Origin of the sequence: Methylobacterium sp. J-048, from assembly GCF_022829515.1 — a bacterium.
In the GTDB taxonomy this organism is placed as follows: Bacteria; Pseudomonadota; Alphaproteobacteria; order Rhizobiales; family Beijerinckiaceae; genus Methylobacterium.
The window spans coordinates 1-55,662 of record NZ_JAKSYL010000146.1 but is presented as its reverse complement, the minus strand read 5'-3'; the positions used below and the strand labels follow the sequence as shown (position 1 = coordinate 55,662).

At 68.5% G+C, this 55,662-nt stretch carries 56 protein-coding genes and 3 pseudogenes (1 of these 59 only partly in view); 35 read left to right on the top strand and 24 right to left on the bottom strand.

The genetic code is table 11. From position 1 onward, the window contains the following. The 7 genes from MKL09_RS14040 to hemB form a co-directional block, all read right to left on the bottom strand. Window positions 1-325: the 5' portion of a hypothetical protein gene (locus MKL09_RS14040; protein ID WP_244020939.1), read on the bottom strand. Its footprint begins 158 nt before the window's first position; only the first 325 of its 483 coding nucleotides appear in the window; the start codon lies at window positions 323-325; the stop codon falls past the left edge of the window. Further along, window positions 315-560 carry a DUF2335 domain-containing protein gene (locus MKL09_RS14035; RefSeq protein WP_244020937.1) on the bottom strand — a complete coding sequence of 82 codons (246 nt, stop codon included), beginning with the start codon at window positions 558-560 and terminating at the stop codon, window positions 315-317. Before MKL09_RS14035 ends, MKL09_RS14040 begins: the two co-directional genes overlap by 11 nt. A 38-nt stretch (window positions 561-598) precedes the next feature. Next, complete coding sequence (gene purB / locus MKL09_RS14030) at window positions 599-1,906, bottom strand: adenylosuccinate lyase (RefSeq protein ID WP_244020935.1); 1,308 nt, start codon at window positions 1,904-1,906, stop codon at window positions 599-601. Window positions 1,907-2,024: 118 nt separating this feature from the next. Next, the gene (locus tag MKL09_RS14025; protein ID WP_244020933.1) at window positions 2,025-2,771 is read right to left on the bottom strand and encodes an arginyltransferase; all 747 of its coding nucleotides are present in this window, start codon (window positions 2,769-2,771) and stop codon (window positions 2,025-2,027) included. 124 nt (window positions 2,772-2,895) lie between these two features. After that, entirely contained in the window at window positions 2,896-3,384 is a 489-nt protein-coding gene (locus MKL09_RS14020; protein ID WP_244020931.1) for an RDD family protein, read from the bottom strand. Between the two features lie 81 nt (window positions 3,385-3,465). Continuing rightward, the gene (locus tag MKL09_RS14015) at window positions 3,466-3,663 is read right to left on the bottom strand and encodes a hypothetical protein (RefSeq protein ID WP_244020929.1); all 198 of its coding nucleotides are present in this window, start codon (window positions 3,661-3,663) and stop codon (window positions 3,466-3,468) included. A gap of 167 nt (window positions 3,664-3,830) precedes the next feature. Further along, window positions 3,831-4,889 (bottom strand): porphobilinogen synthase, encoded by a 1,059-nt coding sequence (hemB, locus tag MKL09_RS14010; protein ID WP_244020928.1) that lies wholly within the window; start codon window positions 4,887-4,889, stop codon window positions 3,831-3,833. Window positions 4,890-5,094: 205 nt separating this feature from the next. Between hemB and MKL09_RS32200 the strand changes: the two genes are divergently transcribed. Beyond that, window positions 5,095-5,553: a DUF6163 family protein gene (locus tag MKL09_RS32200; RefSeq protein ID WP_409566932.1), complete on the top strand. Its 459-nt coding sequence runs from the start codon at window positions 5,095-5,097 to the stop codon at window positions 5,551-5,553. 162 nt (window positions 5,554-5,715) lie between these two features. Then, window positions 5,716-6,228, top strand: coding sequence for a transcriptional regulator LdtR (gene ldtR, locus MKL09_RS14000; protein WP_244020924.1), 513 nt, complete (start codon window positions 5,716-5,718; stop codon window positions 6,226-6,228). A 10-nt stretch (window positions 6,229-6,238) separates the two neighbouring features. On the opposite strand, the gene MKL09_RS13995 is transcribed toward ldtR, so the two are convergent. After that, the gene (locus MKL09_RS13995) at window positions 6,239-6,841 is read right to left on the bottom strand and encodes an exopolysaccharide biosynthesis protein (RefSeq protein ID WP_279605871.1); all 603 of its coding nucleotides are present in this window, start codon (window positions 6,839-6,841) and stop codon (window positions 6,239-6,241) included. A gap of 361 nt (window positions 6,842-7,202) precedes the next feature. Between MKL09_RS13995 and bcsS the strand changes: the two genes are divergently transcribed. Further along, window positions 7,203-7,868, top strand: a complete 666-nt coding sequence (bcsS, locus tag MKL09_RS13990) for a cellulose biosynthesis protein BcsS (RefSeq protein WP_244020920.1) — start codon at window positions 7,203-7,205, stop codon at window positions 7,866-7,868. Here bcsS and MKL09_RS13985 read toward each other — a convergent pair. Together MKL09_RS13985 and MKL09_RS13980 are read right to left on the bottom strand one after the other, a co-directional pair. Beyond that, entirely contained in the window at window positions 7,835-9,433 is a 1,599-nt protein-coding gene (locus tag MKL09_RS13985) for a cryptochrome/photolyase family protein (RefSeq protein WP_244020918.1), read from the bottom strand. The genes bcsS and MKL09_RS13985 overlap by 34 nt on opposite strands. A gap of 3 nt (window positions 9,434-9,436) precedes the next feature. Beyond that, window positions 9,437-10,171 (bottom strand): SDR family NAD(P)-dependent oxidoreductase, encoded by a 735-nt coding sequence (locus tag MKL09_RS13980; RefSeq protein ID WP_244020915.1) that lies wholly within the window; start codon window positions 10,169-10,171, stop codon window positions 9,437-9,439. Between the two features lie 110 nt (window positions 10,172-10,281). Between MKL09_RS13980 and MKL09_RS13975 the strand changes: the two genes are divergently transcribed. The 3 genes from MKL09_RS13975 (at window position 10,282) to MKL09_RS13965 (ending at window position 11,815) form a co-directional block, all read left to right on the top strand. Beyond that, window positions 10,282-11,145: a formyltransferase family protein gene (locus MKL09_RS13975; RefSeq protein WP_244020914.1), complete on the top strand. Its 864-nt coding sequence runs from the start codon at window positions 10,282-10,284 to the stop codon at window positions 11,143-11,145. A 64-nt stretch (window positions 11,146-11,209) separates the two neighbouring features. Further along, complete coding sequence (locus tag MKL09_RS13970) at window positions 11,210-11,551, top strand: hypothetical protein (RefSeq protein WP_244020912.1); 342 nt, start codon at window positions 11,210-11,212, stop codon at window positions 11,549-11,551. Between the two features lie 78 nt (window positions 11,552-11,629). After that, complete coding sequence (locus MKL09_RS13965) at window positions 11,630-11,815, top strand: hypothetical protein (RefSeq protein ID WP_244020910.1); 186 nt, start codon at window positions 11,630-11,632, stop codon at window positions 11,813-11,815. A 9-nt stretch (window positions 11,816-11,824) separates the two neighbouring features. Here the strand turns inward: MKL09_RS13965 and MKL09_RS13960 are convergent, their stop codons facing one another. Beyond that, window positions 11,825-12,850 carry a hypothetical protein gene (locus tag MKL09_RS13960; protein WP_244020909.1) on the bottom strand — a complete coding sequence of 342 codons (1,026 nt, stop codon included), beginning with the start codon at window positions 12,848-12,850 and terminating at the stop codon, window positions 11,825-11,827. A 184-nt stretch (window positions 12,851-13,034) separates the two neighbouring features. Between MKL09_RS13960 and MKL09_RS31995 the strand changes: the two genes are divergently transcribed. From MKL09_RS31995 to MKL09_RS13920, 9 genes are all read left to right on the top strand, one after another. Then, window positions 13,035-13,157 (top strand): hypothetical protein, encoded by a 123-nt coding sequence (locus MKL09_RS31995; RefSeq protein WP_279605869.1) that lies wholly within the window; start codon window positions 13,035-13,037, stop codon window positions 13,155-13,157. A 202-nt stretch (window positions 13,158-13,359) separates the two neighbouring features. Next, window positions 13,360-13,641: a PilZ domain-containing protein gene (locus tag MKL09_RS13955; protein WP_244020908.1), complete on the top strand. Its 282-nt coding sequence runs from the start codon at window positions 13,360-13,362 to the stop codon at window positions 13,639-13,641. A 456-nt stretch (window positions 13,642-14,097) separates the two neighbouring features. Further along, entirely contained in the window at window positions 14,098-15,357 is a 1,260-nt protein-coding gene (locus MKL09_RS13950; protein ID WP_244020907.1) for a site-specific integrase, read from the top strand. 2 nt (window positions 15,358-15,359) lie between these two features. Then, window positions 15,360-16,082 carry a hypothetical protein gene (locus tag MKL09_RS13945; RefSeq protein WP_244020906.1) on the top strand — a complete coding sequence of 241 codons (723 nt, stop codon included), beginning with the start codon at window positions 15,360-15,362 and terminating at the stop codon, window positions 16,080-16,082. Window positions 16,083-16,113: 31 nt separating this feature from the next. Continuing rightward, window positions 16,114-16,344 (top strand): helix-turn-helix transcriptional regulator, encoded by a 231-nt coding sequence (locus MKL09_RS13940; protein WP_244020905.1) that lies wholly within the window; start codon window positions 16,114-16,116, stop codon window positions 16,342-16,344. A gap of 10 nt (window positions 16,345-16,354) precedes the next feature. Further along, window positions 16,355-16,924: a hypothetical protein gene (locus MKL09_RS13935; protein WP_244020904.1), complete on the top strand. Its 570-nt coding sequence runs from the start codon at window positions 16,355-16,357 to the stop codon at window positions 16,922-16,924. Continuing rightward, window positions 16,921-17,358 (top strand): hypothetical protein, encoded by a 438-nt coding sequence (locus MKL09_RS13930; RefSeq protein WP_244020903.1) that lies wholly within the window; start codon window positions 16,921-16,923, stop codon window positions 17,356-17,358. Before MKL09_RS13935 ends, MKL09_RS13930 begins: the two co-directional genes overlap by 4 nt. Then, a complete protein-coding gene (locus MKL09_RS13925; protein ID WP_244020902.1) occupies window positions 17,355-17,780 on the top strand; it encodes a DUF6074 family protein in 426 nt (141 codons plus the stop codon). The genes MKL09_RS13930 and MKL09_RS13925 overlap by 4 nt, the downstream gene beginning before the upstream one ends. Then, complete coding sequence (locus MKL09_RS13920; RefSeq protein ID WP_244020900.1) at window positions 17,777-18,196, top strand: hypothetical protein; 420 nt, start codon at window positions 17,777-17,779, stop codon at window positions 18,194-18,196. The genes MKL09_RS13925 and MKL09_RS13920 overlap by 4 nt, the downstream gene beginning before the upstream one ends. 1,208 nt (window positions 18,197-19,404) lie before the next feature. Here MKL09_RS13920 and MKL09_RS32350 read toward each other — a convergent pair. Together MKL09_RS32350 and MKL09_RS13915 are read right to left on the bottom strand one after the other, a co-directional pair. Further along, window positions 19,405-19,686, bottom strand: a complete 282-nt coding sequence (locus MKL09_RS32350; protein WP_409566929.1) for a PilZ domain-containing protein — start codon at window positions 19,684-19,686, stop codon at window positions 19,405-19,407. A 665-nt stretch (window positions 19,687-20,351) separates the two neighbouring features. Continuing rightward, window positions 20,352-21,376 (bottom strand): annotated as a pseudogene (locus MKL09_RS13915) (DMT family transporter); the annotation flags it as partial. A 227-nt stretch (window positions 21,377-21,603) separates the two neighbouring features. Between MKL09_RS13915 and MKL09_RS13910 the strand changes: the two are divergent. Together MKL09_RS13910 and MKL09_RS13905 are read left to right on the top strand one after the other, a co-directional pair. Then, window positions 21,604-21,943: pseudogene (locus MKL09_RS13910) on the top strand (transposase); the annotation flags it as partial. 98 nt (window positions 21,944-22,041) lie between these two features. After that, the gene (locus MKL09_RS13905) at window positions 22,042-23,634 is read left to right on the top strand and encodes an ABC transporter substrate-binding protein (protein ID WP_243950986.1); all 1,593 of its coding nucleotides are present in this window, start codon (window positions 22,042-22,044) and stop codon (window positions 23,632-23,634) included. A 13-nt stretch (window positions 23,635-23,647) separates the two neighbouring features. Here the strand turns inward: MKL09_RS13905 and MKL09_RS13900 are convergent, their stop codons facing one another. After that, on the bottom strand, window positions 23,648-25,114 hold the full coding sequence (locus tag MKL09_RS13900; RefSeq protein ID WP_243950983.1) for an amidohydrolase family protein: 1,467 nt from the start codon (window positions 25,112-25,114) through the stop codon (window positions 23,648-23,650). Window positions 25,115-25,256: 142 nt separating this feature from the next. Here MKL09_RS13900 and MKL09_RS13895 point away from each other — a divergent pair, with 142 nt between their 5' ends. Both MKL09_RS13895 and MKL09_RS13890 read left to right on the top strand, forming a co-directional pair. Further along, window positions 25,257-25,937 (top strand): aspartate/glutamate racemase family protein, encoded by a 681-nt coding sequence (locus MKL09_RS13895; RefSeq protein ID WP_243950981.1) that lies wholly within the window; start codon window positions 25,257-25,259, stop codon window positions 25,935-25,937. Between the two features lie 13 nt (window positions 25,938-25,950). Then, the gene (locus tag MKL09_RS13890; RefSeq protein ID WP_244020898.1) at window positions 25,951-27,270 is read left to right on the top strand and encodes a dihydroorotase; all 1,320 of its coding nucleotides are present in this window, start codon (window positions 25,951-25,953) and stop codon (window positions 27,268-27,270) included. A 10-nt stretch (window positions 27,271-27,280) separates the two neighbouring features. Here the strand turns inward: MKL09_RS13890 and MKL09_RS13885 are convergent, their stop codons facing one another. Continuing rightward, entirely contained in the window at window positions 27,281-28,567 is a 1,287-nt protein-coding gene (locus tag MKL09_RS13885) for a hydantoinase/carbamoylase family amidase (protein WP_243950977.1), read from the bottom strand. 143 nt (window positions 28,568-28,710) lie between these two features. Here MKL09_RS13885 and MKL09_RS13880 point away from each other — a divergent pair, with 143 nt between their 5' ends. Beyond that, window positions 28,711-29,436, top strand: a complete 726-nt coding sequence (locus tag MKL09_RS13880) for an aspartate/glutamate racemase family protein (RefSeq protein ID WP_244020895.1) — start codon at window positions 28,711-28,713, stop codon at window positions 29,434-29,436. Between the two features lie 10 nt (window positions 29,437-29,446). On the opposite strand, the gene MKL09_RS13875 is transcribed toward MKL09_RS13880, so the two are convergent. The 5 genes from MKL09_RS13875 to MKL09_RS13855 are packed head-to-tail and all read right to left on the bottom strand — an operon-like array spanning window position 29,447 to window position 34,562. Continuing rightward, window positions 29,447-30,196, bottom strand: a complete 750-nt coding sequence (locus tag MKL09_RS13875) for an aspartate/glutamate racemase family protein (protein ID WP_243950973.1) — start codon at window positions 30,194-30,196, stop codon at window positions 29,447-29,449. Window positions 30,197-30,200: 4 nt separating this feature from the next. Further along, window positions 30,201-31,742, bottom strand: coding sequence for an amidohydrolase family protein (locus MKL09_RS13870; RefSeq protein WP_244020892.1), 1,542 nt, complete (start codon window positions 31,740-31,742; stop codon window positions 30,201-30,203). 28 nt (window positions 31,743-31,770) lie between these two features. Then, the gene (locus tag MKL09_RS13865; RefSeq protein WP_243950969.1) at window positions 31,771-32,577 is read right to left on the bottom strand and encodes an ABC transporter ATP-binding protein; all 807 of its coding nucleotides are present in this window, start codon (window positions 32,575-32,577) and stop codon (window positions 31,771-31,773) included. Further along, window positions 32,567-33,493 carry an ABC transporter permease gene (locus tag MKL09_RS13860; protein WP_243950967.1) on the bottom strand — a complete coding sequence of 309 codons (927 nt, stop codon included), beginning with the start codon at window positions 33,491-33,493 and terminating at the stop codon, window positions 32,567-32,569. The genes MKL09_RS13865 and MKL09_RS13860 overlap by 11 nt, the downstream gene beginning before the upstream one ends. 4 nt (window positions 33,494-33,497) lie before the next feature. Further along, the gene (locus MKL09_RS13855; protein ID WP_244020886.1) at window positions 33,498-34,562 is read right to left on the bottom strand and encodes an ABC transporter substrate-binding protein; all 1,065 of its coding nucleotides are present in this window, start codon (window positions 34,560-34,562) and stop codon (window positions 33,498-33,500) included. A 487-nt stretch (window positions 34,563-35,049) separates the two neighbouring features. Between MKL09_RS13855 and MKL09_RS13850 the strand changes: the two genes are divergently transcribed. Genes MKL09_RS13850 through MKL09_RS13825 form a run of 6 tightly spaced genes read left to right on the top strand, consistent with a single transcriptional unit; the run spans window position 35,050 to window position 41,388 of the window. After that, window positions 35,050-36,276: a transporter substrate-binding protein gene (locus MKL09_RS13850; protein WP_243950963.1), complete on the top strand. Its 1,227-nt coding sequence runs from the start codon at window positions 35,050-35,052 to the stop codon at window positions 36,274-36,276. Next, window positions 36,269-37,891 (top strand): urea ABC transporter permease subunit UrtB, encoded by a 1,623-nt coding sequence (gene urtB, locus MKL09_RS13845; protein ID WP_244020884.1) that lies wholly within the window; start codon window positions 36,269-36,271, stop codon window positions 37,889-37,891. Before MKL09_RS13850 ends, urtB begins: the two co-directional genes overlap by 8 nt. Beyond that, window positions 37,888-38,988, top strand: a complete 1,101-nt coding sequence (urtC, locus tag MKL09_RS13840) for an urea ABC transporter permease subunit UrtC (RefSeq protein WP_244020882.1) — start codon at window positions 37,888-37,890, stop codon at window positions 38,986-38,988. The genes urtB and urtC overlap by 4 nt, the downstream gene beginning before the upstream one ends. Beyond that, the gene (locus MKL09_RS13835) at window positions 38,985-39,695 is read left to right on the top strand and encodes an ATP-binding cassette domain-containing protein (RefSeq protein WP_244020880.1); all 711 of its coding nucleotides are present in this window, start codon (window positions 38,985-38,987) and stop codon (window positions 39,693-39,695) included. The genes urtC and MKL09_RS13835 overlap by 4 nt, the downstream gene beginning before the upstream one ends. After that, entirely contained in the window at window positions 39,692-40,405 is a 714-nt protein-coding gene (gene urtE, locus MKL09_RS13830) for an urea ABC transporter ATP-binding subunit UrtE (protein ID WP_244020879.1), read from the top strand. Before MKL09_RS13835 ends, urtE begins: the two co-directional genes overlap by 4 nt. Before the next feature lie 20 nt (window positions 40,406-40,425). Further along, the gene (locus MKL09_RS13825) at window positions 40,426-41,388 is read left to right on the top strand and encodes an acetamidase/formamidase family protein (protein WP_244020878.1); all 963 of its coding nucleotides are present in this window, start codon (window positions 40,426-40,428) and stop codon (window positions 41,386-41,388) included. A gap of 51 nt (window positions 41,389-41,439) precedes the next feature. Here MKL09_RS13825 and MKL09_RS13820 read toward each other — a convergent pair whose 3' ends face one another. The 4 genes and pseudogenes from MKL09_RS13820 to MKL09_RS13805 form a co-directional block, all read right to left on the bottom strand. Beyond that, entirely contained in the window at window positions 41,440-41,802 is a 363-nt protein-coding gene (locus MKL09_RS13820; protein ID WP_244020877.1) for a transposase, read from the bottom strand. Window positions 41,803-42,056: 254 nt separating this feature from the next. After that, window positions 42,057-42,650 (bottom strand): annotated as a pseudogene (locus MKL09_RS13815) (allophanate hydrolase); the annotation flags it as partial. Between the two features lie 132 nt (window positions 42,651-42,782). Continuing rightward, the gene (locus MKL09_RS13810; RefSeq protein ID WP_244020876.1) at window positions 42,783-43,817 is read right to left on the bottom strand and encodes an alpha/beta fold hydrolase; all 1,035 of its coding nucleotides are present in this window, start codon (window positions 43,815-43,817) and stop codon (window positions 42,783-42,785) included. Beyond that, on the bottom strand, window positions 43,814-44,713 hold the full coding sequence (locus MKL09_RS13805) for a fatty acid desaturase (protein WP_243950944.1): 900 nt from the start codon (window positions 44,711-44,713) through the stop codon (window positions 43,814-43,816). The genes MKL09_RS13810 and MKL09_RS13805 overlap by 4 nt, the downstream gene beginning before the upstream one ends. A 156-nt stretch (window positions 44,714-44,869) precedes the next feature. Here MKL09_RS13805 and MKL09_RS13800 point away from each other — a divergent pair, with 156 nt between their 5' ends. The 9 genes from MKL09_RS13800 to MKL09_RS13760 all read left to right on the top strand — a co-directional run. Next, complete coding sequence (locus MKL09_RS13800) at window positions 44,870-46,429, top strand: ABC transporter substrate-binding protein (protein WP_244020875.1); 1,560 nt, start codon at window positions 44,870-44,872, stop codon at window positions 46,427-46,429. Further along, window positions 46,426-48,009: a GMC family oxidoreductase gene (locus MKL09_RS13795; RefSeq protein ID WP_243950939.1), complete on the top strand. Its 1,584-nt coding sequence runs from the start codon at window positions 46,426-46,428 to the stop codon at window positions 48,007-48,009. The genes MKL09_RS13800 and MKL09_RS13795 overlap by 4 nt, the downstream gene beginning before the upstream one ends. 314 nt (window positions 48,010-48,323) lie before the next feature. Further along, on the top strand, window positions 48,324-49,943 hold the full coding sequence (locus MKL09_RS13790) for an ABC transporter substrate-binding protein (RefSeq protein ID WP_243950938.1): 1,620 nt from the start codon (window positions 48,324-48,326) through the stop codon (window positions 49,941-49,943). A gap of 4 nt (window positions 49,944-49,947) precedes the next feature. After that, on the top strand, window positions 49,948-50,919 hold the full coding sequence (locus MKL09_RS13785; protein ID WP_244020872.1) for an ABC transporter permease: 972 nt from the start codon (window positions 49,948-49,950) through the stop codon (window positions 50,917-50,919). Between the two features lie 2 nt (window positions 50,920-50,921). Beyond that, the gene (locus MKL09_RS13780) at window positions 50,922-51,749 is read left to right on the top strand and encodes an ABC transporter permease (protein WP_243950934.1); all 828 of its coding nucleotides are present in this window, start codon (window positions 50,922-50,924) and stop codon (window positions 51,747-51,749) included. Then, window positions 51,746-53,362 (top strand): ABC transporter ATP-binding protein, encoded by a 1,617-nt coding sequence (locus tag MKL09_RS13775; RefSeq protein WP_244020871.1) that lies wholly within the window; start codon window positions 51,746-51,748, stop codon window positions 53,360-53,362. Before MKL09_RS13780 ends, MKL09_RS13775 begins: the two co-directional genes overlap by 4 nt. Continuing rightward, window positions 53,359-54,540 (top strand): amidase, encoded by a 1,182-nt coding sequence (locus MKL09_RS13770; protein ID WP_244020870.1) that lies wholly within the window; start codon window positions 53,359-53,361, stop codon window positions 54,538-54,540. Before MKL09_RS13775 ends, MKL09_RS13770 begins: the two co-directional genes overlap by 4 nt. Beyond that, a complete protein-coding gene (gene hpxZ / locus MKL09_RS13765; protein ID WP_243950927.1) occupies window positions 54,541-54,939 on the top strand; it encodes an oxalurate catabolism protein HpxZ in 399 nt (132 codons plus the stop codon). 494 nt (window positions 54,940-55,433) lie between these two features. Beyond that, window positions 55,434-55,662: hypothetical protein (locus MKL09_RS13760; RefSeq protein WP_244020869.1), on the top strand; the 229-nt coding region annotated here is incomplete at its 3' end.

Here is a 55,662-nt window from a genome sequence, read left to right as displayed (position 1 = left end):
AGATCGGTGTCACCAGGGCGGCAATGGCGTAGACGTTGGTGCCTTGTGCAACGGCATATGCGCCGAGCGCGATTGCACCGGAAGCGAGAGCCGTGCCGAGAAACAGGCATAGGTGACGATAGATGCGAGCGTGTGAAGCGTCGGCCACCATTGTCCGCAGCCTGGCTCTCCGTTCGTCATCGTCCGTCTCCAGGGCACGAAAGTAGGCGTCCAGGAAGCGCGCACCGCTGCCCGGCACGACGGCTTCGAGTTCCGTCACCACGCCGAGATCCGGCCAGTCGTTGCCCGACGGCTTCGGCGGCCTCGGCGTCATCTCAGTGTTCAAACACCTTCGCGAAGAAAGCGGCGAAACCAACACATGCGCCGGACACGCCGATCAGCAACGAACCGTAGGACAGCAGCCGCGTGAGGCGCTCCTCGCGTGCAAGCAGCTTCTGGACCCAAAGATCCCGCTCCGACTTCTGCTCGACCAGCGCGACGATACGCTCTGCGGATCCTGGCAGGACCCGCTCGTACTTCTCCAAATCGCCCGGTGCAGGCAGTGCGGAGGAATCGGACATCGCCATCCTATAGCACGCGTTGGGCCTCCCCGGCGCGCTCAGGGCGCGCCGAAGACCCGCGCGAAGATCGTGTCGACGTGCTTGAAGTGATAGCCGAGATCGAAGCATTCCTCGATCTGCTCGGGCGTGAGTGCGGCCGTCACCTCGGCATCCGCCTTCAGCAATTCAAGAAAGTCGCCCTCCCCGCGCCAGACCGGCATCGCATTGCGCTGGACCAGCCGGTAGGAATCCTCGCGGGACACGCCGGCCTGGGTGAGCGCCAGGAGCACCCGCTGCGAATGGACCAGGCCGCCGAGGCGGTCGAGGTTCTTCTGCATGTTGGCCGGGTAGATCAGCAGTTTCTCGATCACGCCGGTCATGCGGGCGAGCGCGAAATCCAGGGTCACGGTGGCGTCCGGGCCGATCATCCGCTCCACGGAGGAGTGGGAGATGTCGCGCTCGTGCCAGAGCGCGACGTTCTCCAGGGCCGGAACGACGTAGCCGCGAACCATCCGGGCGAGGCCGGTGATGTTCTCGGTGAGCACCGGGTTGCGCTTGTGCGGCATGGCCGAGGAGCCCTTCTGGCCCTCGGAGAAGAACTCCTCCGCCTCGAGCACCTCGGTGCGCTGCAGGTGGCGGATCTCGATGGCCAGGCGCTCCAGCGACGAGGCGACGACGCCCAAAGTCGCGAAGAACATGGCGTGGCGGTCGCGCGGAATGACCTGCGTGGAGACCGGCTCGGCGGTCAGACCCATCTTCTCGGCGACGTACTGCTCCACCCGCGGGTCGATATTGGCGAAGGTGCCGACCGCACCCGAGATCGCGCAGGTGGCGACCTCCTCGCGCGCCGCGACGAGGCGGCGCCGATTGCGCTCGAACTCGGCATAGGCCTGCGCGAGCTTGAGCCCGAAGGTCACGGGCTCCGCATGGATACCGTGCGAGCGCCCGATGGTCGGCGTGAGCTTGTGCTCCAAAGCCCGCGCCTTGAGAGCAGCCAGCAGCGCGTCGACATCGGCGATCAGGATGTCGGCGGCGCGCACGAGCTGTACGTTGAGGCAGGTATCGAGCACGTCCGAGGAGGTCATGCCCTGGTGGACGAAGCGCGCCTCCGGGCCGACGATCTCGGCGAGATGGGTCAGGAACGCGATGACGTCATGCTTCGTCACCGCCTCGATCGCGTCGATGCGGGCGACGTCGAACACCGCATCCTTGCCCTTGGCCCAGATCGTCTCCGCCGCAGCCTTGGGCACGACGCCGATCTCGGCCAGCGCCGTGGTGGCATGGGCCTCGATCTCGAACCAGATCCGGAAGCGGCTCTCGGGCGACCAGATCGCCGTCATCGTCGGGCGGCTATAGCGGGGGATCATGGGGGCCTCGGCACGGTCCGGAACTCGTGCGTGCCGGTAGCATGCGCCGCCCAGGCCGCTCAATGCGGTTCGCGCAAGCCCACACCACGCAGGTGCATGGCTTTCGCCACGACCCTGATCAGGGGACCCGGACCCAGCCCGGTCCCATCAGACGCTCCTGGGGGCGGAAACGGGACTTGTAATCCATCTTGCGCGAACCCTCGACCCAGTAGCCGAGGTAGAGATACGGGAGCCCCAGCCGACGAGCCCGGTTGATATGGTCGAGGATCATGAAGGTGCCGGGCGAGCGCCCGGCCTCCTCGGGATCGTAGAACGAGTAGACCATCGACAAGCCGTCCGCGAGCACGTCGGTCAGGCAGAAGGCCAGCGGCGCCCCGAAGCCGCGCCCGGTGATCGCGGTGTCCGGGCCACGCCGCCGGTACGACACGAGATGGGTGTCGACGTGGCTGTCCTCGATCATCATGGCGTAGTCGAGCACGGTCATGTCGACCATGCCGCCATCGCCATGGCGGGCATCGAGGTAGCGGCGGAACAGGGCGTATTGCTCGGAGGCCGGCCGGTTCGGCTCGGGCGTGCCGATCCAGTCGTCGCTGCGCGCCAGGATCCGCCTCTGGCTGGCGCTCGGCTCAAACTCGTCGACCACCACGCGCACCGAGATGCAGGCCCGGCAGGTCTCGCAGGCCGGCCGATAGGCGATGGTCTGGGAGCGCCGGAACCCGCCCTGGGTCAGGATCTCGTTGAGGTCGCGGGCGCGGCGCCCGACCAAGTGAGTGAACACCTTCCGCTCCTCCTGGCCCGGGAGGTACGGGCACGGTGAGGGTGCGGTCAGGTAGAATTGCGGAGTGTCGCGCGGATGGCTCGTCACGCTTGGTCTTAACCCTGCACCGGGTGGTCCTCGCGGCGCCGGCAAACCAGTGTACAGGCGGCGTGGCCGGGCTCAATGCCCTCGGCCGCTCGCCAGGCAAGAATTTCGCCGCACCTCAAGCTTCTCAGCGCGCGTGAACCACGGCCAGGCCGAGAAGCAGGTCATGACCCAGCCGGCGATCCGAGCGCATCAGCCCAAAGGCGATGTCGAGGAACCAAAGCAGGAAGGTCGAGACGGCCACGTAAAAGAGGAGAGCGTGGACGGCCGCCGTGATGAAATCGACCGGACCGCCGCGCTCGGGGGCGACGACGCGCAGTCCCATCAACCGCTGTCCGATCGTGCTCTGCCTGGCACCGCCAACCGTGATCGCGCTGTAGATGATGCCGCTTGCCGGCAGCACCGCGAACAGAGTCCAACCGAGCCCGAACGTCACCACGCCGATCACCGTGATCAGCAGCGTCAGCAACGCGGTGAAGCCGAAGATGAACAGGATGTCGAGGAGGTACGCAACCGTGCGGGCGCCCAGACTCGCGCGCACGAACGGGACGGGCAGCGAGGCCGCGTACTGGGGGGCCGCGAAGCGCTCGGCGTAACCGGGTTGGGGGTTCTGCATGGTGTCGCGTCCTGTAAGCGCGGCTGCATGTCAAAAGGTGGGTGCGGGCCGCATTGGCTGCAAGAGGCGCCTGGATCCGGTTCAAGGCCCCAACGGATCATCGGCTTGGGCATCGGGCGTGTCGAGATAGAAGCGCTTCAGCAGGTAGAGGGAGGAGTCCGACAGGCTATGTCCCTCGGTGGTCAGTGCGATGAGGGTTGAGCCGGCGTCGAACCGGCAGGTCAGCCAGTGCTGTCGGTTGCCCTCCGCGTAGTCGACCCGGACCGTGTCCGCCGGCATCCCAGGCGCCGCCCGAAGCAACCGGATCCCGGCCTGCGGCGCGACGGCCGGCAAAACGCGGCGGCAGATCGCGATCCGTTCCCGTCGCAACGTATCCTGGCAGGCGGCGAGGCCGCCGAGGAAACCCGTTACCGCCGCCGCCCCGAGGAGCCAGCGGCGCCCGTGCCTCACGGGGCGTTGCGCAGGCGCTCGGCGACCCGAGGCGCGTGGTAAGTCAGGATCCCGTCGGCGCCGGCACGCTTGAACGCCAGGAGGGCCTCGACCATCGCGCGGTCGCCGTCGAGCCAGCCGTTGCGGGCCGCCGCCTCGATCATCGCGTACTCACCCGAGACCTGATACGCGAAAGTCGGCACCTGGAACTCGTCCCGTACCCGGCGGATGATGTCGAGATAGGGCAGCCCCGGCTTCACCATCACCGAATCGGCGCCCTCTTCGAGGTCGAGGCGGACCTCGCGCAGGGCCTCGGCCGAATTGCCCGGATCCATCTGGTAGGTGCGCTTGTCGCCCACGAGCGCGGCTTTGGTCCCGATCGCGTCGCGAAACGGGCCGTAGAACGCGCTGGCATATTTGGCCGCGTAGGCCATGATCTGCACGTCGAGGAATCCGGCCTTGTCCAGCCCGGTCCGGATGGCGCCGACGCGCCCATCCATCATGTCCGAGGGGGCGATGATGTCGGTGCCGGCCTCGGCCTGGATCAGGCTCTGCTCCACCAGAACCGCTACGGTCTCGTCGTTCAGGATCGCGCCGTCCTTCATCAAGCCATCGTGCCCGTGGCTGGTGTAGGGATCCAGCGCCACGTCGGTCATGATGCCGATCTCGGGCACCGCCCGCTTCACGGCCCGCACCGCCCGGCAGACGAGGTTGTTGCCGTTGAGCGCCTCCGAACCCGTCGGGTCGCGCAATTCGACCTCGGTGAAGGGAAAGAAGGCGACCGCCGGGATCCCCAACCGCGCCGCCCGTTCGGCGTCGCGCACGATCTCGTCAACGGAGAGCCGCTCGACCCCGGGCATCGAGGCGATCGGCTCTCGCCGTCCCTCGCCCTCGATCACGAACATCGGCCAGATCAAGTCGTCGACCGTCAGCGTGTTCTCGCGAACCAGTCGGCGGGCCCAATCCGCCTTGCGGTTGCGGCGCGGACGCTGGGTGATCTTGAGACGTTCCGGGCGACCGCTCTCGCGTGCGGCCTCCAGGGCGATCGGGCGCGGCTCTGGCAAGATGTCTGACATGCGGCTTCGGTATCGTGCGCGCGGAGAAGCAGAGGATCGCGCGGCGCATCGGCGCTGGGAGGGTCGGACTAGCATACCGTCTAGGCCCGGTGAAATCAGGCCGTTGACGCAGGGCGCCGGAACCGCTTCAACCCGGCCCTCCCCCGCACTTGGATCCCGGCCTCCCGACGATGAAGCGGTCTTCTGCACCCCCGAGCGTCCCGTAGTGCCCGGCTCCTTCCCGATTCGGCGCAAGGGACCCCGGCCCGGAGACCCGCCGACCGACCGGATCGAGCGCGCGCAAGGGCCAGCGCCGGGGACGTGGGACACGGTGCTCGTCTGGTTCATGCGGGTCACCGCGCTGTTCTGGCTGATCAAGAGCATCGCGTCCTGGGCGACGATCCTCGATGTGCTCCCGGGATCGCGGCCCTTCGAGATCGAGCCGTTCGGGCGGCAGGCGGCGATCGTCTACTTCGCCGTGGTGGATGCGGCGGCGGCCATCGGGTTGTGGCTGACGAGCGCCTGGGGCGGCGTGATCTGGCTGTTGGCCGTGACATCCGCAATGACGTTGGCGGTGTTGACCCCACAACTCGTGCCGATGCCGGTGCCGTTGCTCGTATTCGGCCTGACCGTCGTACTGATGTACTTCCTGCTGTCCTGGCTCGCTGCGCAGGAGGCACGGTGAACGAACCGTTCTGATCTTCGCTTCAGTTTGTCTTTACCGCGAAGAGTAAATCGGGAATTCATCCTGTCGCTTAAATCGCCTTTCATTCCCGACCCATAGCTTAGCCATCATCAGCGGCACCGGATCGAACGGAAGCCGCAACATCAGACGGTGAGGCAGACGATGAAGACCCAGAGCGCCCGTGTCGCGAAGAGCGAGGCCCCGGAAGAAGTCCCGTCCGCCAAGGGCTCCTACCTGGAGGCGCTCCACCTGGTGGAGCGTCTGCACCGCCGGCTCCTCGATGTGATCAAGGACGAGTTCGAGCGGCGCGGCCGGGAAGACGTCAACAGCGTCCAGGCCTTGCTCCTGTACAATATCGGCGACAAGGAGCTGACCGCGAGCGAGCTGCGGACCAAGGGCTACTATCTCGGCTCCAACGTCTCCTACAACGTCAAGAAGCTGGTCGAGGCCGGCTACCTGCATCACGCCCGCTCGAAGACCGACCGCCGCTCGGTCCGGATCAGCCTCACCGACAAGGGCCGGCAGATCCACGAGATCATCCAGGGGCTCTACGACAAGCACGCCCGCACGATCGCGCCGATCGGGGGGATCTCGGACGACGATTTCGGCCGGTTGAATACCGCTCTGGGGCGTCTCGAGCGCTTCTGGACCGACCAGATCCGTTATCGGCTCTGATCCGCGCGCTTCACAGGTTTAGGAGACCTGCGATCCCGGCGATGACCGCGTAGGCGAAGCCGGCATTGATGGCGACGCCGAACACGCCGATCACCAACCCGCCCATCACGACGAGGCCGTCGCGCTCGACGAGGCCGAGGCCCACGAGACAGACGGCAAGCCCCAGAGGGATCTGCCCGACGATCGGCGCGGCCACGATCAGCGCCAGCGCCAGCGCCAACAGGGCGATCCCCATGCCGCGCATGCCCAGCGCGGTCTCGAACACGCTGACCCGCGGGCGGGACCAGCGCTCCAGGCGCCGCAAGATCGGAACCGCCCGGGTGACGGCGCGCCGCACATCGGTGAGCGCGATCGATCGGCCGAGCAGGATCCGGGGCAGCCACGGCGCCGACATCCCCGCAGCGATCTGAACCGCCACGAGCAGCAGCAGCAGGCCGCAGATCAGCGGGATCGGCGGCGGCATCGGAAGGCAGTTCGGCAAGCCGAGCAGCACGACGAGCAAGGCGAAGGCGCGATCCCGCAGGACCGCGACGATGTCGCCGACGGTAAGGCGCTCCCCCTCCTGGCTCGCCAGCACAGTGAGGACGTCCGACGTTCGTGCACCGGCAGTCAAGGATCCGCCAACCTTCGCTGTCCTGGCGCGGGCTCTAGCCGAGATCACCCGGCAGGCCAAGCGCGGGGCGCCTCCATGCACGACGGGGCGCTGTCGATCACAGCCGCCAAACTTCAGATGATCAAAACAATCCCTTCAATAAACCTCACGTATACGCAGCCCAATCAACAGCATCCTGGATTGCGTCAGGGTCATTCCAGCGCAATGTCTAAGATCTTCCCAGCGCATCGCCGGCAAAAAACGCTACGCGCACCATGAAACAACCTTAGAGTTACGGCTTGCCGACGGAGGCCGACTCATGGGCACGTCACGAGCCTCGCTGACGTGCCACGGGAGACGAACATCAACCGTCTCGGTTGCCATGCTGCTCATCGCCGCGCCCGCTTCGGCCGTCGGCGGGGAGATCGACGCCCTGCTGTTCGGGAGTCTCGATGCAGGAGCCGCCACGTTCCTGACCGTTGGAGCCAAACTCGGGCTCGGGCCCCTCGACCATGACGGCTTCGTCGCGCTGACGAGCGTCGGCAGCGGTCGGCAACGGGAACGCGGCGACTTCGGCCTCCCGCGCACGCGTTACGCGTTCAGCGCCGCGGCGGTGCTCGGCTATCAATGGTTCTTCGATTGGGGCGTGGCGGCCATCTTCTCCGGTCCCGAAGGTTCGATCGAGATGCTGGTCGACCCGCGTGCCCTGGCCGCCTTGCCGGCCGCGTATGGCCTGCGCCTGCACGGCGAGATCTGGGCACGCCCGACCGAGAACACGCTCCTCCAGGCGACCGCCATCCTGGGCTCGACGCGCAGCAGCCTGTGGACGCGGTTGGCCTGGGGCTATCGGGCGTGGGGTGCCCATATCGGCCCGGAGGTCAGCGTCTACGGCGACGAGACGGGCTACCGGAAATGGAATCTCGGTCTGCACGCGACCGATTTCGCCATCGCCCGCTACAGTTTCCGTGTCTCGGCCGGTCTCCAGACCGAGTCGGGCCGGCGACGCGCATCCCCTTATGTGGCGCTGGCGGTCTGGTCACCCTGGTGAACGGGTTCGGGCTCGGCCGTGAGAGATTCGAGGAAGCGGGCCGCATCCTGCCGGATCTCGGCCCGGCGCTCGTCCGCCATCCCGCGAAGCGTTCGATACGGCATCGCCATGCGCTGGTTACCGGCCAGCCTGTCCGCGTTCTCGATCAAAAAGTTCCAGTAGAGGTAGTTGAACGGGCAGGCATTCGGCCCCGCCTTGAGCTTCACATCATACGCGCAGCCGGCGCAGTAATCCGACATCCGGTCGATATAGGCGCCCGAGGCCGCGTAGGGCTTCGAGCCCATCACGCCCCCGTCGGCCCACAGCACCATGCCGTGGACGTTGGGCAGTTCGACCCATTCGTAGGCGTCGGCGAACACGATCAGGTACCATTCCTCGACCTGCGCCGGGTCCAGGCCTGCGATCAACGCGAAGGTGCCGGTCACCATCAGGCGCTGGATATGGTGGGCGTAGGCGTGGGCCCGCGTATCCGTCACCACGTTGGCAATGCAGTTGAGCTTCGTCTCCCCCGACCAGTAGAACCACGGCAGGTCCCGGTCCGCGCCCAGCGCGTTGGTCTCGCGGTATTCGGGCATCCGCGCCCAGTAGACGCCGCGGACATATTCCCGCCAGCCGAGGATCTGCCGGATGAAGCCCTCGACGCAGTTGAGCGGCGCGGCTCCGTCCCGGTAGGCCCGCTCGGCGGCCCAGCAGACTTCCTCCGCGGTGAGAAGGCCGGCGTTGAGAGGCGGCGAGAGCAGCGCGTGGTAGAGGAACGGCGCGCCCGCCTTCATGGCGTCCTGGTAGTCGCCGAAGGTCGGCAGGCACTGGTCGATGAAGTGCTTGAGGGCGGCCAGGGCATCGGCCCGGGTCACTGGCCAGGAGAAACGCGCCAGGTCGCCAAAATGGCCGGCGAACTCGCGCTCGACCAGCGCGATCGCCTCCCGGGTGATCGCGTCCGGCTGGAAACCGATCCGGTCCGGCAGGCGGTGGCCTTTGGGCAGGCGCTTGCGGTTGTCGGAATCGAAGTTCCATTGGCCACCGACAGGTTCGCCGCGATCCATGAGCAGGCCGGTGCGGCGGCGCATGCCACGGTAGAACGTCTCCATCCGCAGATGATGGCGCCCGTCGGCCCAGCGGGCGAAATCCTCGCGCGGGCACAGGAAGCGGTTGTCCGAACGGATCTGCACCGGAACGGGCAGCGTCTCGCGCCAAGCCTGCATCATCTCCCAGACCCGCCACTCGCCGGGCTCGGTGACGACGACCCGCGCGGGCGCGTGGCGCACCACCGCGCGTTCCAGCTCGCCGGTAAAGCTGCCGGTATTGCCGGGATCGGTCAGGCGGACATAGTCGACCGTGATCCCCTCGGCCTCCAGCTCGGCCGCGAAATGGCGCATGGCGGCGAACAGGAAGGCGATCTTCTGCTTGTGGTGGCGGACATAGGTCGCTTCGTCCCGCACCTCGACCAGCAGGACGACATCCTGCGCGGGGTCGAGATCGATCAGGCTCGATACCCGCCGGTTCAGCTGATCGCCGAGAACGAACCGGAGCGTGCCGCCGGTCCGCGATGCGGATTGTGCCGGCACCCGTCAGCCCTTGGTGCGCAGGGTCGCGCGGCCGCCATCGACGCCGATGACCTGGCCGGTGATCCAGCCCGCCTCGTCGGAGACCAGGAAGGCCGCGAGCGCTCCGACATCCTCCGGGCGGCCGAGCCGCTGCAGGGCGTGCATGGCGGCGATCCCCTGGGCCAAGGTCTCGTTGCCGGTGATGGCGGCGGCGAGCGGCGTCCGCGTCAGCGAGGGCGCGACCACATTGACGCGAATCTGCGGGGCGAGCTCGGCCGCGAGCGAAAGGCCGAGCCCCTCGACAGCACCCTTGGCCATCGCCACGGAGGCATGGGCTGGAAAGCCCTGCGCGACGGCCACCGTCGAGAACAGCACGATCCCGGCGCCCGACTCCCCGGCGCCGGCTTTCAGTGCGCCGGCCGCGGCCTGGACGGCCGAGAAGGCGCCGAGGGCATTGATCCGGAAGTCGTTCTCCACATCGGCCCGGGTCAGACGCCCGAGCGGACGCAGGTTGATCGTGCCGACCGCGTAGACAAGGCCGGAGAGCGCAGGCCCCGCCGCCTCGCTGGCGGCAGCGAAGAAGTCCGGATCGCCGACATCGCCGGCCGTAAACGTCGTCTCGCCGAGTTCGTCAGCCGCGCGCGACAGTCGCTCGCTATCCCGAGCCGCGAGGTGAAGGGCATAGCCGCGGGCTCGCAAGGCTCGCGCGGTCGCCAGGCCGATGCCGCCCGTCCCGCCGTAGATCAGAACCTGTCGCACCTGCGGCCCTCTTGCTACCCAACCTGCCTCGGACAAAGTAAGGCCGGTGGCGCCCCCGGGCAGGCGGCAGGCCGTCCCGCTCCACGTTCACAAGGTCGCAGGCGGCAAGCATGAAGTTCGCGTTCGCCGGCATCGACTTCCTGGGCGGCGTGTTCGAGGGCCTGGTCGAGGCCGGCTGGAAGCCGATCAAACTGTTCACCCGGCCCTGCGACGGGATCTACGACCACAACGACGTGCTGGTCGCCCGCGCCCGTTCGATGCGCCTGCCGATCCAGCTGTCGCGCATCCGCGAGCGGGACATCGAGGCCCTGCAGGCCGAGCACGGCAAGGATTGGGCGCTCGTGGTGGCGGGCTATCCCTGGCTGGTGAAGGGCTGGCGCGGCCGCGCCGCCTACGGTCTGAACATCCACCCCTCCCCGCTGCCGACCGGGCGCGGGCCCTATCCGCTGTTCCGGGCGGTGCTCGACCGCTACGAGACCTGGGGGGTCACCGCCCATGTTCTCGCGGACGGCTTCGACACCGGCGATATCCTGGCCCAGGACATCTTCGGCCTCGAGACCACCGAATCCCACGAGACCGTGCTGGCCAAGTGCCAGATGGCGGCCCGGCGGCTCGCCACCGGACCGCTCGGCAAGGAGCTTCCCGCGCGCTGGCGCCGCGCCGAGCCGCAGGGCGACGGCTCCTACTGGCCCCGGGCCACCGATGCCGACAGGACCCTCGATTTCCGGCAGGAAGTGGAGCCGATCCTGCGCCGGGTCCGGGCCTTCGGCACCGTCGAGACCATCGCCCGGCTGGGCGATGCGCGGGTCTACGTGGCCGAGGCACAGGGCTGGCGCGAGCGTCACCCGCATACGCCCGGCACCGTCGTGCACCGCCATCGCCGGCACGTCGTGATCGCCGCGCTGGACGGCTACGTCCAGATCACCCGCTGGTCACCGGTGCCGCTGGCAGAGTCCGCTCAGGTCGGTCGCTGAGGCGCCGGGAACACATTCGTGACGGGCGGTGTTTCAGCCGATCCCGATCGTCACGGAGCCTGCCATGTCGACACGCGCAAGTCTCGCCGCAGCCCTCGGTCTTGCCGTGCTGTACACCGGCACCGCCTTCGCGCAGGGCGTAATCGTCGAACCCGACGATTTCGGCCCGGACGACGAGGTCGTGGTGCGCGACTACATCGTGAGCCGCCCGGTCGGCCCCGGCCCGATCGTCGGCTCGATCCCGCTGCGGCCCGGTACCATCGTACCGGAGGACGTGCGTCTCGCCCCCTTCACGGACGCGCCGAACCCGCGCCTGCGCCGCTACGGCTATTTCGTGGCGCCGGGCGACAAGGTCGTGGTCGTGGATCCGGCGACCCGCGCGGTGGTGCGCATCTTCGATCGGTGAGGCCGGTTCGCCTTACGGCCACCGATCCGCTAACACCCCGGTGCAAGCGAATAAGAAACGCGCTCCGGGGGAACCACCATGAAGGCCAAGCCATCCGCACTCTCGGGCGAGACGCTCCTCGTCTCGGTGCTGCTGCTTTTGTCGGGCGCGATGCTGTTCGAGTGGATCGTCGTCTCGCCCGACAGCCCGGGCTCCGCGCTCCTGCGCGTGATCGGCGCCGCCCTCGCGGCCTTCGTGGCGATCCTGCCGTTCCGCAAGGCGTGAGAGCCGTGCTCACCAGTCGCTGAGAGCGGCGCGTTTCCAGCGGTCTGGGGCGACGCAGCGATACTCGAATGCCTCGTCCCAGGCGTGGTCGCCGGGTGTGCAGGCCTCCCGGCTGCTTTGCGGCGGATTCGGTCGCGCCTCCCGAACCGACGCCGCCTGAAGCTGGCCCGCATCGCTCACCCGGAAGACCGGCCCGCTTGCCGTCCCGTAGACCAGATCCCGCCCATCGAAGCCGAGGGTGCGCCCAAAACGCCCCTCGCGGTTTCCGTCGAGCGCGATCGATTGGCCCGATCCCAGCAGGATCGGCGCGCCGGTGAATCGTCCGGCGGCCGTGTCGATCCCGATGCCGTAGGTCCCCTCCCCCTGGAACGAAACGCCCCGGTCGGTCACCGAGCCCGTGAGATTGCCCATCAGGATACCGTAGCCGGTATGGGCGCCCGCCACCCCGCCGGTGGAGATCTGCAGGCCGACCCGCTGGCGGTTGCGGTCCGTCGTCGGCGATTGCGCCGACACATCGACCTCGGCGCCGATGCAGGAGGCGACCGGGTCGGCCTCGTCGGTCATGTCCACGCAGTTGAAATTGCCCGCCCAGGACGGTCCCACCGGGCCGATCCCGTTGGCCTCCTTGAAGATCGTGCCGTTGACGGCGAGGTTCTGCGCGCCCGTGCTGGCGAGGCTGCGATTGTGCAGTTCGCCCGTGATCGTCCATTCGTAGCCGGCATTGTGCGGGCCCGACGAACCGAGCGCCCAGAGCGCCTTGTAGGTATGGCCGGGCACCCCCGACCCATCCGGCACATGCCGATCGACGCGCAGGGTCGAGACCGGGTCGAAGCCCGGGGGCCGGTTCCACAGGAAGGCGTGACCGCCATCGAGACCCGGCAGACCGGTGCCCTGGACATCGCGGGAGAAGCCCGGCGGCCAGGGCATAGCCTGACCCATGGCGGGCGGCAGCCCGAGCGCCTCCGCGGACAGGCGCGCGGGACAACTCGCCAGGATGAGGCAGGGCAGGATCCTCAGGCCGGGGTGGCTGCGCATGATCATCTCCCGTTGTCCGACAAGGCTCAGCGCCGACCGGGGCTTTACGCCAAGCTTGGCTGGTCCCAGCCGCAAAAGCCATGATCGACAGGCCTGCGCGAGGCACCACAGACGGGACTGCGCGTTTGGGTCCCAGGATGCACGATCCTCACGCATCGCCCCATCGAGACAAGGAATGCGCCCCATGTCGAAGTCGCTGCGATTCCTGCGAAACTGGTTCCTGGTTTCGATTCCGGTCGGGCTGTTCGTCGGCAAGTTCATCAAGGCGGGCAAGGGGCCGCCGCTGCGCGACGACGAGCGCCGGTAGGATCTGAGGCCCATCGCGGGCCTGGGACGATCGACCGGCCGCTTCGCGCTCGGCCGCGGCACTTCCGCCCGAAGCCTAAGGGCCATCAGCCCATACTTTATTTTCCTACAAATCCAGCTCTGATCAATCGATCATTAGTATTTTTGGAGCAATTTTACTGACATCGCGCCATCTTGGCCGGTATCGTCAGGGTCATTCGGCCATGCCCCGCAACGCCAGGCCTCCGATCGCCTTCGTCGAGCGCCGGACCAGCGCCCGCACCGCGACGGCCCTTCTGGCCTTCGCGCAGCACCCGGACGGATCGCGCTTCCCCTGCCGGGTCCAGAACCTCTCGGACGGCGGCGCGATGCTGGAATTTCTCGGCACGCAGGTCGTGATGCTGGAGACGGCGTTCGACCTCGTGCTGGCGAATTCCGATATGCGCTACGCGGTGAAGCTCATCTGGCGGAAAGGGCGGACAGCCGGAGTTCTGTTCTGTGTGTAAGCGATGCCTAGACTTTACGTGCCATCAGGAAGCGTAGTCTGGATAATTTTTAGCGCCCGTGCCGGCCACATAATAAGCCAAACGCATATGAAAGCCGCTCGCTTTTCGCATAACGACTTGAGCTTCGACGCACAACAGCAGCCGGACTTACGCCCGATAACCTTCCGGTCTTTATCAAAGCGAGATGTATGGTGAGCGCGCTGGGACTCGAACCCAGGACCTACAGATTAAAAGCTTGCAAGCAGCCGCATTATCGGTGGCGACGCCTGTGCATGGCGCGCGATAAAACGATTGCTTTGTAGGGGCTTAGCGCTACACCCTAGCGACGTGCGGCGATCCTTGTCGCTCGTTGTTGATCCCGCGTGCTTCCCCGGTGCTACCCCGGAAAGGGTTCGGTGCTTCCCCGCCCGCCCCCCCCCCGTGGAACATCACGAAAGCCCGGGCCCGGTGGATGGCATGGCCGAGCAGCGCATCACGAAAAGGATGGTGGATGGGCTTGAGCCCCGGGCGTCCGAGTACACCATCTGGGATCGCGACCTGACCGGCTTCGGGGTCCGTGTCCGGCCGACCGGCTCCAAGTCGTACATTGTGGCGTACCGGGCCGGGCGCGGCCGCAGCGCGCCCTACCGCCGGCAGACGATCGGCGCCGCCAACAAGCTGTCGCCCGACCAGGCGCGCCAGGAAGCGGAACGCATCTTGGCCGGTGCCACGCTGGGTTCGGATCCCGCAGCCGAACTGGCGGCAGCGAAAGAGGCCCAGACTGCGGATCGGAAGGCCCCGAAGGTCCGCGATCTGCTCGACCGCTTTGTGGCAGAGCACGTCGATACGCGGCTGAAGGCACGCACCGCGTACGGGTACCGCCACATCATCGAAAACGTTCTGAAGCCCGAGTTGGGTGACGAGCCAGTGCGGTCGCTCACCCCCGCACAAGTCGCCGAGCTGCACCACAAGCGGCGTGCCACCAAAACCCACGCCGACCAGATAGTGAGGGTGCTCTCCTCAGCCATGAGCCTGGCCGAACAGTGGGGCCTCCGCGATCCCGGCTCGAACCCATGCAGGGTGCGCAAATTCGGCTCCCGCCGGCGGGAGCGCCTGTTCTCCGACATGGAGGTGGCTAAGCTGCTCAACGCCGTCGAGGCGCTGGCGACCGCAAAGACCATCACGGAGTTCCAGGCGCTGGGGATCAAGCTGCTGTTCGCCACAGGGTGCCGTGTGGGCGAAATCACCGCGCTCGAATGGGCGTTCATCGACTTCGAGGAAGGCCTTATTGCGTGGCCGGATACCAAGACCGGCGCCCTGGTGAAGCCGCTGACCGAGGAGGCACGCGACCTCCTCAACGCCGCGCCCAGGATCGAGGGCGCGCCAGCGGTGTGCCCTTCGAAGAACCTCAAGGCCATGCGCGTGGAAACGTTGGAAGGCGCCTTCGAGAAGACGATGGCTGCTGCCGGCGTGATCGCGAAGGAGAACGCCACAACGCATCTGGTCCGGCATTGGTTCTGCACGAAGATTTACTCGGATCCAACCATACCCCTCCCCGATCAGATGCGGATATGCGGCCACAGGTCTGTGGCCACGGCCATGCGTTACGCCCAACTCCAAATGGAGGCGGTGAAGCGCGCCGCCGAGGGCAGCTCCAAGAAGCGTGCAGCAGCGCTGCAAGAGGCCCGCAAAAAGCTTGAGGCCACGAACGTTGTCACCCTCCGCACAGGAGGGTGACGGTGGTGTTTCATCTCAACGATGAACGGTGGGCGAGTATAGCTGTGCTTGCCTCAAAACTTGAGGGCTTTGTAGCGTCGGATTACGTACGACATCAGTTGAACGACATTATCGTTCGTGCCTTTCAGCGACCGAAAGAGCTACAGCGGCACATTGAGGCTCTAGAACAGGCATCCAAAGCCGCGGAATTCTTTCACGCCGCCTTGATTGAGCTATCGGCGTCCGAAAGCGCATATTACGCCGGACACGATGAATTTCATGGGTCACTGATACAGCAAGGCCTCGACAATCGCGCCAAGCTTGCACGTCTCACTCTTGAGTGCAGCGAAGATACTCACGATAACTACAGGGTATTTGCGCAGGACCGGGAGAAACCTACACGAGGGCGGCCGGTAGATACGCAGATTACAGCATTTTCCGCATCGATGCTGGAGCTTGCCAGGACCGAACGTTGGGTCACGAAAGATCGGCAGGGGCGCACATCCCCGGCATTCATGAACCTGATGGTCGAACTTGCGGACTGCGCGCACAAGGCTGGTGTGACCCATCTGCGCGATCGCAGGGCTCTCACCAATGCGATGGTTCTGGCTCGAACAGCCCTGGAAGCGGAGCAGAGGGCCACCGCGCAGCTGCGCACCGACCTGGATGCCCTTGGCCATCCTGCCCCGGAAAAGGCTGCCCCGAGCGCGAATTGTTTGTGTAGCGTTCCGTCAAAATCTGATTAGGTTGTCGAGCCGTAAGCGGTGAAGCAAACCGATGGCGGCAGAGATGAATAACCCTACAGCATTGGAACAGCGCGGTTTCCGTTGTGAGACGGACGCTGCAAGTCAGCTGGGATCGAAGCCTTCGACGCTTCGAGCCTGGCGGGTGAAGGGCAAGGGCCCAAAATACTACAAGATCGGCGGCAAAGTCTTCTACAAGGACACCGATCTGGAAGCTTGGATCGAGGTCCAGGCGCGCGGATCCACGTCCGAAGCGGCAGCGTGAGGGAGCGGCCATGAACGAGCGCGCCTCCGACATCGTGTATCACTACACCGACAGCGCACGGCTGCCCTTCATCCTACTCGACGGCAAGCTTAGAGCGGGCCGAAATCGGATCGGAGGCTATCCCGATCCAGACTTTCTCTGGGCGACCACCTCACCCGTAGGGGACCGCACAGCTTCAGCTTCGATTGAGGCTTGCCGCGCCGGTCGTGTTCGCCTCGTGCGCTTTATCCTGCTCGCCGATGCCTTCGAGCCATGGCGCGCTATCATCACGCGCTTCCCGGCTTGGACGCCGCAACAGGTTGCTGGGCTCGAAACGGCCGCTGCCGGTAAGAGCCGACCGCAGGACTGGCGGTGCCGGGCCGAGCCGTTGCCCGCGGGCCAATGGCTTGGGATTGAGACCCGAAGCTACACGGACAAGACTTGGCGCCCGCTTCCGATTCCCAGGAGCGTCATGCCTTTCGGCCATAGTTCGTTCGGCATTCAGATCGGCAACAAGGTCTACGTCTCCACGCAGCGCGAAGGGCCGTTGGGATTAGCAAGCTACGCGCCGGTCGTCCTCGACGCGGAGGCGGCAGCATGACCACCCTCGCCGCCCCCATCTATACCGGCACACTCAACGGCAAGCCGCTGCGGTTTTTCCGGGCCCCATACGCAGAGCCCCATCTGCCATGGCACGTGGCGGATGATCTACACTCGTGGCTCGGCATGCCTCCCGAGCTTCGGCAGCATTATCGGCGCATGCATCGATCTTCAGATTGGTCGCGGGATGTTCGAACACTCGCAACCAACGATGGCATCATCACCATCGCCCCCCACTGGATGGCCCAAGTCCTAATTGCTTCAGTTATAGAGTTTGGCCGGACAACATTGGCGACTGAGATAGCCTACACGGAAGCGAGTGGTGATGCGTTGTCGGCTCTAGCCGGCAATCTTCCGCCAGAGGCCTTCATCCAATTCACGACATCTGCGTTCAGCAATACACACGGCTTAAAGGCTGCTGGAGGCGCTGCATGACGGACCTCTCCGACCTTCCATTGTTCAGTGGCATCCCCGCCATTGAAATCGCGCCATCGAGGAAGCGCCGCCGAGACCGGCGCAACCTCCTGGGCGAACTCGTCCCTGCCTACAACGAGTCACCGGCGCCAGGAGCGCCAAGCAGCGCGGTGCTGCTGCCGTTCCCGCCGTCGCGAGACACTCGGCTTATTGCAGAGCTCGCCAGAGCGTTCATGGTTCTACGCGAACGCCATGGCCGTCAGTGCCGGGTGATGCTCCTCGACAGGCGGTTCCGGCCAATCGCCACCAAGCTGCGCAAGATGGGCGTCGTGGCGGTTGAGATCGAGGCAGAACTCGCGCGGCTTGAAAAAGCAGTCGCCACCGTGGTCTGGATCCACGACGGCCGCCCGGCCTGTGATACCGGCGGAGGGTCGGCGGCGTGAAAGAGCCCAACACCATTCCTGCGGCTACATACGCCGCGGGTTCGGCTGCGGCTCCGGCGGACTTAGATCCGTTGAGCAGCACCAGTTCGTTGGCATTGACCAGCCGCCCATCGTCCAGCGGCACCAACGCCGCCCGCGATGTATTCCTGTGGCTCAAGCAGGTCGCTCAAGACCCCGACCTGCCCCCCCTGGGCTACCGCTTGGCGATCATCATCAGCCAGTGCGTCGATCGTCGAAAGGGCTACGCCCATCCATCGCACAGCCAGTTGCAAGAAGCCCTTGGCGCCAGTCGGCGCGGTATCCAAAAGACCGTGGCGGCACTTGAGCTACGCGACCACCTTGGTGTCACGGTAGGACGGGGGGCCGGCCATGCCAACCGGTACAAGCTGAAGCTGGCCCCCGGCAGATCCCGGTAGGCGCTGACGTCTCCGTTTTCCCTGCCCGTTCTCCGATAAAAAGGCGAACACCTTGTACGCCTTTCCGCGCCGGAAAAAGGCGCACAAGCTTGCACGCAGGGGGTGCGCACCCTCGGTACGCAGGGGGTGCGCACAAGCTTGTGCACCGTATCTAGGATAGACCAGGACCTTTCCAGGAAGATGGCGCGCCATAAGCGTCCGTTGGGCGGCGCGCTTTACGCGCGTCCGATCCGTCCGGCGCGCCTCATCGGAGCAGGACCGAGCAACTGCATCTCGTCCTGGCGAAGGCGGATCGGGGCGCCCCAGGCGACCCCGAGCCCGCCCCTTTCGGCTATGACGCGGGATACACCATGCCAGGGCGCGCGGGTTGAACCGGGTTTTAGCCTGGCAGAACTAGAACCTCACCCCGCGCGTGCGAAGCCACATCCTGATGCTTGTGTACGTGCGGACGGGCCGTGCGCTCCACGCGCCTGCCCCTGACGGGCAGTCGCCCGCGCCCGGACCCTCGCGACTGCGCAAAGTCTACAGCTGATCCTGCAGCTGCAGCCGAGCGGATGCCGCGTTGGCATCGAATGGGTGATGCAACGTCCGGCGTGCTGTGCTCGGAAAAAACACGATCCGTGTTGATCGTGTCTTCGGTGCACTTCTCAGCGTTGTTCGACCCTGGAAACCTTGCATCTTCGGCGCCGTCTGATAGTAACCGGACCTCAAGGCCTGATGTTGCCCAGATCGACCGTGTGGAGCGCAACTGCAGTGTGCCCCTACGCCCACCACCTGCAGGAGGGTGGGCCACGATCGCCGGCGGGATGCCGGGGTAACGCGAGCTTCAAGGCCCCGCCGGTGCAAACCGCGCGGGGCCTTCTACGTCTAAGATCCCCTGTTGTCCTTGACGACGCAATACTGCCTGCCATTATCTGATCCAGCACACAATTGGTCTAGGATATCGGACATGCGCAAGCTTTTCGTAGGTACTGCGATTACCGCAGTTTCAATAATCGCTTCGCCGACATACGCGGGAAATGCCCGCAGTTTCGTGTATATGCCCCAACCAGGCGACACACCACTACAGATCAAGTGTCATACTGAGGCCCGTCAGATGGTATCCGGTGGTAAAGGCGCAGCTCAGTACGCCGAATGCAACCGAGAACTGCGCAAAGAGCACTTTAAGAAGTGCATGGCTGGTGGGTAGGCTCTGACAGGCTACGACCTCAGCCAGGCACCACGTCAGGCACGTTCACCCGGGGGGCCATGAAGGCCACACCGACCCGATCCTCACGACGCCATACAACACGAACGGCGGAAGCAGCTGGCTCATGGCCTAGCGCCAACTCGAACATGCGTGGCACAGTGGTCCCATCGGGAAACAATAGGCATGCCCCGCTGGGCGAGAAGTCCAGCGCGATGCACCGCACTGCCTTGTCGATCCCAGGCAGGGCAGCGCGCCCTGGGACAACAGCTTTGGCGCGAAGCTTTCCGCGGCGCTCGAACATATTAACGGGCCTTAAATCTGCCACACGTGCTGATTACAATACTGATATCAGCGCTGAAGTTCAGTCTAAACCGACGACATACTCTACAAGCAATGAACGTCGATATTTGGTCGGCGGTGGTCTTAAGAGAGGTAGAGGCAGGTCGCTCAGCTTGCCAGGCACCCCCGGGTTGGGACCCATCCCGCCCTGGATCCGGGTTCGCCAGCCAGCACCCTGTCAAAATTGGCCGTACAGGCCCGTGCGCTGGCAAACGTCCGTGAGCCCACGCGCCAACCCCGCCGCTGCCGCCCACGGGGCGCGTAGAGTAATGGCGGGCCTATCGGGCATGCCTGTACCCCCACCCCGGGGCCCGCGGATCGAGTGTAGGGACCGTCTAAGGCTGCGGAGGTCCCGCGCCGACGCGCAGCCCGGCTCTTGCGCGTTTTTGGCCTCTCAGAAACCCTACTCTTGTATTGAACCAGGCGGGCAAATTCCGGGGTACCAGCCCCCACAAAAAGGCCCCAAAGCATCCCCAGGCAGTGACCCACAAGTCACTGATCTTGCTGGCAGAATATGCTAGTGACGGATGCCCATGAGCACCGTGGTTTCTTTCCCTTCACAGAATCGGCCTGTAGAGGCGATTGACGCCGAGATGGCGCGGCATGGTGAGGTGATGCAGCGCCTACTGGCCGAGCGTGCTGGCGCCTCGGCTCGTGTCTATGCCAGTGCGAGTGCGGCTCCATCACTGGCCCCTCGTGATGATGCTGATGGTGCTCGTCGTGTACGTGGACGTGCTCGTGCTCCATCACCTCGTGGGCGTGCTCGTGCTCGTGCCGCTCCGCCAGGTGCAGCCATAGACCCCCTCCCATCAGCAGGCCGGCCACGACAAGCTGAATCGTCACCAGCTCGTGCAGCAGCGCGACGGCGATCACCGCGCCGATGAACGGCGCGAGGGAGAAGTAGGCTCCAGTGCGGGCTGCACCGAGGTGACGCAGCGCCAGCATGAACAGGACGAGGCTCACCCCGACGCCAAGGAAGCCGACCACCTCTGTCGCTCCGATTGTCGCTACGGGCGGCGCGTCCGCACCCAGTAGCAGCGCCAGGACGACGTTGACGCTGCCCGCCACCACCCCTTGATCGCGGCCGTCACCACGGGGTCGGCCGAGGAGAGCTTGCGGGTCAGGTTATTGTCGATGCCTCAGGCCAGACAGGCTGCGGCGATGAACGCTGCGCCTGCGTCGAGGCGTATCCCCTCGCTGCTCCACGACAGTACGGCCGCGCCCGCGAGAATGGCGAACGCGCCGAGCAGCAGACGTCGATCAAGGTTCTCCCGAAATACCACCCAAGCGATGAGCATGGTCGCCAGCCCTTCAAGGTTGAGCAGCAGCGACCCAGAAGCGGCAGAGGTGTACGACAGCCCCAGCATCAGCAGTAGCGGTCCTGCCAGCCCACCGAACAGCACCACCGCGGCCAGCCACGGAAGATCGTGACGGCGCAGAGGAGCTTCCTGGGCCGGAACGCCAAGGGCAGCCCGGCCGCCATGCACAGCTGCCAGACCGACGCCTGCACCGAGGTAGAGCAGCCCCGCGAGCAGTTGGGGCGACACCGTACCGAGCAGGAGCTTCGCGAACGGGGTAGAGGCACCGAACAGGACGGCCGAAACGAGGGCCAGCGGCACCCCAGGCCACAGGTGGGAATGGACGTGTTTCATCCCCGCAACTGTAGCAGGATTTCATCGAGTGCCGGAGAGCGGACCTTCCGACCTTCTGCAAAGGGTGGACAGCGGAAGTTGGGTCGACGCCCAGAAGCGGACCTTCGGCTTTGCGCCCAATCCGGTCATCGGGCTAGCCTCGACAATGAATCATGAGCGGACGCGATTGGACAAGCGCGGAGGCCTGAGAACGCCGAACAAATCCGCAGTAGGCAAATTAGGCGGGTATAGACGCGCAAGTATCCGACGACCTCTGGGCGGGGGGCGAGCCGCTCCTGCCATCTGAGCTTGAGCAACCGAAAGGCGGGAGGCCGCGCGCCTCGGACGAGGCGGCGCTGGCAGGCATCATCCTGATCTTGCGTACCGGGATGCTGTGGAAGCATTCACCGCGTTCCGAGGTTGGCTGCGTCGGCAAGACGATTTCGCGGCGGCTCGGCGGCCCCGCACCGCGCGAAGCTGGCGCAACTTCAGGATGCCGATGTGCTCGATTGGTCGCGCACAGTCTCCGACAGTGCCAGCCTGCCGGCAAAGGGGTACCCTCGACGGGCGAATCCGACGGACCGCGGCCTCGTTCCTGCAAGCCTGCGGGTTGCCGGGTCTGGTGATCGTACCGGACTACCGCGAGCGGTTGTCCAATCACCGCCCGCGCAAAGTGGGGTTGTCCGATGAAGCGGCGTACGCTGTTGCAGGGAGCCGGAGCCGTCGTTGCGAGCGCAGTCGCGGCACCATCCCTGGTCCGCGCAGAGGCTACAACAACCCTGCGCTTCATCCCGCAGCAGGATCTCGTCACCCTCGATCCGGTGACGACCTTCGCGTACATCACCCGCAACCACGGCTACATGGTCTTCGACACACTCTACGGCATGGACGGCGCTTACCGCGCCACGCCGCAGATGGTCGAGGGCCACCGGATCGAGCAGGACGGGCGCCGCTGGGACCTGACCTTGCGCGAGGGCCTGCGCTTCCACGACGGCACCCCGGTGCTCGCCCGCGACTGCGTCGCCTCCCTCCGGCGCTGGGCCAAGCGCGATCCGTTCGGCGGCTCGCTGATGGCGATGACCGACGAACTCTCGGCGCCCGACGACCGGACCATCCGGTTCCAGCTCAAGCAGCCGTTCCCGCTGCTGCCGATCGCGCTGGGCAAGGCCTCGGTGCCGGTCTGCGCCATGATGCCAGAGCGCCTCGCGATCACCGACCCGTTCCAGCAGGTGCCGGAGCTGATCGGCTCAGGCCCGTTTCGCTTCAAGGCGGACGAGCGCGTGCCCGGAGACCGCACGGTCTATACCCGCTTCGAGGGCTACGTGCCCCGCAAGGACGGCGCGCCCACATGGACCTCGGGTCCGAAGGTGGTCCATTACGACCGGGTCGAGTGGCGGGTGATCGGCGACACCTCGACAGCGACATCCGCGCTGATCGCCGGCGAGGCCGACTGGCAGGAATACGCCTCGCATGACCAGCTCGGCCTGCTTAAGGCTGCGAAGGGCGTGACCACCCGCGTGCTCGACACGACCGGCTTTGTCACGATGCTGCGGGTCAACCATCTGCAGCCGCCCTTCAACAATCCGGCGATCCGGCGGGCGCTGTGGGGCGGGATCGACCAGACCGCCTGCATGCAGGGCGTCGTGGGCGTAGACGATCCCGGCCTGTTCCACGTGCCCCTCGGCTTCTTCTGCCCCGACACCCCGATGGCCTCGACGGACGGGCTCGGGCCGCTCACCGATGCGCGCGATCCGGCCCGGGTGCGCGCCGAGCTGAAGGCCGCCGGCTACAATGGCGAGACGGTGCTGCTGATGGTGCCGTCGAACTCGGCGCCCCTGCTGGCGCTCGGCCAGGTCGCGGCCGACCTGCTCCAGCGCGTCGGCATGACCGTCGAGGTCTACGCGGTCGAGTTCAACGCGATGCTGCAGCGGCGTAACCGCAAGGGGCCGGTCTCCGAGGGCGGCTGGAGCGCCTTCGTGACCAACTGGTCCGGCATGGATTGGCTGAACCCCGCCGGCTACATCGCCCTGCGCGGGACGGGCGAGACCGGCTATGCCGGCTGGGCCACGACCCCGCGGATCGAGTCCTTACGCGACGCGTGGTTCACCGCCCCGGACGAGGCGGCCCGCGCCGCCCTCTGCCGGGACATCCAGCTCCAGGCGATGCAGGATGTGCCCTACTACCCGCTGGGCCAGTACCTGCAGCCGACCGCCTACCGCTCCGGCCTCACCGGCATCCTCGACGGGTTCCCGACCTTCTGGAACGTGCGGCCCGCCTGAGGAGCCCGGGGCGTCACAGCCCCGGGAAGGTCGGCGGCGCGATCGCGTCGGGGCCGCGCCCCGCCCAGTCGAGCTGCCGGATCTGCGCGAGCGCACGGCCCTGCGCCTCCTCCAGCGCCGCCGCGGCGGAAGCGTAGTCGATCGTCAGGGCGCGGCCGTCGCGCACGATCTCGCGGCCGCCGACGATGACCTGCCGGACCGCTCGGTCGCCGGCCGAGTAGATCAGCGACTGCACGGGATCGCGACATGGGCGCATCGCCGGATGCGCACAGTCGACGAGCACGAAATCGGCCTTGCAGCCCGGCGCGAGCCGTCCGATGTCGGCGCGCCCGAGGGCCTTCGCGCCGCCCACCGTGGCGGCGTGGAACACGTCCGCCGCGCGGGTATCGCGCGGGTTCTCGGCGACGACCCGGGCGAGGTACGAGACGAGGCGCATCTCGTCGAGCATGTTGTGCGGGTAGACATCGGTGCCGATGCCCATGTTGACCCCCGCCTGTAGGTAGCGGCCGAAATGGTGAAGCGCGATGCCGCGGCGGGCGAAGACCGTCGGGCAATGGGCGACCGTGGCGCCGCGTTCGGCGAGGCGCCGCATGTCCGAGCCCGGGCTGTGCCAGTGGGTCCAGGGATGGTCGTCGAGGAAGATCCCGTGGCCCACGATGGTGCGCTCGGTGATTACGCCGAGATCGTCGAGCCACTCGATCGGCGTCATCCCGGTGCGGCGGGTGATCTCGTGGAACTCCGACAGGGACTGCGCCGCGTGCGTATGGAAGCGCAGGTCGCGCGTGATCGCCTCGGCATGAGCGTCCCGCAGCAACTCCGCCGTGCAGGTGTCGACCTGGGCCGGGCAGAGCATGCCGGACAGGCGCCCGCTCGGATGACGCTCTGCCGCTGCGATCTCGGTAAGCGCCTGCTCCAAGCCGCGCTCGCCCGCCGCCGCGTCCCACTCGTATTCCACGCTGTGGCCGTTCCGGGTGAGCCAGCGGCCCGAGCGGAACATCGGGGCGATGCAGACCCGCAGGCCCGAGGCACCCAGGAGATCGAGCCAGCCGTCGCTCGGCAGGGCAAGGTCGCAGACCGTGGTGACGCCCGACAACGCGAGCTCGGCGAGCGCCACCCCGTAGGCCGCCCGCGTGCCCTCCGCGTCGGGCCGCAGGATCGGCAGGTACTCGTAGAGCGAGGTGTTGTAGAGGCGCTGGCTGCCGACCTCGTCCCACATGCCCTTGTTCATCGGCTCCGAGAACAGATGGGTGTGGATGTCGACGAGCCCCGGCATGATCAGGCAGCCGGCGGCGTCGATGGTCCGATCCGGCGGTGGCCCCGCATAGCCCGGCCCGACATGGGTGAGGACGCCGTCGGCGAAGACCACATCCGCACCGGTGCGATAGATGTGGCCGCCGCTGTCGGGGTCCCAGGCGACGACCCATCGGGCTCCCTGCACCAGGGTGACACCGGTCGACTCGTCCGCTGCGTCGTCGTGCATCGATCACCTCTCCCTTGGGTCGCTGGGGTGGGCAAGATCAGTGCCTTCCGGGTTGCACCGGGGACGGTACGGCCCGGGTTTCGCATTGCGCCGGCCACTATCGTCAGTGGCAGGCCATCGCGCCGGTTCAGCAGGAGGCGGCATGCACCATCTCGGCGCCGTCAGGTCCGCGCGCATCCTGGTCATTAATCCGAACTCCTCCCCGAGCGTGACCGCCGCCATCGACGCGGCGCTGGACCCGCTGCGCCTCGCCGGCGGCCCCGCCATCGCGGTGACAGACCTGCCCGAGGGGCCGGCGAGCATCGGATCCCAGCAGGACGCCGATTCCGTCGTGATGCCGCTGGCCCGGCGCATCGCGGCGGATGCGGCGGACGCCTTCGTCATCGCCTGCTTCAGCGACCCGGGCCTGCACACCGCCCGCGAGGTCGCCGGGGGCCGGCCCGTGATGGGCATCGCCGAGTGGGGTATCCTCCGCGCCCTTACCCTGGGCGAGCGCTTCGGGATTGTCGCCCTGTCGGAGGGCAGCGTTCGGCGCCAGCGCCGGATGGTCCGCCAGATGGGCCTCGGTGAACGCTATGCCGGCAGCCGGCCGGTCGAGGCGCGGGCGGACGAGACGGCGGGGGAGGCCATCCGCGACCGCCTGATCGCGGCGGCACAGACCCTGGTCGAGCGCGACGGTGCCGACGTCCTCGTGCTCGGCTGCGCCGGCATGGCGCCGCATCGGGCCGGAATCGAGCGGGCCATCGGGCGGCCGGTCGTCGAGCCCGGCCAGCAGGCGGTCGCGGCCGCCCTCGGGGCGGTGCTGCTCCGGGCGGCCCCGTAAGAAGGACACGGCGATGCATTACGACCTGCTGATCCGCGGCGGCACCTGCGTCACACCGTGGGGAACCGAGACGATCGATCTCGGCATCCGCGATGGGCGCATCGCGGACCTCGCGTCGTCAGCCGATGCCACCGCGGAGTCGGTGATCGACGCCGCGGGCCTGCACGTCCTGCCCGGGCTGATCGACAGCCACGTGCACCTGCGCGATCCCGGCGACCCGGCGGTGGAGACGATCGAGACCGGCACCCGCGCCGCGGTGCTGGGCGGGATCGCCACCGTGTTCGACATGCCCAACACCGTCCCGCCGATCGCCGATGCCGAGCGCCTCGCCTGGAAGCGCGATTACGTCGTGGGCCGGAGCTGGTGCGACATCGGCCTCTACGTGGCCGGCACGAAGGCCAACATCGACGCCCTCGCCGCGCTGGAGCGCGAGCCGGGGGTCTGTGCCGTCAAAGTCTTCGCCGGCAGCTCCACGGCGGCGCTGATGATCGAGGACGATGCCCATCTCGAGCGGGCGATGCGTTCGGGCCATCGGCGCATGGCCTTCCACAGCGAGGATGAGGACCGACTCCAGGCCCGCAAGACGCTGTTCAGCCGAGGGCAGCCGTACCGGACCCACATGGAGTGGCGCGACGAGGAATGCGCCTTCCTGGGCACGCGGCGCCTCATGGCGCTCGCGCGGAAAACCGGACGGGCGACCCACATCCTGCACGTCTCGACGGCCGAGGAACTCGCCTACCTACGCGATTTCCGCGACGTCGCCACCGTCGAGGTGCTGGTCAACCACCTCACCCAGGTGGCCCCGGACTGCTACGACACGCTGGGCGGCTTCGGCGTGATGAACCCGCCGATCCGCGGCGAGCGGCATCGGGCGGCGGCCTGGGCGGCCTTGCGCGACGGGACCGTCGATACGATCGGCAGCGACCACGCCCCCCACGCGCGGGCCGCCAAGGAGCGGCCCTGGCCGGACTGCCCGGCCGGCCTCACCGGGGTCCAGACCCTGGTGCCAATCATGCTCGACCACGTCGCGGCCGGGCGCCTGTCGCTGGCGCGCCTCGTCAACCTGATGGCTGCCGGCCCGGCCCGGGTCTACGGCCTCGCCGGCAAGGGCCGGATCACCGCCGGCTACGACGCCGACTTCACCCTCGTGGACCTGAAGGCGCGGCGTCGGATCGAGGATTCCTGGATCGTCTCGCCCTGCGGCTGGACGCCGTTCGCCGGCACCGCCGTGACCGGCTGGCCCGTCGCCACGATCGTGCGCGGCCACCCCGTGATGCGCGACGACGCGGTACTCGGCACGCCCACCGGCGCCCTCGCGCGCTTCGCCGCCTGACGAGCCAACCTCAGCCGCCGCAGGCCTCCGCCACCAGCCAGGCGGTCAGGATCGCCACTGCGTCGAGGAGGTCGTCGACCGCCATGGCCTCGTCCGGGTTGTGGCTGCCGTTGGCGTTGCGCACGAACAGCATGGCCATCGGCACGCCGGCCTTGGCGAAAGCGGCGGCGTCGTGGGAGGCCGGGCTGCCGAGGGGCCGGATGGCGATGCCGAGCGCGTCTGCGGCGGCGGCGAGCCCGTCACGGATCCGAGGCGAGACCACGCCGACGCCAGCCTCGGCGCGGGAGCCCAGAGCTACCGTGACGCCGCGGCGCTCCGAGACCTCCTTCACCGCCGCCAGGAACGCAGCCTCCAGCTCCGTCAGCACCTCGGCCGCGTAGGCGCGCATATCGAGGCTGAAGTGGAACGCCCCAGGGACAGTCGTCAGGCCATGAACCGCGGTGTCAGTGTGGAACCGGCCGAAAGTGACCGCCATCGGGCAGCCAGCCGCCTCGTGCGCCGCCCAGACGCGGTCGAGGGCCAGGGCGATCTCGGCGCCCGCCATGGCGGCGTCGCGGCGGAAGCGGCGAGGCGTGCCGACATGATCGTGGCGCCCGACGATCCGGACGTCGGGGTAGCGGACATTGCCCGGGATCCCGGTGCAGAGGCCGACCGGAATCCCGGCCTCCTCAAGGCTCGGCGCCTGCTCGATATGCACCTCCAGGAAGGCGTGGATCGCGGCGGCGTCGAGGGCGGACCGGCCGCAGCGCAGCGCGTCCGGATCACCGCCCTCCCGGGCGATGTGCACGGCGAGACTGAGGCCGCTGTCGATCCGCGGGACGTCGAGCGCCCCGTCCGGCAGGGCTCCGAGCGCCGCCCGGCTGCCAATATAGGAGACTTGGAACCAGACGCTCTCCTCGGCGCGGACGCCCATGACGGTGATGTCGCGCTCCGGGATCAGCCTGAGCGCGCGAAGCGCCGCGACGGCCGCGAGACCGGCCACCACGCCGGCGGCGCCGTCGAAGTTCCCCCCCTGCGCCACGGTGTCGAGGTGGGAGCCGATCAGGATCGGCGGTAAGCTCCGATCCTGCCCTGGCAGCGTCATGGTGGTGTTGGCGGCGATATCCCGGTGGATCGCGAGGTCGAGATCGGCGCCGCAGCGCGCTACGATGGCGTGCGCTCCGGTCTCCTCCGGGCTATAGGAGGGCCGCGTGAAGCCGGGATCCGTACGACCGCACCGGGCGAGTTCGTCGAACAGGGCTTCCACCCGGCCGCGCTGCGCACGGACCGCCGCGTCGATCGCCGATACCCTGTCCATCCCGATACTCCCGACGTGCAGCTCCGAGCCGAGCCGCGACGGCACCACCCTGCCACTTCCGTGCCGCCCGCGTCGGAATGATTCTTGCCAAGGCGCCGGCATGGCTCGCGCTGAGCCGTAGTGGTGAGAGCCTGAAGGTGAACATGCGGCGGTCCATCAGGCTCGGGATGCTGACGCCATCCTCGAACAGCGTCCTCGAGCCGATGACGGCACGCATGCTGGTCGGGCAACCCGGGATCACCGCCCATTTCGCGCGCCTGCGGGTGACGCAGATCGGGCTGTCGACGGCCGCACGCGATCAGTTCGATCAGGCGCCGATGCTGGCCGCCTCGGACCTGCTGGCCGATGCCCGCGTCGCCGCGATCCTGTGGAACGGTACGGCGGGCGCCTGGCTCGGCTTCGCGTACGATGCGGCCCTGTCGGAGGCGATCACGCAGCGGACCGGCGTGCCGGCCTCGACCTCGGCGCTCGCCTTCCGCGACCTGTTCCGCAGGCGCGGGATCACGCGCGTCGGGCTGGTGACGCCCTATACGGGCGACGTCCAGGCACGGATCCAAGCGAATTGGCAGGTCGAAGGGCTCGATTGCTCGACCGAGCGGCATCTCGGCCAGTCGGAGAACTTTGCCTTCGCGGAGGCCGACGAGGTCGAGATCGCCGGGATGGTCCGCGCCGTGGCGGCCGAGGGCGCCGAGGCGGCCGCCATCGTCTGCACCAACCTCGCGGGGGCGGCCATCGCGCCCGCCCTGGAGGCGGAACTCGGGATCCCGGTCTTCGATGCCGTGGCGGTCAGCCTGTGGAAGGCGATGGACCTCGCCGGGCTAGAGACCGCAGGGATCACCGGCTGGGGCAGCCTGTTCGCGCCGCATTGAGCGGCGTCAATCAGCCGTCGTCCCGCTCGATCCAGCGCCGCAGCGCCGGTGCCAGCCCGGTGGCAGGCTTGGCCGGAGGCCGGGCAAAGCGGCCCGCGCGCGGCGGACGCGCACCGAGCCGAACCACCGCCTGCGCCTGACCGAGGGCGGCCGCCAGCGGATCGATCAGCGGTACCGGCACCAGGTCTCTGACCCGCACGGCGAGGCCGGTCAGCGGGGCGCCGGCCAGGATCACCGTATCGGCTCCGTCCTCGGTGACGGCCCGATTGGCCAGGGCGACGATCTCGTCCTCCAACTCGTGCTGGACCTCAGCGACCGAGCGGAACGCAGCCGCGACCGCCCGGACGCAGGCGCAGCGGGCCGAGAGGCCGGAGAGGGCTACGGCATCTTCGTACCAGGGCAGCAGCGTGCCCGAAAAGGTCACGAGGCCGAAGCGCTGGCCGAGCAGGCAGGCGGTCAGCATCGCGGCCTCGGCCATGCCGACGATGGGCAGGTCGAACAGCTCCCGCGCCGCGATCAGCCCGGGATCCCCGAAGGCAGCGATCACGGCGGCGTCGTAGCCGGCTTGATGCTCGGCCAGGGTCTCCAGCACCGCTCCACCGGCGAGCTGCGCCTCCGCGCGGCTCGCGATGTAGGGCAGGCCCCGGGCGGCCGTCAGCCCGGTGAGCGTCACGTCGGGAGCAAGCACGGCCGCCGCTTCCCGCTCCATGCGGGCCGTCATCGCGGCCGAGGTGTTCGGGTTGATAAGGAGGAGCCGCACGCCGTCAGACGCGCGAGCTCGGGCGGTAGAACGGCTCGTGCCGCGACGGGTCGATGTAGTCGGCGTAGAAGCGGCGGGCGTGCGGCAGCAGGGCCTTGGAGAGCTGGCGCCGCTCGACTTCGTCGTCCGACAGCGCCCGCGACAGGTCGTCGTGCAGCGCCTTCAGGGCCGCGTCCCGGTCGACCCGGGTGAAGCGCCCGTCCGCGTAGAGCACCTCGCCGTCGCACAGCACCGTGGTGACGCCCCCGGTCTTGGCCCGCTGGATCACCGCGTCGAGGAGTGGTGTCTCCGGATCGAGATAGGGGTAGGCGATCTGGTCCCAGTCGAGCAGGACGAGGTCGGCGCCCTTGCCGACTTCGATCGTGCCGAGGCTCTCGCCGTAGGGGGTGGTGCGGGCGCCGCCGACGGTGGCCATGCGCAGCACCTGCACCATGCTGGGCACGTCGGCCTCGTCCATGCCGGGCACTCGGTGGGCGCGCAGCACGAGGCGCATCTCCTGGAGCATGTCGCGGTCGTCGTTGATGCCAGCCTCGTCGAGGCCGATCGCGGTGTTGATGCCCTTCGCCTCGAAGCGGTTGAGCGCCGCCACGCCGGAGCGCAGCCGGAAGTTCGACGAACAATTGTGGCAGATGCAGGTGCCGGTCGCGGCCACCCGGTCGATATCGGATTCGTTGAGCCAGACGCCGTGGCCGAGCGTCAGGCGCGGACCAAGCATGCCGAACCGGTCGAGATAGTCGAGGGCGGTGCCGCCGCCGCGCTTCTCGGCATAGGCCTTCTGATAGGCGGTCTCGACGAGATGCATGTGCATCGGCACGTCGTAGGATTCCGACAGCCCGGCGAGCCCTTCGAGGGCCGCGTCCGAGCACCAGTGCAGGTTGGCCGGCGCCAGCTGGATCTTGGCCCGGGTGGCGCCTTCCTGTCCGCTGTGCAGGCTGCGAAAGAGGGAAAAATTATCCTCCAGAGACATCTGGAAGCGCTCGAACCAGCGCTTCATCGGGTCCTGCAGCGGGGCCGGTAGGCTCGCCACGAAGTCCATGTCCGCTTGGTAGACGAGGCGGTTCTGGTCGCGGACCGCGAAGCAGTACGAGACCCGCATGCCGATGTCGCGATAGGCGCGCAGCACTTCGTTGGAGCGCGCCTCGACTTCCTTCAGGCTGCCGGGCATCCAGCCGTGGATGTGCTGGACCGTGGTGATCCCGGAGCCGACCATCTCGAAGGCCGAGTACAGGGTGTCGAGGTAGAGGTTCAGGTTGCGCGCCACCATGCGGGTGACGAACCACAGCTCCAGGGGCATGTCGGGGGAGCCGAGCTGCACCGGCGTGAGGCCGACATGGTGGTGGCCGTTGACGAAGCCCGGCAGCAGGATCTCGCGGCCGGAGCCGATCACCGGCGCGTCGGGATAGCGGGCGTGCAGATCTGCGTAGGTGCCGACCGCCTCGATCACCCCGTCTTTCTGCAGCACCGCGCCGTCGGCAATCTCCTCCCAGCGATCGTGGTCGAGGGTGCGGGTGATCATCCGCCGGCTGCGGATCAGCGATGTGGCCATGGCTGGGTCCATCTTGATTGGGAAAGGGTCAGACGAGCGCTTCCTGCTCGGCGAAGGCCCGGTCGACCTCGTCGCGAAGGAGCTCGGTGAGATGCCGCCGCATCGCCTCGGCCTCGGGGGAGAACGGATCGCGCGGGCGGGCGAGGTCGTTGCGGACGATCGTCTTGATCCGCCCGGGGCGGGCGGTGAACACCACCACCCGGTCGGCGAGCGCCACCGCCTCGTCGATGTGGTGGGTCACGAACAGCACCGAGGCGCCGCTGTCGCGCCAGACGTCGAGCAGGAAATCCTGCATCTTCTGGCGGGTCTGGACGTCGAGCGCCGCGAAGGGCTCGTCCATCAGCAGCACCTTCGGGCGCATGGCGAGCGCCCGGGCCACCGCCACCCGCTGGCGCATCCCGCCCGACAGCTCGTCCGGCCGCTTGTCGAAGGCCTCGGCGAGGCCGACGCGCTGAAGCGCGGCCCGAGCGACGCTCCGGCGCTCGGCCTCCGGCACGCCCTTCAGCGACAGGCCGAAGCTGACATTCTGCCAGACGCTCAGCCACGGCAGCAGCGAGGTCTCCTGGAAGATCAGGCTGCGCTCGGGGGAGGGGCCTGTGACCGGCGCACCGAAGGCCAGGAGCTCGCCCCCGGAGGCGGCCTCCAGCCCGGCGATCAGGTAGAGCAGCGTGCTCTTCCCACAGCCCGAGGGGCCGAGGAACACCACGAACTCGCCGGGCCGCACGGTGAGGTCGATGTCGCGCAGGGCCTCGTGGGCGCGGGCGGTGCCGGACGCCCAGACCTTGGCGACGCCGCGGCACGAGACGGCATCCTGGGAGAGGGGATCAGAGGCCAAGGGCGGACCCCGTGTCGCGCGGCAGCCAGTACAGCAGCCGCCGCTGGACCAGCCGGAACAGCAGGTCGAAGGCGAAGCCGAGCAGGCCGATCAGCGTGATGGTGAAGAACACGAGCGACGGGTTGAAGGTGTTGCGCGCCAGCATGATCACCTGGCCGAGCCCGTAGCCGACGCCGGTCGCCTCGGCGACCAGCACCACCATCCAGGCGCCGAACAGGTTGAGGCGGAGCACCGCGAGCAGGCCCGGAAGGATCGCCGGCACGATCACCCGGGCGTAGATCTGGCGCTTCGACGCGCCCATGGTCCGGGCGACGTTGATGTAGTTCCGGTTGACCCCGTCGATCTGGTGGATGGTCGAGAGGACCATCGTGAAGAACAGGGCGATGAACACCATGAAGATCGCCGGGGCGTTGCCGATCCCGAACATGAAGATCGCCACCGGCAGCCACGCGATCGGCGAGACCGGCGCCAGGAGCGTGATGGTCGGCAGGGTCAGCCGCTCGAACAGCACGACGTAGCGGATCGCCACGCCGACCAGGATCGACAGGGTCGCGGCCAGGGCGAGGCCCGCCAGAACCCGGCCCGTGGAGGCGAGCACGGTGATCAGCACCGCCATGGCCGGGCTCGGGCCGGCATTCATGCCGGTGCCGATCTGCCAGCGCTGCGCGGTGTTGAAGAAGCGCGCCTGCTCGGCGAGGTTGCCGAGGAAGATGTGCGGCGGCGGCAGCAGCTTGGCGTCGGCGATGCCGAACGCCCAGAGCAGCTCCCAGAGGCCGGCGAAGCAGCCGACCGAGACCAGCATCCAGCCGGTGCGTTGCAGGAGCGGGACGAAGCCGTCGGGCAGCGCGAGACGCTGACCGAACGGGAGGCGCGGCCGGACGTGCGGGACGGCGGCGCGGGCGAGATCGACGGCCATCCGCTCAGGCCGACTTCAGCTTGAGCTTGCCGTAGAGATCCGGGTTCTCGGCGATGACCTGCTCCAGCAGGGTCCAGTCGATCGCGTCGCGACCGGGCTTCTTCTTGATGTAGCCCATCTCGGCGACGGAATCGGTCCGGTCGAGGATGAACTGCGTCTGGTTGCGGGCGTCCACCACCGAGGGCTGCCGGCCCATGGCGAGCTGGGCGTTGTGCATCGAGGTCTTGTAGTAGGAGCCGACGAGCTTGTTCAAAGCAGCTTGAGGATCGCCCTCGGCCAGGGCCTGGGCCTTCATCATGCCCTTGATCAGGGCCTTCACGGCGCCCGGATTCTTGGCGATCAGCTCGTTGCGCACCGCCAGCACGCAGTCGGTGTAGCCCTTGCCGTAGATGTCGGTGCCGTCGGAGAGCTTGACCGCGCCCTTCACGTCGGTGAGCAGCGCCGTGCCGTAGGGCTCGATGGTTGAGATGATGTCCAGCGCACCGGCCCGGAACGCCTCCACGGCCTCCGGGGTCGAGCCCATGTAGCGGACCGTGATGTCCTTGAAGGCGACGCCGTTCTTCTTCAGCCAGTCGTAGGGCAGCACTTCCAGCGTATCGAGTTGGAAGGTGCCGAGCGTCTTGCCCTTGAGCTTCTCCGGGCTGTCGAGGCCGGGCTGGGCCACGAGCACGCAGCCCTCGATGCCGCCGCCCGCCACGATCTTCACCGGGGCGCCTGCGTCGTAGAGGGCCATGAAGCTCGTATAGGGCATCACGCCGGCATCGACCTGGCCCATGCCGAGGAAGGTGACCTGATCCGAGAAGGTCGGCGTGTTGACGAAGTCGATGGTCAGCCCGTCATCCTTGGCGAGCTGCATCGCCTCGGCGAGGAAGAAGTTCAGGTTGCAGAAGCCTGTCCCGTGGGTCGCCCGGATGCCGGTGGCGGCCGCGGCCCGGCCGGTCATGCCGGGCCCCACCGCGAAGGTGAGCGCGGCGGCGGTGCCGCCGAGGAAGCGCCGGCGGCTGGGCTTGAACCGCGAGAAGTCGGGCGAAAAGTCGGGAACGCGGTACTCGCCGTGACGGTCGCACATATCGGCTCTCCTCAGGAGGCGGATGTCGGGTCTTGCGGGCGGTGCGCGCCGGCGTCCGACCGAGCGCGCGAAGATGTGTGGCTTGGGGCCGTGTCAGGTCGGTCGATGAGATCCGGCCATCCGGCACCTCATGGTCTCGACGGCACGCCAACCTGGAGCGGCCGCCGGGGGCGACGCTGCGCTTCTGGAATGCTCACAAGAAGCATGCCACCCGGCGCGAGACGTCCGGTTGAGCGGCATCCGGCAACATGGCCCCGCCACTGCGTCATCGTCTTCCTCGTCGGAAGACAGTCGCTCGCACGGGATCCGGCGGACGGACGCGTATCCGGAACGTCAATTTTGACATTCTGGGCTTAGAGCCGCCCCGCGGGCGCGCAGATGCCGCCAATATGCGCAAGCGCGTCGCCGACCTGCAGTCTCTTTGACCTTCCCGTCTTTCGGGCGGCAGCCGACAATCGACCCGTCGTTCACAGGGGCTTCGAGGTCGATGACGCATCTCACGCGGCGAAGCTTCGTCGGCACGGCGGCGCTGCTCGCGGCCCCGGCCATCATCCGCCCGGCCTTCGCAGCCGACACCGTCAAGCTCGGCTGCCTGTTCTCGTCGTCGGGCACGATGGCCAATCTCGAGGGCCGGCTGAACTATGTGGTCCGCATGGCCGCCGACGAAATCAACGGGCGCGGCGGCGTCAACGGCCGCCAGATCGAGGTCATGACCTCCGATCCCGCCTCCGACTGGCCGCTCTACGCCCAGGTCGGCCGCCAGATGCTGCAACAGGAGAAGGTCGCGGCCCTGTTCGGCTGCTGGACCTCCGTGTCGCGCAAGTCGGTGCTGCCGGTGGTCGAGCAGAATGACGGGCTGCTGTTCTACCCGCTGCACTTCGAGGGCGACGAGAACTCCAAGAACGTCGTCTACGTAAACTCGCCGCCCGCGAGTTCCGTGCTGCCGGCGGTCGATTACCTGATGGGTCCCGACGGGGTTGGGGCGAAGCGGTTCTTCATGATCGGCTCGGACTACGTCTGGCCGCGCACGATCAACAAGCAGCTCAAGGGATACTGGAAGAGCAAGGGCATCCCCGAGACCGCATGGCGCGAGGAATACGTGCCGTTCGGCTTCTCGAACTTCCAGACGCTGGTGAATCAGGTCCGGAGCTTCGCCAGCCAGCCGGGCGGCCAGGCGATCGTGGTGCTCACCGTCGTGGGCTCCTCGATCCCCGACTTCCTGCGCGAGTTCGCCAACCAGGGCATCAGCGCCACCGACGTGCCGATCCTCGGGCTCGACATGGTGGAGGCCGATCTCGAAGGGCTCGATACGGCCAAGCTCGTCGGCCACCTGAACTGCTGGGCCTATCTCCAGGCCGCCAAGGGTGAGCGGAATCAGAAGTTTCTTGCCGACTGGGCCGCCTACGTGAAGGCCAAGAACGTCCCGTTCAGCGCCGACACGGTGATCGACCCGATGGTCTCGGCCTATGACAGCGTCAACCTCTGGGCGCTCGCCGCCGCCAAGGCCGGCTCCTTCGCGGTGCCGGAGGTGCGCAAGGCCTTCGCGGGCCTGAGCTTCGACGACCCGTCCGGCTACACGCTGACCATGACGGGGGAGAACACTTACGTCTCCCGCGGCGTGTTCATCGGCTCGGTCAACGAGAAGCGCGGCTTCGACGTGCTCTGGCAATCCCCGAATGCGCCTACGCCGGTCCCGTTCAGCCCCTATGGCTGATCCGCTCCGCGCGCTCCTGGCCCTCCTCTGCTGTCTGGCGCTGCTGACGGTCCCGGCCGCCGCCGCGCCCCTCGACCGGGCGCGCTTCGCGGCGGATCTGTGCGGGGACGGCGCCGCGCAGGTCCGCGGGGCCGAGGGGCTCGTGCAGGCCGGCGGGGATCTGCCGGCCGACGACCTCGCCTTCGCGGGTGGGCTCCTCGGCGCGCTGGCCGAGCGCCGCCTGTCCTGCCCGGCGGACGGCGCCCTCCTGCTGGACCGCCCCGACGCACCCGAGGGTCATGACGCGTTCACCGGCGCGGTGCGGCCGGCCGCGGCGGCGCGCGCGCCGATCCTCGGCCTGCGCCAGCGCGCCGCCGTCGAGACCGCGCGCGGCACCGTCGCCCTGCTGACCGGCCCGGATCCGGCCGCCCGCGCCGCCGGGCTGGCGGTGGTGGAGCGCCGCATCGCCACCGTCCCGGCGGCTGTGCTCGACCGGGCGCGGGACGCGGAGACGGATGCCGGGCTGAAAGCGACGATCACCGGCCTCGCCCAGGCGGCCGCCCTGTCGTCGCCCGATCCGGCCCGGCGCCGGGCGGCCATCGCGGCCGTGGCGGTCAGTCCATCGGGGGCCGCGCAGGCGCGGCTCGCGGCCCTCAAGAATGATCCCGCCTACGCCGCCGACCCGGCCTTCCGGACGGCGCTGGATACCGGGCTCGCCACAGTCTCCCGGGCGGTGGCGATCGGGGACGGGCTCGCGGTCGTCTATAACGGCCTGAGCTTCGCCAGCATCCTGTTCATGGCGGCGGCCGGGCTCGCGATCATCTTCGGGTTGATGGGCGTGATCAACCTCGCCCAGGGCGAATTCATCATGCTCGGCGCCTACGCCACCTACGGCGTGCAGGAGGCCTTCCGCCGCCTCGCCCCCGGCCTGCTCGACCTGTACCTGCTCGCTGCCATCCCGGTCGCCTTCGGGGCGGTCGCCCTGGTGGGCATAGGGGTCGAGGCGCTGATCCTGCGCCACCTCTACCGGCGGCCGCTGATGAGCCTGCTGGCCACCTGGGCGGTGAGCCTGTTTCTGGTGAACCTCGTGCGCGTGACGGTCGGCACCCAGAACCTGCAATTCGTCATGCCGGCCTATGTCAGCGGCGGCGTTCCCCTCTACGCCGACTTCGTGATGACCTGGAACCGCCTGTTCGCCATCGCCTTCGCGGCGGCGACCCTCGTGCTGACGCTCCTGATCCTGCGCCGCACCCCGCTCGGGCTCGACATCCGTGCCGTCACCCAGAACCGCGACATGGCGGCCTGCCTCGGCCTGCCGACCCGCCGGATCGACCGCCTCGCCTTCGGGCTGGGCTCGGGCCTGGCCGGGCTCGCCGGGGTGGCGCTGTGCCCGATCTACAGCGTCAATCCCGGCATGGGCTCGGGCTTCATCGTCGACAGCTTCATGGTGGTGGTGCTGGGCGGCGTCGGCAGCCTCATCGGGACCTTGGTGGCGGCCCTCGGGGTCGGCGGCGCCAACGTGCTGATCGAGCCGATCTCGGGGGCCGTCGCAGCCAAGGTGATCGTGCTGGTCGGCATCATCCTGTTCCTGCAGCGCCGGCCCGAGGGGCTGTTCGCGGTGCGGCGGCGGCGATGAGCGGCGCCGTGCAGACCGCCCTGGCCGCCCCCGCCGGACCGGCCCGCCGTGCCGTGCGCGATCCCCTGGTCGCTGGGCTCGTCGGGCTCTGCCTCGCCGCCGCGGCGGGCCTCCTCGTGGCGCCGCCAGCGCCGTATCTCGTCAATGCGCTCGGCCAGCTCGCCGCCTTCGCCATCCTCGCCGTGTCCCTTGATCTGGTCTGGGGCTATCTCGGCATCCTCAGCCTGGGACACGGGCTGTTCTTCGCGATCGGCGGCTATGTCTGCGCCATGCACCTGCTGGCCCACGGCGTCGCCGTCACCGGCGTGCTGCCGGACTTCGTGCAATTCATGGGCTGGAAGAGCCTGCCGGCCTACTGGGTCGGCCTCGACCACGCGCCGTACGCCCTCGTCCTCGCGCTGGCGCTCGCCGGCCTCGTCGCCTTCGTGTTCGGGCTCGCCTCGTTCCGCTCGCGGGTGAACGGCGTCTACTTTTCGATCATCAGCCAAGCGCTTGTCTACGTCGCGATGCTGCTGATGTACCGCAACGACACCGGGCTCGGCGGCAACAACGGCATGACCGGCTTCCCGCTGCTGTTCGGCTGGCCGATGGGCTCCCCCGGCGTGGTCACAGGCCTTGCCGTCGCCGCCCTCCTGACGCTGGCGGCAATTCTTGCCGGCACGCGGCTCCTCGTCGGCACCGCGATCGGGCGGCGGATGCTCGCCTGCCGCGACGACGAGACCCGCCTGCGCACGCTCGGCTACAGCACCACCCGGCTGAAGCTCGGGATTTGGTGCCTCTCGGCGATGATCGCGGCGCTCGCCGGCATCCTCTACGTGCCGCAGGTCGGCATCATCAACCCGCGGGTGCTGGCGCCCGATCTCTCCATCGAGATCGCCGTCTGGGTGGCGATCGGGGGGCTCGGGCGCCTCGGCGGGGCGGTGATCGGCGCGATCCTGGTCAACGGCCTGAAGTTCTGGCTCAGCGCCGCGATGCCGGAGGCGTGGCCGTTCATCCTGTCCGGGCTGGTGCTGCTCGTGGTGCTGGTCCTGCCGAACGGGCTCCTCGACCTCGTGGGCTGGCGCCCGCGCCCGACCTGGCTGAGGGGCGCCCGATGACCGCCCTCGTGGTCGATGCCCTCACCGTCGCCTTCGGACGCTTCACGGCGCTGGATGCCGTCTCGCTCGCGGTCGATCCCGGCGAGGTGCGGGCGGTGATCGGCCCGAACGGTGCCGGCAAGACCACGCTGCTCGATGTTATCTCAGGGATCACCAAGCCAGTCTCCGGCCGGGTGATGCTCGGCGACCGGATTGACCTCACCAAGCGCTCCGAGGTCGAGATCGCCCGGGCCGGCGTGCGGCGCAAGTTCCAGAAGCCCAGCGTCTTCCCGGCGCTCACCGTGCGGGAAAACCTAGAGATCGGCTGCGGGCCGCCCCTACCGGCGCGGGACCGCCCCGACCGCATCGCCTCCGTGCTCGGCGAGATCGGCCTCGGCCCCCGGGCGGAGGTGCCGGCCGGCCGCCTCGCCCACGGCGAGAAGCAGTGGCTGGAGATCGGCATGGTGCTGGCCGCCGAGCCGGCGCTGCTCCTCCTCGATGAGCCCGTGGCCGGGCTCTCCGACGCCGAGACCGCCGAGACCGCCGCGCTGATCCGGAGCCTGCGCCGGCCCGACCGGGCGATCCTGGTGATCGAGCACGACATGGGCTTCGTCGAGGCCATCGCCGACCGGGTGACGGTGCTGCACGAGGGCCGCACGCTCTACGAGGGCAGCATGGCGGGCGCCCGGGCCGAGCCCCGCGTGATCGAGGTGTTCCTCGGCCGATGATGAACCCATCTCCGCCCGCACGGCTCGCCGTCGAGGGGCTCGACCAGCATTACGGCAGCGCGCAGGTGCTGCGCGGGATCGCCCTCGCGGTCGAGCCGGGGGCCTGCCTCGCCGTGCTCGGCCGCAACGGCGCCGGCAAGACGACGCTGCTGCGCTGCCTCACCGGCCTGATCCCGGAAAGCCGCGGCCGGATCGCCCTCGACGGGACCGAGCTGACACGCCTGTCCTCCGACCGGCGCGCCCGCTCCGGGCTCGCCTACGTGCCGCAGGGCCGCGAGATCTTTTCGGATCTGACGGTCGCCGAGAATCTGCGTGTCGCGGCCCGGGCGCACGGGCTGGAGCGGACCGAGGCGGTCGACGAGGCCGTCGCCCTGTTCCCCGCGCTCCGGGGCCTTTGGCACCGGCCGGGGGGCAACCTCTCGGGCGGCCAGCAGCAGCAGCTCGCCATCGCCCGGGCGCTCGCCACCCGGCCCCGTGCCATCCTGCTCGACGAGCCGACCGAGGGCATCCAGCCTTCGATCGTCGCCGCGATCGAGGCGGTGATCGCCGGGCTGAAGGGGCGGATCACCGTGCTGCTCGTGGAGCAGTATCTCGATTTCGCTCTCCGGATCGCCGATTCCGTGGTGGTGCTGTCCCGCGGCAGCGTCGTCGAGCGCGGCGATCCCGGGGCACTGAGCCACGAAGCCCTGACCCGTCACATCGCCGTCTGACATCCGCAAAAGGAGCCGCCGTGCCGAGCCACCATGAGATCCCCGCCACGCCCGAGACGATGGTGCTCGGCTATTTCGATGCCGCTCTGCCGCCGGTCCTGACCGTCGCGTCTGGCGATACCGTCACCCTGCACTCGCACCCGGCGGGCGGCCGCGAGTCGCTCCACCCCGACCCCGCCCGGGTGCCGGCCGGCCTGCTCCACGCCCTCGACACCCTGGAGCGCGGTCCCGGCCCGCATTTCGTCACCGGCCCGGTCCACGTGGAGGGCGCCGAGCCCGGCGACATGCTGCAGATCGATATCCTCGACCTGAAGTTCCGCCTCGACTGGGGCTTCGTGGCGATCCTGCCGCTGCTCGGCACCCTGCCGGACGAGTTCACCGAGTACGAGACGATCCACGCCGACATCGACACCACCCGGGGCGTCTGCCGCCTGCCCTGGGGCACGGAGCTGCCCCTCGATCCGTTCTTCGGCATCCTGGGCACCGCCCCACCCGCCACCTGGGGCCGCGTCGGTACGCCGGTGCCCCGGGCCTTCGGCGGCAACATGGACAACAAGGAGATGCGCGTCGGCACGACCCTCTACCTGCCGGTGTTCAACCCCGGCGGCGGCTTCTACGCGGGCGACGGCCACGGCGTGCAGGGCGACGGCGAGGTCTGCATCACCGCCCTGGAGACCGGGCTGACCGGCACCTTTCGGCTCACCGTGCGCAAGGACATCCCGGGCGCGTGGCCCTTCGCCGAGACCCCCACCGACCTGATGTCGATCGGCCTGCACGAGAGCCTCGACGAGGCGATGCGCCAGGCCGTGCGCGAGATGGTGCGCCTCGTCTGCGCGCGCACCGGCCTCACCCGCAACCAGGCCTACATGCTGTGCTCGCTCGCCGGGAACCTGCGCATCACCCAGACCGTGGACGGCAACAAGGGCGTGCACATGCTCTTGCCGAAATCGGCCCTCGCATCGGCGTCGGCCAAATCGGTCTGAGGTATGGGACACCCGGTTGATATGCGGTCGCACCGCGTCGAACTCGGTGCCTCAGTTCGCGCTTCGTCCGAAGGCGAACCGGCCGACACAGGCGTCGGCGCCGCGATGGCGCGGTGCAGGATGCACGCCTGCATGCCCGGTCTGGATCGGCCGCGTACGCTCTGCCCGTACGGGTTGTACGAGCAGGGCAGCCCGGAGCCGCTGAACCTCCGCACGGAGACCGGCATTCTCCCGCTCGACGCGATCGAGCTGGGCCACACCGGCGGGCTTCAGTCCGCCGAGCCGTCGCCGCCAGCGATAGAAGGTGCCGAGCGAGACATGGGCGCTCGCGCAGATCGCGGCGATCGGTATACCCCGCGCGGCCTCGTCCAGCAGGAAGGCGATCTCCTCGTCCGTATGCAGGGATCGACGCATGCAGGGTCTCCCGGTTCGGCGGCCTCGGGGGCACTTTTCGGCCGATGGGTGAGCAAGAAGCGGACCGGCCGCGACGGGCCAACCGCGACACTTTCGTGCTGCACTGCCCGCGATCCGAGCTGGCGGCCGCCAATTCGCATAACAGGCGCTCGGTTCTGCGGTCTCCGTGCGCCTGGATTTGCGAGCGCTTGTTGCGGGGGTGTGAATCAGCGCTGCGACCGAATCAAAGTGGATTTTTGGCATCGCCAAACTGACTATGCCGCGGCACGGCTGGCCACGTAGCCGCACCAGCCCCCGAACCGCGTGATGTCGGCGGCCCCGGTGACGCCCGCCGCCTCCACCAAAAAGCCCTTCGGCGCGGTCCCGTCGGCGAGCCGCAGGGTGCTGATCCCGTGGGGGGCGGGATCGCGGCACCGAAGGCCCCGAAGGCGGCTGGCGGCTGGCGGCAGGGCCCAGACCTCCGTCTCGATCGCACCCCCTTCGTCGGCCGCCACCCGGAGGAGGGAGGGACGATGCGGCGGTCCGCCGGGCAGGGCGTAGAAACGGTACTCCGGTCGGGTGGCCGCCGTCCGCAGTTACCGGGCGCCGTGCGAGGCGAGTTCGCGGTTCAGCGGCAGACCCGACAGGTGCGCCCAGGGCAGCGAGGAGCTCGTCGGACCTGCGCGGTGCGAGCAGGGTCAGCCCGGAGGGGAAGCCGTCGACGCGGGGGGAGGCCGCCCCGGGACCGCGAGGGCGCACCGGTCGAGCAGGTTGACGAAGTTGGTGTAGGTGCCGAGCTCGCTGTTCGGGCCGATCGGGTCGCAGCAGCGAAATTCGCCGATCAGCTTGTGGTCCGGCTCAACCGGGACGCGGTCTGACGCGGCTGGCATTCGGATGCCGGCCTGGTCACCGCCCGGCGCGTCCGGGCATGGATGCCGGTCGCAACCGGTGCCCGTGATCCTGCGCTGCTCGACGCGCGAGGATGACGGAGACGGGGCCGGTCAGGGCGCGCCCGCTTCGGCCGTGTCGAGGAAGGCCCGCACGGTGTGGCGAAGAAAGGCGGCGTCGGCTGGGTTGGTCGATGGGTTGCCGGCGCGATGGCCCCAGATGCTCGGGATCGGCTGCAGGACGGCATCGCGCAGGTGCGGCAGTTCGGCGGTGTTGTCGGCGACGCGGAAGTAGAGGTCCGTCTCGCCCGGCATCAGCAGCAGCCGGGCCGTGATCGCGTTGAGCGCCCGGATGAGGTCGCCGCCGGTGCGCGGATCGCGGCTGATGTCGCCCGCCTCCCAGGTGCAGAGCTGCGCGTAGAGATCGGCCGCGGGGCGGCGGGCGAAGCGCTCCTCCCAGTCGGTGCGCAGGAAGCTGTCGAGGTCCGGGGCGCCGAGCGCGGTGCGGTGGAGGTCCGCCCGGTAGAAGTCCTGGCTGAGCGCCCAGCCCGCATAGATGCGCCCGAAGGCCCGGAGGGCGGCGGCCGGCTCGGCCGAGAAGCGGCCCGCGCCGCAATGCTCCGGCGCCGCCTCCAGCACTGCCATGAGACCCTTCAGGAACACGCGGTTGTGGGTGGCGGTGCGGGCGCTGCCACAATTGATCACAGCGCGTTCCACGTGATTGGGGAACAGGGCTGCCCAGTGATAGGCCTGCTGCGCCCCCATGGACCAGCCGTACACGGCGTGCAGGCGCTCGATCCCCCACACCTCGGCGAGCAGACGGCGCTGCGCGTGGACGTTGTCCCAGGCGGTGACGAGGCCGGGCCAGACCGGTGTGTTCGATGGGCTCGACGACAGGCCGTTGCCGAACATGTCGGGGATGACGATGAACCAGCGACTGGGATCCAGCACCCCATCGGGGCCGATCAGCCATTCGAGGTCCGAATGCTGGGCCCCGTAGCTGGTCGGGTAGAGCACGACATTGTCGCGCCCGGGCGACAGGGTGCCGTGCGTCTTCCAGCGCAGCTGCGCGCCCGGCAGCACCGCCCCCGACTGAAGCGTCAGGTCGCCGAGTTCGAAGATTCCGGTGGTCGTCGCCCAGCCGCTCACGGGCGCAGCGTCCGCACGAAGCCGACATGCCAGCGGGCGTAGCCCCGCTGCAGCACGCCGAGACGCGCACGCATCGCGGTATGGGCGTCCGGGAGCCGGTGGAACGGGATCGACGGGTAGAGATGGTGCTCGGTGTGGAAGGGCATGTTCCACATGAGGAGCCGCATGAGGCCGTTGGTCAAGGTCGTGCGCGTGTTGGTCAGGCCGTTGTCGTCCATCGTGCAGAGCGTGTGCTCGGTGAGGAGGTAGAGCCGAAGGAACGGTTGCCCGAGGAGCTGCGGCCCGATCCAGAAGATCAGGGGCGCCCACCAGCCGACCAGAACCACGGCAAGGGCTGCCCCGGCGAGCAGGACTGCACACATCGACCGGATCGAGCGGATGATGCGGGGCGCGGCGCGATCGGTGATGAACGGGTAGGCAGAGAGATCGCCGCGCAGGCCGGCTGAGGCCACCTGCAGGCGGGTTCGCCAGTAGGGTAGCGCCAGCACGCGCCAGACATAGGCGTCCAGGGTGGAGGGCGGCATCAGCGCGAGTTCCGGATCCCGCTCGGGATCCTGGGTGTGGCGATGGTGGGCGAGATGGAAGGCCGTGTAGAAGTGCCAGTTCAGCAGCGACGGGCAGGCCGCCAGCCAGCCGACGACCGCATTGGCCCTGCGCGAGCGGAACGCGGTCAGGTGGACGGTTTCGTGGATGGGCGCGAACAGGGCCGATTGCGCGATCCCCAGCAGCAGCATGGCGGGCAGCAGCGTCCAGGGGCCCGACCGCCAGACCAGCCAGCCGGCCCCGGCCAGCATCAGCAGATGCGTGAGGAGGCGGACGGCACCGCGCCCGTCCGAACGCTGCGACAGCGCCTTCACTTCGGCACCTGTGAGGACACGTCCGCCTGCGGAGGCCATGCGTTTCCCTGGACCGTTTGAGCGCCTTGGAGATGCATGGGCTTTGCAGCATCCATGCCGGTGTCTCGGATCAGGCCCCAGGCGCGTGCGATCGGCTTGGCGTCCTGCTTGGTATCCCGTTTGCCTAGCGGGGCCGGGCAAAGGGTGAATGCGACAATGAGACGATTCTGGTTTTCCGGCCTGCTCGCGGCCGCGGCGCTGCTTGCGCCGATCTCCGGCCGCGCGGAAACGACGGTGAAGGCGGTGCTGGAGGCCGAGATCGTCACCCTCGACCCCTACTTCACCACGGCCTACATCACGCGGACCTTCGGCTACATGGTCTACGACACGCTGTTCGCGCCGGACGCGACGGGCGTGTTCCGGCCGCAGATGGTCGACACGTGGTCGGTATCGGATGATCGGCTGACCTGGCGCTTCACCCTGCGCGACGGGCTGCGCTTCCACGACGGCGCGCCGGTCCGGGCCGCCGACTGCGTCGCCTCGCTGAAGCGCTGGGCGGCCCGCAGCGCGCTGGGTGGCCGGCTCATGGACGTGACCGCCGGCCTCGAGGCCGTGGACGACCGGACTGTCGTGCTGACGCTGCGGGAGCCCTACGGTCTCGTCCTCGACACGCTCGGCACGACGTCGAGCCCCACGCCCTTCATCATGCCGGCCCGGCTCGCCGCGACGCCCCCCACGACGCAGCTCACGGTGGTCGTGGGATCCGGTCCGTTCATCTACGACCGCGCCGCGCACATCCCCGGCGACCACATGCTGCTGCGCCGGAACCCCGATTACCGGCCGCGTCCCGAGCCGGCCGACTTCCTGGCCGGCGGCAAGGTCGTGAAGGTCGACGCCCTCGACATCCGCGTCATCCCCGATGGGGCGACGGCGACGGGCGCCCTCGGCGCGGGCGAGATCGACTACATGCAGTACGCGCCCTTCGACCTGATCGGTCAGATCGAGGCCAACACGAGCTTGGCGGTGATGAACTTCACCGGCCCGCACAGGTTCACGGGCCACTATCGCATCAACACGGCGTCCAAGCCCTTCGACGACCCGGCGATCCGGCGCGTCCTGCTGCGGCTCGTCGATCAGCGCGAGGTTCTGGACGGGTTCGGCCTCGAGCCGCGCTTCTCGCAGACCTGCAACGCCTTCTTCATCTGCGGCTCGCCCTACGAGACGCATGTCGGGACGGACCTCCTGCACGACCCCTCGGTGGCGGCGGCCCGGGCTGCCCTGAAGGCGACCGCCTACAAGGGCGAGCCGGTGACCGTGATGGTGGCCAACGATCTCGAGGCGGCGCGCGTGTCCTCGACCATCCTGGCCGACCGGCTGAAGCAGGCCGGCTTCACCGTGGACCTGCAGGTCATGGATTGGGCAGCCCTGCTCGCCCGGCGCACCAAGAAGGTCGGCTGGAGCCTCTTCGGCATCCATGCGCTGGGCCTCGATCTGAGCTCGCCGCTGACGAATTCCGCGATCAACTTCAACTGCAAGGACGCGGCGAGTTCCGGGTTCATGTGCGACCCGCGCATGGTCGCCCTGTTCGACCGCTTCGCCCGCGAGCCTGATCTGGACAAACGGCGCGCCATCGCGGGCGAGATCCAGACCATCGTGTACGGCGAGGGGCTGGTCGCCCCCTTCGGCCAGTTCGCGCAGCCCGCGGCCTACCGGACCGCGCTCACCGGTCTGATCCCCTCCGCCATCCCACTCTTCTGGAACGTCGCGAAGCCATGAGTGCAGCCCCGTACGATGTCATCGTGGTCGGCGCCGGCTCCGCCGGGGCGGCTCTGGCGGCCCGCCTCTCGGAGGATCCGCGCCGCCGGGTGCTCCTGCTGGAGGCCGGACGCGACTGGCGCTCCACGGATGCGCCACCGGCGCTGCGCTCGGCCAACATCATCCCGTTCATGTATGACCTGGCCCATCAGGCGGACTGGCAGTGGCCGGGGCTGATGAGCCGGCGGACCCGTGTGCAGGAGCCCCACTTCTACTGGCGCGGTCGCGCGCTCGGCGGCAGTTCAACGGTCAACGCGCAGATCGCGATCCGCGGCGTGCCCGCGGCCTTCGACGCCTGGGCGGCGCAGGGCTGTACCGGCTGGTCGGCCGCGGATGTGCTGCCCCTGTTCGACCGGATCGAGGACGATGCCGATTTCGGCGCGGAGGGCGGTGCCCGGCGCGGCGGTCCGCTGCCTGTCTACCGCGCGAAGCCGGAGGCCTGGGGCGCGGTGGATCTGGGGCTTCGCGCGGCCGCCCTCGCGGCCGGCCACCCTTGGAAGGCGGACCTCAACGCGCCCACGGGCGAGGGCGTCTCGTGCAACCCGATCAACAGCCGCGACGGCCACCGGGTCACCACCAATGACGGCTACCTGGAACCGGCGCGCGACCGGCCGAATCTCGCGATCCGCGGCGAGGCCCTGGTCGACCGTGTTCTGTTCGAGGGGCGACGGGCCATCGGCCTGCGCGTGCGCTTCGGTGCGGAGCCCTGGACCGAGATCCAGGGCCGCGAAATCGTGCTCTGCGCCGGCGCCGTCCACAGCCCGGCCATCCTGATGCGTTCCGGGATCGGCCCGGCCGAGCCGCTGCACGCCCTCGGCATCCCCGTCCGGCAGGCGCACGAGGCGGTCGGCCGCAACTTCATGGACCATCCGATCCTGCGGGCGACCATCGATCTGAAGCCGCAACACCGGGCCCTCGGTCCGGATGCGCGCCACACCAATTGCTGCGTCACCTATTCGAGCGGCCTCGCGGGCGGCGGGGAGCGCGACATGATCTTCGTCGCCTACAATCATCGGACCCTGACCGGGCCGGAGCCGACGCCGCAGGGCGCGATCGGCGTCGGCCTCTACGACGTGTTCTCGCGCGGGACTCTGCACCTCACCGCGGCCGATCCGGAGGCCAACCCGGTCATCGACGAGAACATGCTCGATGACCCGCGCGATCGCCTTCGAATGCGCGACGCGGTGCGCCGCCTCGCGGGCCTCGCGGCGCATCCGGCCCTGGCCGATCTCGCCACGGCGATCCGGTTCGGCGAGAGGCCGCTTTCGATCGGCGACGCCGCGCGCCTCCCGGACGAGGACCTCGATGCCCTGATGCTCGCCGAGGCCGGCGACATCCAACACGCCGCCGGCACGTGCCGGATGACCGGCTGGCAGGACGCGTCCGGGGTCGTCGATCCCGATCTCAAGGTCCGAGGACTCGATGGGCTGCGGGTCTGCGACGCCTCGATCATGCCGAGCGATTGCCGGGCCAACCTGCACTTCACCTGCGTGATGATCGGCGAGAACCTTGCGCGGCGGATGCGTGAGGAGCGGACGTGATCGTGTCGAACGCGTCGCGGTGGCGTATCCCCGGTTCTTAGGCATGCGCCTGTCTCGCATTCTGGTGCGTGCCGCCTGATCGCCGCGACCCTGTCGTGATGGCGGTGTGCCGGGCCCCCCACTGGTCAGGGGAATTGGCACTCATGATGCCCGTATCGGGCGAAGTCGGCACGATGATGTGCTTGATCTTTCGGCGCAAGCGGTTGGTTGTGCGAAATATTACCCTCAATCATGCGGGGTAATGGATCCGTCTCCATCGCCTCTATATGGCACGCGTGTTGCGAACGGGCTGGACGCTTCAGGAGTCCTCTGGCTTGTCCCGCACGTTCGACGCGACTGATCTCTCCCGCCGCACGGTTCTAGCGCTTCCTCTCGGCCTCGCAGCGGCCGCGAGCGGCGCGCGCGCCGCCGAGCCGAAGCGCGGGGGCACGATGGTGATGATCGTTCATCCCGAGCCCTCGACCCTGGCCCATTACGCAGTTTCGGCGGGCAACATCCCGCCGATCGCCACGCAGGTCTACGAGGGGTTGTGCACCTACGATTGGGACCAGAACCCGCAGCCGAACCTCGCGAAATCGTGGGAGATCGCGCCCGACGGCAAGACCATCACGTTTAAGCTTCAGGAGGGCGTGACCTTCCACAACGGTAAGCCGTTCACCAGTGCCGACGTGCAGTATTCTTTTCTGGAAATCCTGAAGAAATACAATCCGATTGCACCGGTTATGCTCGCGGAGCTGGTCGCCGTCGACACGCCGGACCCCATGACCGCCATCCTGCGGCTCGCCAATCCGGCCCCCTACCTTATGAAGGCGCTCTCCGGGCGGGACCTGCCGATCCTGTGCCGCTCGGTCTTCGAGGGCACGGACGTCCTCCAGAACCCGAGCGCCAACAAGCCGATTGGGACCGGTCCGTTCAAGTTCGCGAGCTGGGAGCGGGGCCAGTCTGTGCGCCTGGACCGCAACGAGACCTACTGGAAGCCCGGCCTGCCGTATCTCAATCGGATCATCGCCCGGTTCATCCCGGACGCGGCCACGCGCTCGGCCGCCATGGAGGCGGGGGAGGCGCATTTCGCCGGGTACAGCGCGGTGAACTACGCCGACCTCGCGCGGATGAAGACCAACCCGATCCTCGATCTGACGACCAAGGGTTACGAGATGACGCCGGCCCAGAGCGTCCTGGAGCTGAACGGCCGTCACCCGCATCTCCAGAAAAAGGAAGTGCGCCAGGCGATCGCCTACGCCATCGACCGCAAGGTCATCCTCAAGGACGTGATGTTCGGCTATGGCCTGCCCGCCACCGGCCCGCTCAGCCGCAAGTTCAAGACCGCCGGCCTCTACACCGATGACGTGCGCCAGTACGACGTGCCGGACCGGCTGGACATCGCCAACACGCTGCTCGACAAGGCCGGCGCCCCGCGCGGCGCGGACGGGACCCGCTTCGCCCTGCACCTGGAGGTGAATTCCTTCGGCGAGCAGTGGCTGCGGCAGGCCGAGTACCTGAAGCAGGCCCTCGCCGTCGTCGGCATCGCCGTGACGCTCCGCTCGGAGGACACCGCCACCTGGCTGCGGCGTGTCTACACCAACTACGACTACGACCTAAACGAGCCGTTCCTCAGCCAGGGCGTCGACCCGGTCTACGGGCTGAACAAGCAGTTCCTCACCAGCCAGATCCGCAAGGGCGTGACCTTCGTCAACGACACCTTCTATTCGAACCCCGAGGTCGATCGGATGCTCGGCGAGGGCGCGCGCGAGCCGGACCCGGAGAAGCGCGCCGCGCTCTACAAGACGGTCCAGCAAGTCCTGGCGGAGGACAGCCCGATGATCTGGCTCATCGACGTCCAATACGTCAGCGTCTTCAACCGGCGCCTCAAGGATCACACGACCGGCCCCCTCGGAACCCAGCAAGCCTTCGAGCGGGCCTGGATGGACAAGTAGTCCCGTGCGGCTCGCGCGTTTCCTCGGTTACCGGCTGCTGCTGGCGATCCCGGTGGTGCTCGGCATCGTCGTGCTCAACTTCTTCCTGATCCACCTCGCCCCCGGCGACGCGGCCTCCGTGCTGGCGGGCGAGAGCGGGGCGGCGAGCCCCGAATACATGGAGCAGCTGCGCCACAAGTTCGGCCTCGACCAGCCGCTCGCCACGCAGTTCGGCGTCTACCTGCTGAACATGCTCCACCTCGATCTCGGCTACTCGTTCCGCAACGACAGCCCAGTCGGGAGCCTGATCGTCGACCGGCTCGGGCCCACCGGGCTGCTGATGCTGACCGCCTTCGCAGCCGCGTTGCTGATCGGCACGCTGCTGGGCCTCGTGGCGGCGACCGGGCGCAATGCCTGGCGCGACGCGATCATCTCCCTCGTCAGCCTCGTGGCCTACGCGACCCCGGGCTTCTGGCTCGGGCTGATGATGATCGTGGTCTTCGCCATCCGGCTCGGCTGGCTGCCGACCAGCGGCTACGACACGGTCGGCGCCGACAACGAGGGCTGGGACGAGGTCTGGGATGTCGGCCGCCACCTCGTCATGCCGGCGGTCGCGCTCGCGCTGTTCTACCTCGCGGTCTACGCCCGGGTGATGCGCGCCTCCGTGCTGGAGCAGGTCGGCATGGACTACGTCACCACCGCCCGGGCCAAGGGCCAGACCGAGGCCCGGGTGATGACCGGGCACGTCCTGCGCAACGCACTGCTGCCGGTGGTCACCATGGCGGGCGTGCAGGCCGGCAACCTGATCGGCGGCTCAATCGTGGTCGAGACGGTGTTCGGCTGGCCGGGGGTCGGCACGCTGGCCTTCAACGCGCTCCAGTCGCGCGACCTGAACCTGCTCCTCGGCATCTTCTTCGTCTCGGCCTGCCTTGTGGTCGTGATCAATCTCGCGATCGACCTCGTCTATGTCTGCCTCGATCCGCGGATGGAGCTGTAGCGATGCGCACGGCCCTGGCGCGGTTCGCGCGCAACCGCCTCGCGCTCGCGGGGGCGGTGGTTCTCCTCGGGCTGGTCGTCCTCGTGGCGCTCACCCCGCTGCTCTATCCGGGCGATCCGTTCGCGCTCGTCGGCCCCGCCCTCCAGCCGCCGGGCGGTCCGTTCCCACTCGGCACCGACACGCTGGGCCGGGACGTGGCCGCCGAGATCGCGTACGGCGCCCGCACCTCCCTGATCATCGGCCTCAGCGCCACCGGGGCCGCGATCCTGCTCGGGACCCTGATCGGGGGGCTCGCCGGCTACTATCGGGGCGGCGTCGAGGTCGCGCTGATGCGGCTCACGGAGTTCTTCCAGACGATCCCCGCCTTCGTGCTCGCGATCCTGATCGTGGCGATCCTGTCGCCGTCGCTGTTCAGCGAAGTCGTCGCCATCGTGGCCGTCTCCTGGCCGGGCATCGCCCGGCTCGTCCGGGGCGAGTTCGTGGCGCTCGGCGGCCGCGAGTTCGTACTGGCCTGCGACGGCCTGGGGGCAGGCGACGCGCGCATCGTCTTCCGCCACATGCTGCCGAACTGCACCGCGGCGATCATCGCGGTCGGCACGCTCCTGATCGGCACGGCGATCCTGATCGAGGCGGGGCTCGCCTTCCTGGGCCTCGGCGATCCCAACGTGATGAGCTGGGGCCTGATCATCAGCTCGGGCCGCGCGGTCCTCCGATCGGCGTGGTGGATCTGCACCTTCCCCGGACTGGCGATCCTGCTGACCGTCCTCGCCATCAACCTCGTCGGGGACGGCCTGAACGAGGTCCTGAATCCGAGGCTCCGAGAGCGATGAGCGACGCCGTCCTCGAGATCGAGACGCTGACGATCACGCTGCCGCCCGGCGCGGACCGTCCGAATGCCGTCACCGATCTGAATCTCGTCCTGCGGCCCGGTGCGGTCACCTGCCTGATCGGCGAGAGCGGATCGGGCAAGTCGATGGTGGCGCGCGCCATTCTGGGGCTGCTCCCGGGGCCGCGCGTGCGCGTCTCGGGCGGGCGCATCCAGTTCGAGGGCGCGGATCTCGCCGCGATCACCCCGCGTCAGATGCGCAAGGTCCGGGGTGCCCGCATCGCGATGATCTTCCAGGAGCCGATGACGGCCCTGAACCCGCTCCACACGATCGGGCGGCAGATCGACGAGGTCCTGCGCATCCACACCACGCTCGGGCGCGCCGACCGCCGGGCGCGCATCCTCGCGCTCCTTGAGAGCGTCCACCTGCCGGACCAGGCCCAGCTCCTGCGCTCCTATCCGCATCAGCTCTCGGGCGGCCAGCGCCAGCGGGCGATGATCGCCATGGCGCTGGCGCTGAATCCGCGGCTGCTCATCGCCGACGAGCCGACCACGGCGCTCGACGTCACCACGCAGGCGCAGATCCTCTCCCTGATCCACGACCTGCAGCGCGAGCACGGCACGAGCGTCCTGTTCATCACGCACGATTTCGGCGTCGTGGCCGACATCGCCGACACGGTCGCGGTCTTGCAGAAGGGCGTCCTGGTCGAGCAGGGACCGGCGGCCTCGGTGCTCGGCGCGCCGAAGCATCCCTACACGCGCGCGCTCATCGCCGCCGTGCCGAAGCTCGTGCCGCCGCCGCGCCGGGCCGCCAGCACAGCACCCCTGGTGGTGGAGGCCAAGCGGGTCGAGAAGACCTACGGGGCCCGCGGCCTGTTCGGGGGCCGCGTCACCCGGGCCCTCGACGGCGTGGACGTTTCGCTGCGGCGGGGCGAGACCCTGGGCCTCGTCGGCGAGAGCGGCTCGGGCAAGAGCACGCTGGCGCGGGCGCTCACCCGGCTGATGCCGGTCGATGGCGGCGAGATCCTGCTGGCCGGGCACAGCGTCGCCGACCTGAGCCGCCGCCAGATGCGTCCGCATCGCCGGCGCGTGCAGATGGTGTTCCAGGATCCCTACGGCTCCCTCGATCCGCGCCAGCGCGTGGTCGACATCGTCGCCGAGGGGCCGATCATCCACGGCACCGAACCGGGGATCGCGCGGGTCCAGGCCTGCGAGATGCTGGCGCTGGTCGGCCTCGATCCCGCGGCGGCGCAGCGCTTCCCGCACGAGTTCAGCGGCGGCCAGCGCCAGCGGATCGGCATCGCCCGGGCGCTCGCCATGAAGCCCCAGATTCTGGTGGCCGACGAGCCGGTCTCGGCCCTGGACGTCTCGGTGCAGGCGCAGGTCCTGGCGCTGCTCGCCGACATCAAGGCGCGGCTGCACCTTAGCATGCTGTTCGTGACCCACGATCTCCGGGTCGCGCTGCAGGTCTGCGACCGGATCGCGGTGATGCGGTCCGGTCAGGTGGTCGAGGTCGCGCCGACGTCGGAGATCTTCTTCGCGCCGAAGCATCCCTACACCCGGGCTCTGTTCGCCGCCGTGCCCGGTGCCCAATGGCAGGAACCGATCCCCGCATGACAGCCGAACAGCTCCTCTCGACGGACCCGTTCCTCCCTGGGCCGCGCGTACGCGTCGCCGGATCCGCCACGGGGCCGCTCGCCGGCCTTGCCTTCGCGGTCAAGGACCTGATCGATGTCGCCGATACCCCCACGGGGGGCGGAAACCCGGACTGGCCGCGCGTCTATCCGACGCCGGCCCGCCATGCCGGCGTGGTTCAGAGGCTGCTCGATGCGGGCGCCTCCATCGTCGGCAAGACCGTGACCGACGAGGTCTCCCTAGGGATCCTCGGCGAGAACGCCCATGACGGCACGCCGCTCAATCCCGCGGCGCCCGATCGGGTACCCGGCGGCTCGTCCAGCGGCTCGGCCTCCGCGGTGGCCTCGGGCGCCTGCGATTTCGCCCTGGGAACCGATACCGGCGGCTCCGTGCGCGTGCCGGCGAGCTTCTGCGGCCTCTACGGCATCCGGCCGACGCACGGCCGCATCGACTTCTCGGGGATCTGCGTCCAGGCACCTGGTTCGGATACCTGCGGCTGGTTCACCCGGGACGCGGTGACCTTCGCGCGGGTCGGCGAAGTCCTGTTCGGTCAGGCGATGCCGGACTGCCTGCCGCGCACGCTCCTTGTGGCCGCCGATGCGCTCGGCTTCGCCGACGCGGCAGTCCAGGAGGCGCTGGCCCCGCAGATCGACCGCTTGGCCACCCTGATCGGCAATCGCCGCGACGTGACGCTGGCGCCGCAGGGCCTGTCCGTCTGGCAGCGGGCGCAGCGCGTGCTTCAAAGCAGCGAGGCCTGGCTGACCTTCGAGCCCTGGCTCGATGCCTGCAATCCACGCATGGCCTTCTCGGTCGCCCGCTCGCTGATCCAGGGCTCGATGATGACCGATGCCGAACGCAGCGCCGCGAGCCTGATGCGGATCGAGGCCAGGGCGCGTCTCGCGCGACTCCTGCCGCCCGGCACGATCCTGTGCCTCCCGACCACGCCGTTTCCGGCGCCCCTGCGCGGGCTGCCGCTCGGCGCGCTGCATCCCCTGCGCGAGCGTATCGCCTGCCTGACGAGCCACGGCGGCCTGACCGGCGCCCCGCAGGTCAATATCCCGGGTGCCCGCGTCGATGGCGCTCCGGTCGGCCTGTCGATCATCGGCGCGCGCGGGGCCGACCTCGACCTGATCCGCACCGCGGTCGCCCTGGAGGGTTGAATGGACGTGACGGTGAACCGCCCGGAGATCGTGGCCGAGATCGCGGCTTTGTTCGAGCGCTACGAGCAGGCGCTCGTCGAGAAGGATGTCGCCGTCCTCGACGCGACCTTCTGGGACAGCCCGCACACGATCCGCTACGCGCTGGCCGAGAATTGCTACGGCTTCGCCGAGATCCACGCCGCCCGCGTCGCTGCCGATCCGCCGCCGGGCGGGACCAAGGAGGCGCGGATCCGGCTGGAGATTCTGACCCTCGGAAGCGACTTCGCCACCGTCAATCTGGAGTTCAAGCCGCGCGGCAAGCCCGGCATCGGGCGTCAGAGCCAGACCTGGATGCGCTTGCCCGGTCTCGGATGGAAGGTGGTGTCCGCCCACGTATCCACCCTACCGATCGGGACGTGATGCAGGATCGCCGGGTGCGGAGGACCGGACACATCTAGGTTCGGTCCTCCGCGGCTCGTCTCTGCCGCCAGCCAGTCGATGATCGTGTGAGCAGGACACAGGGGTCCGTCTCTGGAAGATTGCGTCGACGAGCTGAACGGCTAAGGCGTTTTGGCAGGAGGCCGTCCGCTTTTGCGGCAGTCCCGCTCCAAAGCGGCTATTCCGCTTCCGGCCAGCTTCAGTCGCGTTGGCGGGCACTTCAGAATAGCTGGGTTGGGTGCCTTCCCGCCATTCTGCTTTCGGGCAGTGATCGATGGAAGCGGACATCGCCTACGCGCCCGCTCACGACCCTTTGCAGAAGCTGGGAACGTCCCCTTGCTGGCCGCTCAGTAGGGCAAGGATTAACGACCGGCACGGGTGGTTTAGGGACCTCCGTTGAAGGGAGGCTTGCGGCCTCAGCGTCGGGCCAAGGCGCGTTAAAGCCGAGCGATCGTATCCTTCGTGCTAGCCCTGCCATGGCCGAAGCAGACCGCCTGTGGTGCGCGAGAGGCCAGCTTGCGCTGGCTATCCCGCCCCTCCGCCTCGTCCTCAAAGCCTACCGGATCGTCGAGGCCGAGGTTGTTCATGAACACGTCCCCGGCGATGAGCAGCCGCTGTCCTTGCCACATAAATCCAACCTGACCCGCGCAATGGCCAGGGAGGTGAACGGCCCGCAGCCCACCTGCGAGCGGCCGCGTCTCCCCA

Coding starts and splice junctions, on each gene's coding strand:
- MKL09_RS13880 (WP_244020895.1), top strand. CDS start 28,711: ATGCGGCGGTCCATCAGGCTCGGGATGCTGACGCCATCCTCGAACAGC.
- purB (WP_244020935.1), bottom strand. CDS start 1,906: ATGATCCCCCGCTATAGCCGCCCGACGATGACGGCGATCTGGTCGCCC.
- MKL09_RS14020 (WP_244020931.1), bottom strand. CDS start 3,384: ATGCAGAACCCCCAACCCGGTTACGCCGAGCGCTTCGCGGCCCCCCAG.
- MKL09_RS32350 (WP_409566929.1), bottom strand. CDS start 19,686: ATGTTCGAGCGCCGCGGAAAGCTTCGCGCCAAAGCTGTTGTCCCAGGG.
- MKL09_RS14035 (WP_244020937.1), bottom strand. CDS start 560: ATGTCCGATTCCTCCGCACTGCCTGCACCGGGCGATTTGGAGAAGTAC.
- MKL09_RS13925 (WP_244020902.1), top strand. CDS start 17,355: ATGACGGACCTCTCCGACCTTCCATTGTTCAGTGGCATCCCCGCCATT.
- urtC (WP_244020882.1), top strand. CDS start 37,888: ATGAGCGGCGCCGTGCAGACCGCCCTGGCCGCCCCCGCCGGACCGGCC.
- MKL09_RS13800 (WP_244020875.1), top strand. CDS start 44,870: ATGAGACGATTCTGGTTTTCCGGCCTGCTCGCGGCCGCGGCGCTGCTT.
- MKL09_RS13805 (WP_243950944.1), bottom strand. CDS start 44,713: ATGGCCTCCGCAGGCGGACGTGTCCTCACAGGTGCCGAAGTGAAGGCG.
- MKL09_RS13775 (WP_244020871.1), top strand. CDS start 51,746: ATGAGCGACGCCGTCCTCGAGATCGAGACGCTGACGATCACGCTGCCG.
- MKL09_RS13960 (WP_244020909.1), bottom strand. CDS start 12,850: ATGCGCAGCCACCCCGGCCTGAGGATCCTGCCCTGCCTCATCCTGGCG.
- MKL09_RS13780 (WP_243950934.1), top strand. CDS start 50,922: ATGCGCACGGCCCTGGCGCGGTTCGCGCGCAACCGCCTCGCGCTCGCG.
- MKL09_RS13820 (WP_244020877.1), bottom strand. CDS start 41,802: ATGCGTCGATCCCTGCATACGGACGAGGAGATCGCCTTCCTGCTGGAC.
- MKL09_RS31995 (WP_279605869.1), top strand. CDS start 13,035: ATGTCGAAGTCGCTGCGATTCCTGCGAAACTGGTTCCTGGTTTCGATT.
- MKL09_RS13885 (WP_243950977.1), bottom strand. CDS start 28,567: ATGGACAGGGTATCGGCGATCGACGCGGCGGTCCGTGCGCAGCGCGGC.
- MKL09_RS13970 (WP_244020912.1), top strand. CDS start 11,210: ATGTCGACACGCGCAAGTCTCGCCGCAGCCCTCGGTCTTGCCGTGCTG.
- bcsS (WP_244020920.1), top strand. CDS start 7,203: ATGCTGCTCATCGCCGCGCCCGCTTCGGCCGTCGGCGGGGAGATCGAC.
- urtE (WP_244020879.1), top strand. CDS start 39,692: ATGATGAACCCATCTCCGCCCGCACGGCTCGCCGTCGAGGGGCTCGAC.
- MKL09_RS13855 (WP_244020886.1), bottom strand. CDS start 34,562: ATGTGCGACCGTCACGGCGAGTACCGCGTTCCCGACTTTTCGCCCGAC.
- MKL09_RS13935 (WP_244020904.1), top strand. CDS start 16,355: ATGAACGAGCGCGCCTCCGACATCGTGTATCACTACACCGACAGCGCA.
- MKL09_RS13950 (WP_244020907.1), top strand. CDS start 14,098: ATGGCCGAGCAGCGCATCACGAAAAGGATGGTGGATGGGCTTGAGCCC.
- MKL09_RS13795 (WP_243950939.1), top strand. CDS start 46,426: ATGAGTGCAGCCCCGTACGATGTCATCGTGGTCGGCGCCGGCTCCGCC.
- ldtR (WP_244020924.1), top strand. CDS start 5,716: ATGAAGACCCAGAGCGCCCGTGTCGCGAAGAGCGAGGCCCCGGAAGAA.
- MKL09_RS13930 (WP_244020903.1), top strand. CDS start 16,921: ATGACCACCCTCGCCGCCCCCATCTATACCGGCACACTCAACGGCAAG.
- MKL09_RS13940 (WP_244020905.1), top strand. CDS start 16,114: ATGGCGGCAGAGATGAATAACCCTACAGCATTGGAACAGCGCGGTTTC.
- MKL09_RS13860 (WP_243950967.1), bottom strand. CDS start 33,493: ATGGCCGTCGATCTCGCCCGCGCCGCCGTCCCGCACGTCCGGCCGCGC.
- MKL09_RS13905 (WP_243950986.1), top strand. CDS start 22,042: ATGAAGCGGCGTACGCTGTTGCAGGGAGCCGGAGCCGTCGTTGCGAGC.
- MKL09_RS13850 (WP_243950963.1), top strand. CDS start 35,050: ATGACGCATCTCACGCGGCGAAGCTTCGTCGGCACGGCGGCGCTGCTC.
- MKL09_RS13770 (WP_244020870.1), top strand. CDS start 53,359: ATGACAGCCGAACAGCTCCTCTCGACGGACCCGTTCCTCCCTGGGCCG.
- MKL09_RS13975 (WP_244020914.1), top strand. CDS start 10,282: ATGAAGTTCGCGTTCGCCGGCATCGACTTCCTGGGCGGCGTGTTCGAG.
- MKL09_RS13895 (WP_243950981.1), top strand. CDS start 25,257: ATGCACCATCTCGGCGCCGTCAGGTCCGCGCGCATCCTGGTCATTAAT.
- MKL09_RS13965 (WP_244020910.1), top strand. CDS start 11,630: ATGAAGGCCAAGCCATCCGCACTCTCGGGCGAGACGCTCCTCGTCTCG.
- MKL09_RS13900 (WP_243950983.1), bottom strand. CDS start 25,114: ATGCACGACGACGCAGCGGACGAGTCGACCGGTGTCACCCTGGTGCAG.
- hpxZ (WP_243950927.1), top strand. CDS start 54,541: ATGGACGTGACGGTGAACCGCCCGGAGATCGTGGCCGAGATCGCGGCT.
- MKL09_RS13890 (WP_244020898.1), top strand. CDS start 25,951: ATGCATTACGACCTGCTGATCCGCGGCGGCACCTGCGTCACACCGTGG.
- hemB (WP_244020928.1), bottom strand. CDS start 4,889: ATGTCAGACATCTTGCCAGAGCCGCGCCCGATCGCCCTGGAGGCCGCA.
- MKL09_RS13835 (WP_244020880.1), top strand. CDS start 38,985: ATGACCGCCCTCGTGGTCGATGCCCTCACCGTCGCCTTCGGACGCTTC.
- MKL09_RS13955 (WP_244020908.1), top strand. CDS start 13,360: ATGCCCCGCAACGCCAGGCCTCCGATCGCCTTCGTCGAGCGCCGGACC.
- MKL09_RS14015 (WP_244020929.1), bottom strand. CDS start 3,663: ATGCCGGCGGACACGGTCCGGGTCGACTACGCGGAGGGCAACCGACAG.
- urtB (WP_244020884.1), top strand. CDS start 36,269: ATGGCTGATCCGCTCCGCGCGCTCCTGGCCCTCCTCTGCTGTCTGGCG.
- MKL09_RS13870 (WP_244020892.1), bottom strand. CDS start 31,742: ATGGCCACATCGCTGATCCGCAGCCGGCGGATGATCACCCGCACCCTC.